Origin of the sequence: Shewanella sp. BJSY2023SW001, from assembly GCF_047314685.1 — a bacterium.
Classification (GTDB): Bacteria; Pseudomonadota; Gammaproteobacteria; order Enterobacterales; family Shewanellaceae; genus Shewanella; species Shewanella indica.
Map to the genome: position 1 here is coordinate 1 of NZ_JBKORF010000008.1, position 57,671 is coordinate 57,671.

Here is a 57,671-nt window from a genome sequence, read left to right on the forward strand (position 1 = left end):
TTTTCAGCCCCTAAACCACCTACTTCAGTAGGTGGTTATCATCAATTTAGGCTTGGCCTGTAAAGGCTACCCATGCTAATTGCTCTTTTGATTTTTAGCGAAGTCAAAGGACAAAAAGCATGAGTAGATACGAGCAAGCATCGCATGTGTATTGGCGATGTCAATATCATATAGTTTGGACTCCAAAGTACCGTTTTAGGATTCTCAAAAACAAAGTAGGTAAGGAGGTTTACCGCTGTATTCACGTTTACAGTGAGTAACTTGGGTGCAAAGTAGTAGAGTTAAATGTTCAGGTAGACCATGTTCATTTAGTTATAAAAGTTCCGCCAAAGTTATCGATATCAAGACTGATGGGAGCGCTCAAAGGCAAAATAGCACTAAAACTATTTAGTAAATATCCATACTTGAGGAAGAACAAAATGTGGGGTAACCATTTTTGGCAGCGAGGATACTTTGTCGATACGGTTGGAATAAATGAAGAGATAATAAGGCGTTATGTCCGGCATCAAGAGAAAGAAGAAAAGCAGGAGCAAACTCAGTTAACGCTGGAGTAAACAACGCCCCCTTTGAGGGGGCATATACAAAGCCACCTTCTTCAGAAGGTGGATTCTTTACTTTTATCGCCAGAACCTTGGGAATATCAGGCTGTGGTATTGATGTTGTGGCCTATGTTACCAACCGGAGCGGCTGGTTCCTGTGCCGGTGTGGCGGCCTGAATAAGTTGCAGCGCGATTTCGCCTTCGGCTTCCTGTTGCTGTTTGGCCAGTTGCGCGACTTTAACACCGACAGCGCCGGTATCCATATTGACCGGCAGTGGCTGGGAGTTGAGAGAAACTGTCATGGCTTTCCTCTGGGTTAATGAGTCACGTTGGGACTCGGGCATGATACTGTTATCGGCGTCAATAGCCTTAACTTTAGTCTAATTCCCGCTTGTCCGGCAAAAGCCAAGCCACCAATGGGCGACTCGGCTTTGTGCTGCGGGTCTATACCTCAAGGAGTGACCTATCAAGCGGCCTTACGGCGGCGCTCCAACAGTTTTCTAATGCTGACAATCAGTATGGTGACGACTATGGCACCGATAATCAGCCCCAATGCCAGGCTGACGCTCTGCAGCGCCGCCGGGTTGACCGCCAGGGTGCCGCCTAATCCCAACATCATGATGCCGGACATCAGCTTCAGGGTCTGGCCTTCTTTCTCGGTCAGCTTGCGCTTGCCGAGAGTCATGCTGAAGGCGATCACTATGATGGCCAGTGGGATAACGTAGACGATGTTGTACAGCACCAGGTACATATAGCGCTCAAAGCTTGGCAGATTATGCATGGAGAGCACACTGGTGTAGATCATAGGGAAGCCCGCAGTACACAAGAGTTCATAGGCGTTGGCCAGAATCGCCAGTACTGTGGTGCCGGCTATCATGGTCGCTAAACTGGAGGCGCTGGATAGCTTACCCATGCGCTTGATAAGCCCGCTGCGGTTTTCCGCCGACATGGAGAGGGTCACTTCCCCCTTGGTAAAGAAGTAGTCTTTGATGTTGATAGTGCCTGCTATCAGTGCCAGGATCCCCGCCGCCAGAATAATCATCCCGCCATCACTGCCGGCGCCCAATAGCTGGAAGATGTTGAGCCAGGCGGTCATAAACAGGAAGTAAATAAAGCCCGAGAAGAACACGAAGATGCCACCAACCAGCAGCATACGGCCGCGGCTCTTGGCATTGACCATGATGGACAGCAGGAATAAGAGCACAAAGAAGGCGCAGGGGTTAAAGGCATCAACACCGGCCAGAACCAGCGTCAGGATTGGCAGCGACATGGTTTCAGGTGTCACCACCCCAACCAGAGGCAACTCTACCGGCTGAACTTCGGGCTCTGCCGCCAGAGCCGTGGCATCACAGGTGCCGTCGCCACCGTCATTGGCGCAGGTGCCGAATAGCGGCGCCTGGGGTGAACCTGTGCTTGCCTGAGTGCTTGTTTGCCCCGGCATATCTTCCGGGCTCAACTGGCCGCCCGCCTGCAGATAGCAGTTTTTGAGGCGGTTGAGTAGGAACTGGCCCGTCACCTCTTCACTGGAATAACCAACTATCGCCTTGCCACAGGTAGCCATATAGGGCACTGAGCGGGCTTCTGTTCCTGTCTCTGTGGCCAACTGTTGCCACAGCTCCTGAGTGCCTTCGGCGCCCACCATCACAGAGTGCAGCTCTATCCAGGGATAGCGCTTCGGTAGAGAGTCGATGAATGGATGCGCTTCGGCGCAGTGGGGGCAGGTCTTGGACCAGACAAAATATAAAGGAATTTTGATCTGCCCTTGCTGATCCACCTGTTGCCACTGGATCTGCGATGCCGAATTTTCGGTTGCGGCAAGGCCTGCGCTGAAACTCAGTAACAGGCAGAGAAAGAAGGTTCTTAACATAAGCTTACCTGTGTAAGAGGGATTAAATTGTATCTGAATGACCCATAGCCCGGTTCAGGCTACAAGTGCCCTACGAATACTTTACTCCAAGGCCTTGGTATTCATGATAAAGCAGCATCAAAACTGTTAGCAGACTCGAAAAAGTCCCTAAAGTGAGACACATGGACATTTGTTAAGCATTGAGTAATAAAACCGCATTCGAATAGTGCCATTGTGGTAAGCGACTTCAGTAATTTACTTTTTTGCCGCTAAACTTTTACTTCACCCTAAAAATTTATAGGACCTCTTATGCAATTCACGCTTAAAACCCGCTTACTGCTGGTCAGTTTGGGCGCCGTTTTGCTTACGGTTGCCGCCCTGGTTAGCCTTTCCTCCTCTTCCATTCGTGATAATGCCATGCAGCGAACCCAGCGCGAGGTCGATCAATTGGCGACCACTTTTGCCGGCGGCATAGGGCAGTGGATGTATGACAGACAACAGGCGGTCAGCAGTCTCAAGGGCACGCTACAGCGGAACTCTGAGGTCAATATCACCCCTTTTCTGATGCAGGCCCATGAGGCCAGCGGTTTTGCGCTGACCTACTACGGCGATGAGCAGGGCAACATGTACCGTCAGGATCCCAGCCTGAATACGGCCGGTTATGATCCCCGGGTTCGCCCTTGGTATCAGGATGCCAAGCGGGAAGGAGCCATGATAATGACGGCGCCTTATGTCAGTGCCACATTGCAAAAACTGGTGGTCACCATAGCCGAGCCGGTAATGAACAGCGGTCGCCTGCAGGGCGTGGCAGCGGCTAACCTCACCATAGATCAACTGACAGATGCGGTGCGAACCCTCAAGGTGCCGGGTGACGGCTATGCCGTGATGCTTGAGCGCTCAGGCTTGATTATCAGCCATCCGGACAAGGAGCTGAACGGCCAGCAGTTCAGCCGCCTTGGCAGTGCCTTCAATCCGCAGTGGCTCAGCGCCAGGATCAGCGCCAATACCCTGGATGAGATGGCATTCGACGGCAGCAGCAAGCTGTTTTACCTGGCGGCTGTGCCTCACACAGATTGGGCACTGATGTTTGTGATGGATAAGGCCAGCATCATGGCCGAGGCCACCGAGCTGGCATGGTGGATGTCGGCGGTGGGCGTGTTGTTTTTGGTGGGCTTTGGTCTGTTGCTGGTATTGGTGTTCAAGAGCCAGTTCCGCGATCTGGAACGTCTGGCCAAGGCGCTCAACGATATTGCTGAAGGGGAAGGGGACCTCTCGGTCCGCATCGAGACCCGTAATCAGCACGATGAGATAGGCATGCTCGCCGCCGGTTTTAATCGTTTTGTTGAACGCCTGCACGGCATGATTTCTCGTATGAGTGATATAGCCCAGCAGTTGGCTGGCCAGGCACAGGAGACCCGCTATTCAGCCGAGAGTAATAGCCAGAGTATCGAAGTACAGCAGGACGAAGTCACTATGGTGGCAACTGCTGTGACCGAAATGGCCAGTGCTACCGAGGAGATCGCCAGCAATGCCGAACTGACGGCACAGACGGCGCAGTCGGCGGTCGGCCTTGCAGGCAGTGGGCAACAGCAGGTGCTGCAGAGCCAGGAGTCGATTCGCGGTTTGGCGCAGGAAGTGGATACCGCCAGTCAGATCATCGCCGAGCTCAATGAGCACTCACAGAAGATCAACAGCATTTTGCTGACCATCAGCGGTATAGCCGAGCAGACTAATCTATTGGCTTTGAACGCCGCTATCGAAGCCGCCAGAGCCGGTGAGCAGGGGCGTGGCTTTGCCGTGGTGGCCGATGAAGTCAGGGTGTTGTCGCAGCGTACTCACGCGTCGACACAAGAGATCCAGACCATGATTGAGACCTTGCAAAAAACCGCTGCCAAGGCAGTGAACTCCATGGCTCAAAGTCATCAGATGGCTGAAACCAGTGTGATGGATGCCGAATCGGCCAGTGCCAGTTTGGCGCAGATAAGCCAAGCGATTACCCAGATATCCGATATGGCCAGCCAGATAGCTACAGCGGCCGAAGAGCAGACCTCTGTTACCAGCGAAATCAACCGTAATACCGAGTCGATTCGTGAGGTTTCTCATACCTTGTCACAGGAGGCCAACAGTGCCACTGTCAAAGCGCAAGAGTTGGCGGAGTTGTCAGACTCGCTGCGCCGTGAAGTGGGGCGTTTTAAACTTTAGTGGCAGTCACTGGCTGCCATCACTCTGGGTTATTCATAACCGAGAGTGATGGCGGATAAGCGCTGATAGTAAGGGGAACGGTTGGGACTATAGGGCCGGTAAGCTCGTCGCCGCTTATCAATATCACCAGAAAAAACGGCGTTACTCGGCGCTGCGCGGTTTTTCTATGGTCGCCATCATTTGTTGGTTATTACACCAATGCAGACTCACTTCGCGATTGTCTTTATGGGTTGCCGTGCGAATACGGGTGACTATGGGGTGAGAGAAGTGTGCTGCGGTTAAATACTCTTTAACCCGTTCAATTCGTCTATTGGCAAGCCACATATTATATTTTTGTAATTCTTCATCACCGATAGAATTATCCATATTGAATTCCAATAACAGATAGCCGCTTGAATTATCACTATTATCGGCAACAATTTTATCCAGTTGCAAAGAATCCCGGCTACTGAAATAAGAGCTGTTCTTGGCATAATCAACATTGCCAAGCAGAACGCTTTTCTCACAGGTGGCTTGGGTCGCGCCGGTAAACAGCAGTAATCCCAGAATCAGGGCGCGCATATCATTCTCCTTTGACTATGACTTTATTATTGTTCTTGTCCACTTTTGAGGCGCAAATTTAATCGATTGTTCAGGGGAAATCAATTTTATATGAATATCAACCTTTGCTGAATGACAGCGTCATAATACAGAACGAATGACGGAAAAATGTCGCAATAAATATAATTTCAATTGCTGCGACATTTATTTATATCTTGCCAAGAAATTGACTGAATAATATCAGAGCTTCAGTTGATCTTAATATCATTCACTGTGAGCCCCACATCAAGGTTGTTGCGGGTGGCATTGGAGTAGGGGCAAACACTGTGGGCCTCGAGCACCAAGGCTTCGGCCTCGGCTTGTGCAAGCGGCAGAGTGACAGTCAGAGATACCTTTAGCCCAAACCCGCCATCTTGACTGACCAGGCCGACATCGGCCATGACAGGAGCGCTGGTAAGCTTGATTTTGCCCAGGCGTGCCACATGTAAAATAGCGTTGGAGAAACAGGCGGCGTAACCGGCGGCAAACAGCTGTTCCGGATTGGCCCCGGCTCCTGTCCCGCCCATCTCCTTGGGATAGCTTAAGGTCAAGGACAGGGCACCGTCATGGGTGGCTACTTCGCCGTTGCGGCCGGCTTTGGCTGTGGCTTGAGTGTGATAGAGCATAATAGTTTCCTTAATTTAAGTTGTGCGCAATATAGTTGCTGGCAATGATATGTCGATATTTGTTTTTGAAGCAAGTATATTGTGCACAATTAAATTGTGTTTAGGGTTTGCATATGTCAAACGAGCCCCTGTGCCTGGAAAACCAGGTTTGCTTTTCGCTATACAGTGCCGCCAATGCTATGGTGCGGGCCTACCGGCCTGTGCTGGATGCCCTGGATCTTACCTACCCGCAATATCTGGCCATGCTGGTGCTTTGGCAACACAAGGGCATCAGTGTCAAGGCGCTGGGTGAGCGTTTGCATCTGGACTCAGGCACCTTGACGCCCTTGCTCAAACGCCTGGAAACAAAAGGCTTGCTGTTAAGAGGCCGCAGTGAACAGGACGAGCGGGTGCGGGTATTGACGCTCACCGATGCCGGACTGGCTTTGCAAGCGCGCGCCGTCGATGTGCCCGAGCAGATGCTGTGTCGCAGCGCCATGCCGCGGGAGGAGTTGCAGCAACTGAAAAGCTTGTGTGACACCCTATGGCAGCAATTGGAACGTTAACGGAAAGAGGCTGATGGAACAGGTTGATCTGGCAATTATAGGTGGCGGCATCTCCGGCGTGGCGGTGGCGCAGTGCGCCGCGGCAGCCGGTTATTCCGTGGTGCTATTGGAAAAGTCCACTCTGGCGGCGGGAACCTCCTCCCAGTCCAGCAAACTGATCCATGGCGGCTTACGTTACCTTGAGTCCGGGCAACTGGATCTGGTGCGTGAATCGCTGCGGGCCCGGCGCGAGTTATTACGTCTGGCGCCGACACTGGTCAAGGCTGTTCCTTTCTTTATCCCGGTTTATCGCGACAGTCGCCGCGGCGCCTTGACCCTCAGGGCTGGTCTCAGCCTCTACGGCTTGCTGAGCGAGTTTGACCGCTTGGGCCGTTTTCGTAGTCTGCCGGCCAGGGCCTGGGGGAGCTTTCCCGGACTCAAGCTGGCAGGAATGACCCATATGTTCCAATACTGGGATGCCCAGACGGATGATGCCTTGCTGACCAAGGCGGTGGCCGACAGCGCCAGGCTGCTCGGTGCCGATATCCGTGAGGGCGCCGAGTGTTTGACGATAGAGCATGAGCCTCAGGGATGTAAGCTGAGTTATCGGGATGCGGATGGCGACAAAATGCTGCACTGCCGCTTTCTGGTCAACGCCGCCGGCGCCTTTGTCAACGAACTGCTGGCGCGGGTGACACCGCCCATAGCCCAGACGGCAATAGACTGGGTGCAGGGGAGTCATTTGCTTCTGGATATTCCTGCGCCGCCCGGGGTGCTCTATCTGGAGTCTTGTTTCGATGAACGGGTGGTATTCGTGATGCCTTGGTACGGCAAGACGCTGATAGGCACCACGGAAACCCTCTGCCAGGGACCGGTTCCGCAGATCACCCGAGAGGAGATAGCTTATCTGCTGGGGATCTATCGGCACTATTTTGGAAATTCTGGCAGTTTTATGGGTTCTGTCACTACAGAGGCGCTTGAAGCCAAGGTATTGGCGCATTTCAGTGGCATGCGGGTGCTGCCCAAGGGCGATGGCGATGCCTTTGGGCGGCCGCGGGAGGTACAATTGTACCAGCGTTATTCTCATCCCAGGTTGCTGACACTATACGGCGGTAAGTTAACCACCTTTCGTGCCACTGCCAAGGCGGTGACGGCAGAGATAAGCAAGGTACTTGGCAAACGCAGCCCCAAAGCGGATGTCGACAAGCTGATGCTGGGATGATTTTTAGGGGGAAACAGGCTAAAGTGTGCCGCTTTTGCCGCCGGGCAAAATTGGAAACTTGGGATATATCAGAGTGAAATGTGATTTTTTTGCGCAGGGCAAGTGCCGCTCCTGTACTCACATAGAAACGCCAATGGCGCAACAACTGGCCGCCAAGAGCGAGCAGTTGGCGCAGCTGCTCAGCCCCTTCACGCCCTTTGAACTCTTGGCTCCTGTCAGCGGGCCGTCCCTGGGTTTTCGTAACAAGGCCAAGATGGTGGCACTCGGCGCCGCCCATCAACCCATTCTGGGGATAGTCTCCCCGAGTGGTGAGGCCGTGAGCCTATGCGATTGTCCTCTCTATCCTGCCGATATGCAGGCCTTGCTGCATCGGCTTGAGCTGTTTGTGCGTCAGGCCGGGATCCCACCCTATCGGGTAGATAAGGCCAAGGGCGAACTCAAGTTTGTGTTGTTGACCCGCGCCGAAATCAGCGGCGACTTTATGCTCAGGTTTGTGTTGCGCTCCAGGCAATCCATCGAGAGGATTGAACGTGAGCTGCCAAAGCTACTGGCAGAGTTTCCTGCCATCAAGCTGGTATCTGTGAATCTGCAGCCGGTTCATATGGCCCGGCTCGAAGGTGAGCAAGAGATTTTTCTTACCGAGGCGCAGCGTCTGGAGGAGTCCTTCAATGGCGTGCTTCTTTATATCCGCCCCAAGAGTTTCTTTCAAACCAACCCACAAGTAGCGGCGGCCCTTTATCAGAGCGCCAAAGACTGGGTCAGTGAGCTGAAGCCTGAGTCTATTTGGGATCTCTTCTGTGGTGTCGGCGGTTTTGGGCTGCACTGCGCCAGCAAAGACACAGAGCTTACGGGGATTGAAATCGAGGCTGAAGCTATCGCCTGCGCCAAGTTATCCGCCGAAAAGCTGGGACTTGAGCGGGTGGACTTCAAAGCGCTGGATTCGGGCAGTTTTGCTGCGGCGCAGTCGGCAGGAGAAGTACCGGATCTTATGATAGTCAATCCGCCGAGACGCGGTATAGGGGCAGAGCTTTGCCAGGCTATTTCGACCTTTGCGCCGCCGCATCTGCTCTATTCCAGCTGTAACCCTGAATCTTTGGCCAAAGATCTGGCGGCTATCAGCGGCTATCGTGTGCGCAAGGTGCAGCTGTTCGATATGTTCCCGCACACGGATCACTATGAGGTGCTGGTGCTGCTGAGTCGAGGCTAAGACAGTGGCGCTTATTCTCTTGGCCAACACAGGCTGATGGCGGCGCCGCCCAGGGATTGCGAACGGCTCAGCTCCAGCCTGCCGCCGTGCCAGATGGCAATCTTGCGCACTATATAAAGCCCCAGGCCAAAGCCGCTGCCATCACTTTGTTTGGCATCTCTGGCAAAGGCCGCCAGTAGTTTTTTCCCCTTATCTTCAAAGCCAGGGCCATCATCCTCGACTCTGAGGCAGTTATGGCTTTGGCTTTGCTCGAAACTCACCTGTATCTCTTTTTCGGCGAAACGCATGGCGTTCTGGATCAGGTTTTGGCAGGCCACATTCATTGCCGTCTTATCGAATTGTGCCTGGCCCGGCACAGAGTGAAATCCTATCTGGAAGTCACGGCTATAGAGGCTGTATTTCTGCTCAAGCGCCTGAATAAAGTCAGCGATGGATTGTGATGCATGACATAGCTCTCCCTGTTTATGCTCCAGGCGGGCAAAAGAGAGGTAGTTGGCCGCCAGCTGTTCTATCTCATCTATGTCCTGGGCCAGGCGCGCTGCGTATTGAGGCTCCATCTGTTGCTTGCTCAGCTCAAGGGCAAAGCGCATCCGCGCGAGCGGAGTGCGTACTTCATGGGAGATGGTATGGGATAACTCTTTATGCATCTGGACAAAACTCACTATCTGGTGGCTCATGCTATAAAGCGCCTGAGCCAACGGAAAGATAGCCGAACTTTTACGTATGGTCAGCGGTTGTAGCGAAGGTTGACGGCCAAAGCGAATGGCGCTTTGCTGCAGGGTATGGAGATCGCGAAACACAGGCCAGATAAGCAAGATGGCAACCAGGGTCAGACTGGAGTAGAAACCGAGCAAGATCAAACTGGTGATGTCCTCTTTATCTTGCTTCTCTGTTACCGGGCCAAACCTGAGCAGCTCAGTGCCTGAGCCTTGCTTGTAGTAGTAGAGCTCGCCGCTGGAGTGACGCAGCGCTAAGGTCTGCCCCTCGTTGAGTAGCTGTCTCAGGCTAGTGGGCAGTGCCAGACTGCCGGCGGCAAGAGTCGACAGATGCGCGCCCTGACCCCGGGTCTGCAATAAGTCGTCCACCGAGATCAAATAACTGGCTTCTTCGCTGCGGTATTGTTCTGTTAACTGGCCAAAACTCCACAGCAGCAGAGAGCAGGACAGCAGCAGAAATCCGAACAGTCGATAGAACTGAAATTTCATGCCCGAGCCCTGGTCATGGCTTGATTGGGCTGGTAGTTGAACAGGTAGCCCTTGCCATGCACTGTGGTGATCTGCAGACCGCTTATCTGTAGTTCATCCAGGCGTTTACGCAGCCTGCTTACCTTCAAATCTATGGCCCTGTCCAGGCCATCATAGGTACGGCCAATAAACTGCTCAAACAGGTACTCCCGTGACAATATTCGTCCGGCATTGATAACAAACACCCACAGAAGTTCAAACTCCTTGGTGGTAAAGCTCAGCGCCGAGCCTGCCATAAACACCTGCTGCTGGTTAGGGTCAAGCTGTAGATCATGCAGACACAAAGCTTTACGTCCGGGTAGCTGTTGCCGGTTACGAAGTTGAGTACGTATTCGTGCCAGCAGCAAGGGAGGCACCACAGGCTTGAGTAGGTAGTCACAGGCGCCGAGCTCCAACCCCAGGATCTGATCGCCTTCACTATCGCGGGCGGTGAGGAATATCAGCGGGCAGAGATAACAGGCCGCCAAACGAGGGTAGATACAAAAGCCATCTTCACCGGGCAGCATTACATCGCAAAGGATCAGGCTGAAACTGTCACTGTCCTGACGGGCGAGTGCGGCTTCGGCATTGTCCAGATGAACCAGCTCGAAACCTTCGTTGGCCAGATAGGTGCAAATAAGCTCAGCCAGTGGCAGATCATCCTCGATCAGGAGTATTTTTTCTTTCATAGCAGATCCCAACTCAGGCCCCGCCGTCTGCGGCTGACGGGCTCATAGATAGCCACTCTGAGCAAGCGGCTGGCAACTGTGCGGTTTTGCTGATCCCTGAGCTCGATAAGCGTATCCCTGACCAGGCTCAATTGCAGCTTGTAACTGAAGTCTCGGCGTTGATGAAAACAGGTCAAAGGTGCCGTGCTGTGGGCCAGCCAAAGGCACAGAGAGCGAGGCTGTTGGCTGTGAAATTCGAGTTGCAGTTGCAGCCTGCATTCCGATTCCTGATTGGTCATGGCGCAGGTATCCGGTGCCAGCCAAAGCTCTTCTCCCAAGGCGCTTGCCCAGGGGCTTGTCAACATGAGTAACCACAGTAGCCATCGACTCATAGAAGCCTCAAAACCGATAACTCAAACCGATGAAACCTGAGAGATAGCCATCCTTGTCTATCATGGGACTGTTGGTGATCCCCGAGTCAAGCCAGGTGTATTCGGTTATCGCCACCAGGTTGATATCCTGCCATAGTGGCAGATTAACCAGCAGACGGGCGTGATAATTGATACTGACCGAGGGAGTGTAACTCAGTCTCAGCGGGCCGCTTTCTTCCGGCGTAAGCTGATAGTAGTAACGCACCAGGGATTCACTCTTGCGAATCGCGCCTAGCTCAAATCCTAAAGCTCCCCAGGAATAGAGCAGGCTCTTTTTCAATCTGAATTGCAGCTCATTGCCGTCATGTACCCCGGAAATGTCCTGAAACAAGCCCAGATTGATATCTGTGTAGGGGGTGATCCAAGTGACGGAAACTCCACCCAGGTAGGAGATGTGGCGCTTGATTTCGTTAAGGGTAGGTTCGCTGTTACTGTTGGGGCGTACGACCTGTCCCTTGTGGGGAGAGAAGCCTATGATGTCGCTTAAAAACAACTTGTTAAGCCCATCAAACTCGAAAAAGAATCCATCTTCATTGAGCTTGGTTTGCAGGTCGAATAGCAAGTTGTCCGACTCATGAAGGCTGTAGCCCAGTGTGAAGTTTTCCAGATAGAAGCGTTTTGAGTAGTAGCTCCAGGATGGCAGCAGGAAGGTTTCTATCGGCTTGGCATGCACTCTGGGATTGTCCAGCCGACCATATCCCAGGGCGAGGGCGAGTCTGAACTCATCCACAGGGACAGTTTCCGTCGCATTTTCTTCAGCTGCTGCAGTCAGGGGCAACTGAAGGCCAAGCATCAATATCGCGTACCACCAAAGCTTCATAGCTTACTTCTACTTCCTGCTAACTTTCATTGAATCTAAATAAACAATTGTTAAAAGTCTGTAAAAATTTAACCAAGTTACAAAATGCTACAAAAGTATTATGTTTTGGGTTCTTTTGTGGTGATTGTATTTGATGTTTTTGTGAATATCTATGCAATTAAAATTGACAGGTGTCAAAAGTGTTGGTAGTCAGCTCAATGCTGGTTGGTTTACTGTGGGTAGGACTATTATTGGTCGTTGTTTTTGTTGCGGTTTATTTTTAGCCAAGTAGCTTTGGGTTTATGGCCATACTCGGTGTTAGCCGTCATTGAATAAATATTAAATGTTTTGCTTATGTTGCTGGGCCGCGCCTGGCGATGGCGTTAAGACAGCCAAGAGACTGTGGTTGATTCCGAACGGATATACTTGCCTACGTGTGGGAAGGTCGAGATTCAGGGGGGGATTTACCGCTATTTTGTCATAAATACAGCTAGTTGAGAGGCTATGGCTGACTCTCAGTTGCCTGTTCATTTGTTTGTCTTGCCGTACGCCTAAAGACTAAGCCTATGAATATAAGATAAGTGTCACACTTATGTCATACAATGGAGCCAGATCAAACAAGTATAGAGCCAACACAGATGTGGCAGATTTTTGTTCGTTTCTTTTCTTTGGGACTGGTGAGTTTTGGTGGCCCAGCGGCGCATATAGGTTACTTTCGCAAGACTTTTGTCGAAGAGTTGGGTTGGCTTGATGATAAAGATTATGCGTCCTTGGTGGCTTTGAGTCAGTTTCTGCCCGGCCCTGGGTCCAGCCAGGTCGGCTTTGCCATAGGTTACCGCCGCGGAGCCCTTCCCGGGGCGGTACTGGCCTTTATCGGCTTTACTTTGCCCTCGTTTCTATTGATGTTTCTGTTGGCTGTCAGCAGCTATCAATATCTCTCCAGCGATTTATTTCAGGGGGTTATTGCCGGGCTCAAGTTATTGGCTGTGGTGGTGGTCGCCGATGCTGCCTGGGGGATGTTCAAGCAATTTTGTCGCAACCGCACCACTCAGGTATTGGCCTTGTTGAGCACAGTGATCCTGCTTTTATGGCCGGGGAATTTGACTCAGTTGCTGTTGCTGTTTGTCGGTGCCATTAGTGGATTGTTCTGGCTCAATCGTGATGCACCAATGCCGGCCAAGCCGGGAAGCATGCAGCTAAACTGGAGTGCTTTATTGATATTTCTGTTTTTATTGCTGCTTACAGGTCCCTTACTTGCTCACCCTTTGGCTGAACTCTTTAAGCAGTTTTATCAGACCGGCGCTATGGTATTCGGCGGCGGCCATGTGGTACTGCCTTTGCTTGAGAGTCAGTTGGCAAACAGCATAGATCATGACAGGTTCCTTACAGGCTATGCCCTGGCGCAAGCCCTTCCCGGTCCCATGTTCAGTTTGGCTGCTTATCTTGGGGCCGAACTGTGGCCGCAAAATGCCCTTATTGGCGCCTTGGTGGCAACGCTGGGCATTTTTCTGCCCGGTTTCCTGTTGTTGCTGGCGGTGATCCGCGGCTGGCAGGGAATTGCCGAACGCCCGAAAATGGCGGCTATGGTGATGGGGATTAATGCCACAGTCGTAGGTTTGCTGGTGAGCGCTCTCTATCAGCCGGTATTTACCAGTGCCGTGACCCGTCCGGTTGATATCGCCATGGTGTTGACCGGCTTTATGCTGCTTAAACTGTGGCGGTTATCTTTGGTATTTTTGGTATTCGGCTTTGCGGCTATGGGCGCTGTTTTGACTCTCTTTATGTAAGCAAATGGTTTAACTTTGATCTAGGGCATTTATTTATCCGAACTTAAGGTAAACAAAGTTACTATAATTTGTAGAGATTTCATTTCCTGGGGGAAAACCTAAGTGTCCAGTCTAAGTTTACGAAATAAGTTACTCTTACTTGCTCTGTTACCATTGTTGACGGTTTCCATTGTTTTGATGCTGGCGTCCTGGACAGTAGAATCGGATGCGCTTGAAAGCGAAATTACCAACTTCAGAGAAAAGCTGCTTAACGAGCGTCGTCAGGAGTTGATGCATGTGACCGAAGTCGCCAAAGAGATTGTCAGTTTTCAGCGCAGTCAGGGTGGAGACTATAAGGCGGCCTTACGGGATGTTCGCTTTGGCAGCGCAGGTTATTTCTTTGTCTATGATGGTAAAGGTAAAAACCTGTTTCATGCCTTACTGCCTAATCTGGAAGGGACAGATCAGATAGGGATGACAGATCCCAAGGGAACCAAGATCATAGTGGGCTTGCTGAATGCAGCCCGCAGTGGTGACGGTATCCTTACTTATTACTATCAAAAACCCGGCACCAACGAGCTGGTGGAAAAAATAGGTTATGCCGCCATGGTTCCAGGCACCGACTGGATCATAGGTACCGGCGCTTATGTCGATGATATTGAGGCTTCTGTAGCCGAGTATCGGCAAACGGCATTGGCAGATATGGAAGAAAAGTTATGGTTGACGCTGATGATAGTCATAATCATCACCCTGATCACCGCTATGCTTATTCTGTTTGCTGCGCAGCGAACAGTGACTCCTATTCGCTACATGCTGGATAACCTCAACGATATCGCTCAGGGGGAAGGGGATTTAACCAAGCGTTTGCAGGTGCGCGGTGATGATGAGATTGCCCAGTTAGGGCAGGCATTCAACCGCTTTGTCGACAAGTTGCAACACATCATCCGTGACGTGACTACCGCTACCCACGAGGTGCAGGATGCCTCTGGTTCCATTCATGCCCAGACTCAGGCGATAGCGGCGCAGTTGGCCAACCATAACAATGAAACAGATCAGGTGGTGACCGCTATTACCGAGATGTCTTCCACTGCCCAGGAAGTGGCGATGAACACCACCCAGGTGGCGGAGGCGACCCATGTGGCGAGCGATGAAGTGGCTAAGGCCCAGGAGTGTGTTGATACTTCGCTGACCGAAATCTCTACCCTGATGGCAGAGATTAACAGCGCCGCCGATCATATTCAGTCGCTCAACGAACAGTCGCAGAAAATTAACAGCGTGCTGTCTGTCATAGGTGGCATAGCCGAGCAGACCAATCTATTGGCACTCAATGCTGCCATTGAAGCAGCTCGTGCCGGTGAGCAAGGGCGCGGCTTTGCCGTGGTCGCCGATGAGGTACGCAGTCTTGCGAGCCGCACTCAGGCCAGCACATTGGAGATCAACGAGATGCTCAGTGAGTTGCATCGTCTGGTAAGCCAGGCGGTGAGTGCCATGGAAGAGAGCCAGCAAAGCTGCCATCGCAGTGTCGAGTCTTCCAGACTGATTTCCGAAAGTCTGGGGGCGGTGACCAGCTCAGTTACTTCCATCAATGATATGAGTACCCAAATTGCCACAGCTGCCACAGAGCAGAGTTCGGTGACTGAGGAGATTAACCGTAATGTTTATGCGATTCAGGAGATAGTCGCCGAGCTGTTGCATTCCAGCGAAGAAGCGGCCAGAGTCAGCCAGACAGTGTCCCACAGTGGCGATAATCTGGGACAACTGGTGAATCAATTCAGGGTTTAATACCTGTAGCCCTCTAATCTCAATAATTGGGAAAAGAAGAAAACAAAAACGGCGCTCTATATAGGCGCCGTTTTTACTGCTCAGTTTCAAGCTGCCGGAGGTGCCTCGGCGCGCTCAGCCTTGACGGCACACACCTTGAACTCGGGAATGTGAGCCACGGGATCCAGCGCATTAATGGTTAGCTTGTTGGCCGCGGCTTCCACGAAATGGAATGGCAGGAACAGCACCCCAGGCTGAGCCCGGCGGCTGACAAAGGCCTGAATGAATATCTCACCACGGCGGCTTTCCAGTTTGAGCCAGTCGCCCTTGCCGACGCCCAAACGCTCGGCATCCTCAACAGAGATCATCACTCTGGGGGAGCCGAGTTCGTCCAGTCCGGCGGTTTTACGGGTCATGGTGCCGGTGTGGAACTGCTCCAGCAGGCGTCCGGTCGACAGCATCAAGGGGTAATCACCGTCCGGCAGCTCAGCCGGTAAACGATAATTGACCGGCTGCAGTCGCCCTTTGCCGTGAGTAAAGCTGTTGCGGTGCAATACCCGGGTACCCGGATGTTGCTCATCTGGGCAGGGCCACTGCAGCCCGGCCGGGTTATCCGTGGTTCTGCGCCAACTGATCCCGGCGTAGCTGGGGGTCAGGGCGGTGACTTCCTGCCAAATTGCCTGTTCATCGCCATAGTGCCAGTCGGCGCCCATGGCATTGGCCAGCAGCTGTAGTATCTGCCAGTCCGGACGGGCACTACCTGGCGATTGCAAGGCGACTTCCAGTCGTTGAACCCGGCGCTCGGTATTGGTGAAGTGGCCGCGCTTTTCGGCAAAGGCCGCTGCCGGCAATACCACATCGGCCATTTCGGCAGTTTCGGTGAGAAAGATATCCTGTACTACCAAAAATGGCAGTTTTTTCAGCGCTTTGAGCACATGGGCTTGGTCAGGGTCGCTCAGTACCGGGTTTTCGCCCATGACAAACAGGCTCTGCAGCCTGCCATCCAAAATCGCCTGCATCATATGAGAGGCTGGAATACCTGTCTCAGGACTCAGCTTATCTGTGCCCCAGGCCCGCGCCAGTTTCAGCCGCGCAGCATCGTTATCCAGACGTTGATAGCCGCTGAAATAGTTGGGCAGGGCCCCCATATCACAGGCACCCTGGACATTGCTCTGGCCGCGCAAGGGGTTGATCCCGGCGCCGTCGAGTCCGAGGTTGCCCAGCAATAGCTGCAAGTTGGCAATGGCGGTGACATTGTCATGGCCTGTGGTGTGCTGGGTGATCCCCATGGCGTAGTAGAGAGCGGTCTTTTGGGCTGTGCCCAGCATTTTGGCCATGGCCGCTATTTCGCTGCTGCTGACACCTGTCACCCTGGCGGCTTGCTCCAAGCTGTAATCCGGGCGCAACAACTCTTCGCGCAAGGCCTCAAAGCCTGTGGTGCGGCTGCGGATATAGGCCTTGTCATGCCAGTCGTTGAGCAGTATCTGTTGCATGATGGCGTTGAGCAGCATCACATCTGTGCCGGGGCGATGACGCACAAACAGCTCGGCACTGTCGGCTATGCTGACTCGCTTGGGATCGGCGACCAGGAGTCTGGCCTTGCCGCGATTGACAACCGACTTGATCCTCGAGGCTATGATGGGGTGAGCGCAGTCGGTATCCGAGCCCAGGATAAAGATGAGATCTGAATCCTCTATGCCGGGAATATCATTGGTCATGGCGCCGCTGCCGAGGGCATCGTAGAGCCCGGTGACAGTGGAGGCGTGGCACAGGCGGGCGCAGTGATCTATGTTGTTGCTGCCGATAACGGCTCTGAACAGCTTTTGCAGCAGGAAGTTTTCTTCATTGGTGGCTTTGGCGGATGCCAGTGCACCGAATGAACTCGGGCCAAACTGTTCCAATTGATCTTGCCAGTGGGCGGCAATATAGCTGATGGCCGTTTGCCAGCTACAGGGTTCCAACTTGCCGTTACGGCGTATCAGTGGCTGGGTCAGGCGCTCTTCACTGTTGATAAAGTCGAAGCCGAAGCGGCCCTTGACGCAGAGCATGCCCTGGTTCACAGGTGAGCGCACATCACCTTCGGCCGCCAGGATACGATTCTGGCTAGTGTCTACCTTGAAGCGGATGCGACAACCCACGCCGCAATAGGTGCAGATGGTGCTGGTCACCTTGGTATCGGGTGCTTGTCCTTGGGTCTTGTGGCGGGCATCGACCAGAGCACCGGTCGGGCATACCTGCAGGCAGTTGCCGCACTGAACACAATCGCTGTCGGCCATGGAGACGCTGAAACCGGCTCTGGGGGCCCGGCGTTCGCTATTGCCTCCCGGTAGCGCCGAGAATTGGTCGGCCTCAAAGCTGATGGCCTTGTGGCCGCTGCGACTGTGGCAGATGTCAACACAGGCGCCGCAGCTGATGCAGCGATTGGCGTCGAAACGGATAAAAGGCGCACTCAAGTCCTGGGCAAAGTGTCTGGCCTGCAGCGCCGAGTCGCCACTGCTATCTTGCTCTAGCAAGCCCTGGCTGCTGACCTTGTATTCACTGGCGTAGTCTCGCAGGCGACAGTCCATATTGGCCTGACAGCCGCATTCGAGGCAGCGTTTGGCCTCGGCTTCGGCCATTTGCGGCGTCAGTCCCAGCTCCACTTCGGCAAAGTTACTCAGGCGCTCGGCTACCGGCAGTTCCGGCATCTTGACTCTGGCACTTTTCACCTGTGAGGGGAAAAGACCTTTGGGTAAATCCTGTTGGGACTTGAGCCCTATAGCCTTGCTGGCATTGAACGCCACCGGCGTCAGTGGGCAACTGAGCCCCTGATTGAACAGGGCATCTATGGCCTCGGCGGCGCGGCGACCATCGGCGACCGCTTCCACCGCAGTGGCGGGTCCGCGGCGTACATCACCGATAACAAACAGTTTTTCCAGCCCTGTACTCAGTGTGATGTCGCAGCCGTTGATCGTATTCCAGCGGCTGAGCGCCGGAGCGCCTTGCAGCAGACGGTTTTCGGCCTGTTGCAGAAAGGCCAGATCCGGTGATTGGGACACGGCGGCGATCAGGGTATCAAACTCGCAGTCGAAGGTTTCGCCGCTGGGCTGAGGTCGGCGGCGGCCGGAGGCATCCGGTTCGCCTAAAGACATTTTTTCAAGCGTGACTCGTGCAAGACGGCCGTCACTGCCGGCATGGTTGGCCACAGGATTGGTCAGTAGTAGGAAGTGGATCCCTTCCTGCTCAGCTTCATGAATTTCAAAGGCTTCGGCCGGCATCTCCTCTTTGGTACGCCGGTAGATCAGGGTCACTTCGGCGCCGAGGCGTCTGGCGCTGCGGGCACAATCTATGGCGGTATTGCCGCCGCCGACAACGGCTACCTTTTTACCTGTGACCAGCTGGTGGTCCATTGCCAGATCTTTAAGGTAGTCGACCCCGAGATAGCAGCCGGGCAGGTCACTGCCAGGATAGTCGAGTGGCACAGCCTTTTGCGCGCCCATCGCCAGACAGAGGGCATGATACTCCTCGGCCAGTTTCGGCAGCAGGATATGCTCGCCTATGACTGTGTTGGTGTGAATGCGAATGCCGCTGCGCTCCAGCAGAGCTATCTCTTTATCGAGTATCGCCTTGGGCAGGCGATACTCTGGAATGCCGTATCTTAGCCAGCCACCGGCCTTGGGGGCGGCCTCAAAGATGTCTACTTCATGGCCCTGATTGGCGAGGAAAAACCCGGCGCTGAGCCCGGCGGGACCGGCGCCGATTATGGCGACCTTCTTGCCGCTGGGGTCGGCCTTGGGCGGCTGATAGGGTTCGGCATCGGCCAAATCCAGATCGGCGGCGTGGCGTTTTAGCTGGCGTATTGCCAGTGGCTCATCGATTAGGGCGCGGCGACAGGCGCTTTCACAAAATGCCGGGCAGACCCGGCCGATAGACAGCGGCAGAGGCAGCGTCTGCTTGAGGATCCGCACCGCTTCTGTGTGGTTGCCCTGACCGATATGATACAGGTAAGACTGCACATCAACGCCTGCCGGGCAGGCTTGCTGGCAGGGGGCTTCGCAATCGGCGAAGTGATCTTTCAGGATCTGTTTCAGCACTTGCTGCCGATGACTGTGCACTGTCTGGGTATGATTCTTGAGCTGCATTCCGGCGATTGCCGGAGTCGAGCAGGCCAGCAGCGGTCTGTCACCGTCGACCATTACCTGGTCAACTCGGGTCAGTTGGCACAGGTGTTGATCGGCGCCTTCTGTGGTAGCCGCGTGTGCGTCTGTATGGTGACACAGACAAGGAATGTCGATGCCGGCCCGCCGGGCCGCCTGCAACAGGGTCTCGCCCTCAAAGGCGCTGACGGCCTGGCCGTCGATATAGATCTCAAACATGGGCAGCCTTGTTATTTGCTCACCTCGATGGCGGTGAAGTAGGGACTAATTAAGCTGATAACCATGCAGTATATCGATCGAGTGAGTTGCTTCATTGAGCTGGAACAGGCTTTTGCCGGGGAATTCACAAAGCTTGGCGAGTCTGTGCACTTGTCTGAAAAATGGATTTTACTCAGTGTGATCTGGCTCGGCAGGAGATCTTGCTGACAGATATCTGCGCACTAAACTGAGGTGAAGTTGTCGCTTGGGATTTCAATGCGTCAGTCGGGAAAAGCACGCTGGAGTATGTTGCTATTTGGTTGAGGTATGAAGAATACCGGTAGCAGATTCGAGATGATTTTCTCTTGAAAAGGGTACGCATCATTGGCTCGAAGGCCTAGTTTTTGCTGAAAAATCATTGACTCCCTGACAATGGAAATTTCAAATAGATGGCTGCAGGTATCGTTTGTCATTGAAGGCTGCTGCTCGGCATGATCACCTGATTCATTTGTTGATTAAGTTGGCATATTTGATTTTTTGTCACAGTTTTTTCACCGCGGAATTCGCTAGAGTGTGTCAGATGTTTTACCGGAACCGGCTCTGAATGCAGTACCGGCGAAAAAAAATCAAGCTTCTGCCTGCAGTGGCATAGGTTTCAGCGGCTGCTTGGGTTAAAATCCCTCGTTTGCTACGTCCTTAACACCAAAGAAAGTTGAAATCGCATGTTTGAAGTCAATCCGGTAAAAAACAAAATCAAGGAGCTTGCCGACCGCACAATGCTCCTTAGGGGGTATCTTTGACTATGACGCCAAGAAAGAGCGTCTGGAAGAAGTAAGCCGCGAGCTGGAAAGCTCCGAAGTATGGAATGAGCCAGAGCGCGCTCAGGCCCTGGGTAAAGAGCGCTCGGCGCTGGAAGTTGTGGTTAAGACCATAGACGATATGGATGCGGGCCTCGAAGATGTCGAAGGACTGCTGGAGCTGGCCATTGAAGAGGAAGATGAAGAAACCTTCAATGATGCCAACAGTGAACTGGGCGATCTGGAAAAGCGCCTGGAAGAGCTGGAATTCCGCCGTATGTTCTCGGGTCCACAGGACGCTTCCGACTGCTATCTGGATATTCAGTCCGGCTCCGGCGGCACCGAAGCGCAGGACTGGGCCAATATGGTGCTGCGCATGTATCTGCGCTGGGGTGAAGAACATGACTTTAACCCTGAACTTATCGAAGTCTCAGACGGCGATGTGGCCGGTATCAAGAGTGCCACCATCAAGTTCAGTGGTGAATACGCCTATGGCTGGCTGAGAACCGAAACCGGCGTGCATCGCCTGGTGCGTAAGTCGCCCTTCGACTCGGGTGGTCGCCGCCATACCTCATTCTGTTCTGTGTTTGTTTACCCTGAGATTGATGATTCCATCGACATCGATATCAATCCGGCCGATCTGCGTATCGACGTGTACCGCGCTTCGGGTGCCGGTGGTCAGCACGTTAACAGAACTGAATCTGCGGTGCGTATTACCCACCTTCCGACCAATACCGTGGTGCAGTGCCAGAACGACCGTTCACAGCACAAGAACAAAGACACAGCAATGAAACAGTTGAAAGCCAAGCTGTTTGAGTTGGAAATGCAAAAGCAAAACGCCGAGAAGCAGGCGGCGGAAGATGCCAAGTCGGACATCGGCTGGGGCAGTCAGATCCGCTCCTACGTGCTGGATGATTCCCGCATCAAGGATCTGCGCACCGGGGTGGAAACCCGTAATACCCAGGCCGTGTTGGACGGTGATCTGGACAGATTTATTGAAGCCAGCCTGAAGTCCGGGCTGTAACAGAGAAGAAGCGGAAAATGACTGAACAAGTATTGGATGAGAACAAGCTGATCGCGGAACGTCGCGCCAAGCTGGAACATGTACGCCAGGGCTGCCCGGCCAATGGTCACCCTAACACTTTCCGTCGCAGCCACAAGGCTGCCGAGCTGCAGGCGCAGTTCGCCGATAAGAGCAAAGAAGAGCTCGAGTCTCTGGGCTTCAAGACCGCCATTGCCGGTCGGATCATGGCCAAGCGCGGCCCCTTCCTGGTTCTGCAGGACGTATCCGGCCGCATTCAGGCCTATGCCGGCAAAGAAGTACAGGCTGATCTGAAAGAACGCTATCAGGGCCTGGATATCGGCGACATAGTTGGCGTTAAAGGCACTCTGCACCTGTCCGGTAAGGGCGACCTGTACGTTAATATGGAAGAGTATCAGCTGCTGACCAAGGCGCTGCGCCCGCTGCCTGAGAAGTTCCACGGTTTGACCGATCAGGAAACCCGTTACCGTCAACGTTATGTTGACCTGATCGTCAACCAGGATTCCCGTGATGCCTTCGTCATGCGCTCCAAAGTGGTTTCAGCCATACGTAACTTTATGGTGAAAAAAGAGTTTATGGAAGTGGAAACCCCTATGATGCATGTCATCCCGGGTGGTGCCTCCGCGCGTCCATTTATTACTCACCACAATGCGCTGGATATCGACATGTATCTGCGTATTGCGCCTGAGCTGTACCTCAAGCGTCTGGTTGTCGGTGGTTTTGAGCGAGTGTTCGAAATCAACCGTAACTTCCGTAACGAAGGTCTGTCGCCACGCCATAACCCAGAATTCACCATGATGGAATTCTATATGGCCTACGCAGATTACCGCGATCTGATGGATCTCACCGAAGAGATGCTGTCTTCCATCGCTCAGGATCTGCTGGGTGACACCAAGCTGCCTTACGGCGAGCACAGCATAGACTTCGGCGGCCCTTATGCCCGCATGAGCATGCTGGAAGCGATTCAGCACTACAACCCAGACAACGCCACAATTCAGGCCATGACCTATGAAGAGGTCAAGGATCTTGAGTTTATGCGTAAGCTGGCTAAAGACGTAGGGCTGGAAATCGAATCTTTCTGGACCTGTGGTCAACTGCTGGAAGAGATCTTCGGTGAAACCGCCGAGCCTAAACTGATGCAGCCTACCTTCATCACCGGCTACCCAGCGGACATCTCGCCACTGGCCCGTCGCAACGATGACAACGACTTCATCACCGACCGCTTCGAGTTCTTTATCGGTGGTCGTGAAGTGGCCAACGGCTTCAGCGAGCTCAATGACGCCGAAGATCAGGACAACCGCTTCAAGGCTCAGGTTGAAGCCAAGGATGCCGGTGACGATGAAGCCATGTTCTATGATGCCGACTATATTACGGCGCTGGAACATGGTTTGCCACCAACAGCCGGTCAGGGCATAGGTATCGACCGTCTGGTGATGTTGTTTACCAACACTCACACCATTCGTGACGTGATCCTGTTCCCGGCCATGCGCCCACAGGCTTAAGTTCAGTCGCTCGAATTAGACGAGTCAATTCCATGAAGAAGCCGGCCAAGTGCCGGCTTCTTGTTTCCTGTTTTTAGGGCGATTCAGTGCACTCTGGCCCCTGGGCCAGCACAATCCGGTTGCGGCCCTGTGCTTTGGCTTGGTAGAGGGCTGCATCGGCCCTGGAAACCACGGCATCTATATCGGTATCACTGCACTGAAACTCGCTCAGGCCACCGCTGATGCTGGCGCATTCTTCGGCAATACCCAAGGCTCTGAGGCGCCGGGCACACTCGCTTCGCAAACGTTCTGCAATCGGTTGCGCCTGCTTGGCAGCAGTGTGGGGCATAAGGATGACAAATTCATCGCCGCCGTAACGGGAGGCGATATCCTGAGTTCTGAGGCTGGCCAGGCAGACCTCTCCCAGGGTGACTATCGCCTTGTCGCCCATCAGATGGCCAGAGCTGTCGTTGAGTTTCTTGAGGTTATCGAGATCGAAGATCAATATGCTGGTTGGGGTTCGGTAACGTTGAAATAGGGTTAGGTTTTCTGTTAACAGTTTGAGCAACTTTCGGCGGTTGTATAGTTGAGTGAGCGGATCGCGCTCGCACCTTTCCCTGAGCTCCAGCTCCAAATAATGACGGCGGGTAATGTTGCTGGCGACCCAAATTACGGCATCTTCACCATCGACTTGAAAGTCCAATGCTTGGATCCGACCTTCAAACCAGATGGATTCAGTGGGGCCTTGCTCTGTGAGCCCCATAACATCGTTGCCGCTCAGGCTGTATTCCACCACCCTGAGGCGGCGGCTCAGCAAGGCTTGCGCTATTTGGCTCAGAAACCACTCGCACTTGGGGGGTTGGATGACTTGGGAGATGTATTGTCCTATCAAGGCCGTGCCGTCGTGATAGTAGCGACTGTCGGCACCTCCCAGTACTGCGGCATAGCGGCCACTGCGGGTCAGAATAAATACCGGATCCGGTAAAGCGGCGAAGATAGATAAGGTCTGGGACAGAGAAAACATCTTGTCTCCTCCTGGTTTTTTGATTTTATCTTAGTCCAATATATTGAATTTACGGGGCAAAATCGATTTTTTCTGCAGAAACTATACTGAAGATCTCGGTGTTGTTGTATCCGAGTTCAACCTGGAGGCTGGTTTGATGAAAACTTCAGCTTTAATGTTAACCTTGACTCTTTCTTCCTTCGCCGGTGTTGCCCATGCTGCACTTACGGAAGCGCAACAGATGATGTTGGATGACGCCCTGAGCGCTGCGCCGCCCACCATACGCGCCAGTGTTACTGTTGTCGATTGGGATAAAAACGTGTTGCAACAGGGAGATGGCAGCTACACTTGCTTTCCTACTCCGCCGCAGCTCAAGGGAACGGCTCCTATGTGTATGGACGGCCCTTGGATGGAATGGGCTAATGCCTGGATGGAGAAAAAACCTTTTCAGGCCAATGCAATAGGTATTTCCTACATGTTGGCCGGTGATGGAGGGGCCAGCAATATTGACCCGTATGCGGAAATGGAAACCGCTGATAATCAATGGATTGTCGAAGGACCACACCTGATGATTCTGGTGCCGGATCCCGCCATGCTTAACAGTTTGCCGACAGACCCGGCGCAAGGTGGTCCCTATGTGATGTGGAAGGGCACCCCTTATGCCCACATAATGATCCCGGTCGGAGCCAGAAAATAAAAGTTGATAGTACCAAATGCCGTTCACTTTAATTAAACGGCATTTTTTATGTTTATGGGATCAGAAACTTGCTTGTCAGAGTTCCAGGCCCAGTTGTTTGCTGTGATTTCTTGCATCTTGGGGCTGTTGCAACACAGCTAGAGGTTGGCCGTGTTTGGCTTGCCAACGGTCACTGAGCAGACGCTGTAGACTTATGGCCAGCTCAGGTGCCCGGGCATTATCCGGGGTGTGGATGAACAGATAGGGTTGGCGCCCCTCCTCCAGCCATTGGCATAGCTTGTCCAGCCAAGGCTTGAAGAAACCTTGATTGACCTCGAGCTCCGGGTGGCCGATAAAGCGAACTGTGGGATAGCGACCGGTGGCTATGGCATGTACCGGCACTCTGGGTTTCTTTTCATGGGCGTCGATGACGGCGGCACTGTTTGGCGGCGCGGCAAATACCGGCCGGGTGTCCATTATGATGCGGTTGACCGAGCGCTGCAGCAGCAAGCGATTGAGTCGACGCTCGGTTTCTCCCTTGGCAAAGAAGGCCGGGTGGCGTACCTCGACCCCGAGAGGCAACTCGGATGGCAGTTTGCCAAGAAAGGTGTTCAGCGTCCCCAAGGCGTCAGGGCCAAAATAGCCGGGCAACTGAATCTTCCACAGGCCTGTCTTGGCAAACAGTGGCGACATCACCTGCAGGAACTGCTTGAGTTCATCGTCACAGTGCCTCAGTTGCAACTTGTGAGTGATCTCCTGCGGCAGTTTAAAGGTAAAGCGAAAGTCCTCACCCACGGCATCGCGCCAGTTACTGACATTGTTTGCCGATGGGGTGGCATAAAAGCTGGTGTTGCCCTCTACCGTATTGAAAACCTCGGCGTAGCGCGCCAGACGCTCGGCCTGAGGTGTCCCCCTTCCATAAAGGCTTCGCTGCCACTGGTTATGGGACCACATGGCCAGTCCCAATCTCAGCTCTGGTATCTGTTGCTGACCGCTCACCACGGGCTCCGTCAAATGGGTCTCCGGTGCTATTGTGTCTGCGGTCCCTGGCAGGGTCAAGAGTACCGCTGGCACTATGACTGCCACAAAATGCACAGAATTTCAGCAGAGTTTGAGTTAATAATATATTGAGTTTGCAGTGCTTATTTATGCTTACATATAATGAATCGGTGCATTGTAACCTCAGTGCTCACTGACATAAGGACAGGATGTCATTAAATTGGTTCTACACCGACCCGCATTAGCCTATTCCATTCAAATTAAGGATGATTTATGCCTGATACCCAGAGTGCCTCAGCGCAGGATGAGCCGTCGTTCCTGACTGTGACCCTTGCTGACTTACCCGCCGATATTCAATTGAGATTGCCGACAGATAATGCGCCGAGCGCAATAGCCAGGTTGGCCTTGGGGGTATTACTGCTGAGTGCCTCGATTCTCTGGTGGCTGCTGGATGACGCCAGTGCGCTGCAAATAGGCAATCCCATGATGGCCAATCTGCTGGCGCTGGTTGGAGTTTTGCTGGGCAGTGCCAGTTTTATCAGTGGCAGAAGCGCAATGCAGCAAAGGCAGCAGTGGCGCCAACAGGCCCTGGAGCAGCAGTTGGATCAGCGAGTCGTTATCAGTGAGCAAGAGATCCCCGAAGGGTTTGACCTGGTTTTTTCCCAGCTGTCAGCCAGTTGCTTTAGAGTGTCGCTGGAACCAATAAACTGAATGTTGAACCAAGAAAAAACGCAGCCTGAGCGCTGCGTTTTGTGTTTAAAGGTTGGCCCTGGGCGCTGTGCTGGAGCTTCTCCAGTTTATTGCCCCTTGGTTAGCCTATCTTGGTCAGTATCCCGGCCATTTGCAGCAGTTGGCTGAGAATAATCACCACCCCGCACAGCGCTGCCAGCATGAGTGCGGGTTTACCACCAGCGACCCGGTAGCTGCCTGCCGGCATAGGCTGGAGCCGCTGTTTCCAGACCATGGCAACGGGCAGGAACACCGCCAATATCACCAAAGCTATCGCCGCATAACCCAGGGCGGCCATAAAGCCCTGAGGGTAGAAGAGGGCAAACCCCAGTGGTGGCAAAAAGGTGATGGCTGCAGTTTGCAGCCTATGGCCGGCACTGTCGTTGCGGCGCAAAATATCACCCATAAAATCAAATAGCCCCAGGCTGACGCCCAAAAAAGAGGTGGCCAGTGCCAGGTCGGCAAATATGGATACTGTCTGGCCTATCATGGGGTTATGCAGCAGTTGCCCCAGGCTATTGATGAATTTGGGCAGTTCTTTGGAAGCCATCAATTCGCTTTGGCTCAAAGCCCCCTGACTGGCCAATTGCCAAAGTAGGTAAACCAGCAGCGGCATAGCTGAGCCGACAATCATGATTTTCTTCAGCGCCTTGAGATCCAGTCCCACATAGCGCACCACAGAGGGGATAGAGCCGTGAAACCCGAAAGAGGTGAAGATTACCGGCAGGGCTGAGATGACCAGGCCTTGCTGCAACGGCAGCTCCAGCAAGTACCCCCCTTGGGCGTGGGGCAACAGCAGCGCCAACATGATGACCAGGGCGACGATTTTGAGGGTGAATAGCACCCGGTTGATCATATCGACTGAATGGGTTCCTATGGCGACCACCAGGGCGATCAGCAGGGCAAAACCTATGGCGCCTACCTGTGGCGGCAGCGTCAGGTCGGCATAACGAACCAGCTTATCGTTGAGCTGGGCACCACCACCGGCGATGTAGGCGGCGCACAGGGCATACAATAGAAACATCATTGCCAGGCTGGCCAGTAACTGCCCCTTACGGCCGAGCAGCTTGTGTGCCAAGGTGTGCAAAGTGGCATGAGCGGGGGCATGTTGATGCACTTCCAGCATTAACAGCGCTGTGTAACTCATCAATCCCCAAAGCAATAGCATCAGTATCGAGGCGACCCCGAAACCCAGGCCGGCAGATGCCAGCGGCAGCGCCAGCATCCCGGCACCAATTGTGGTGCCTGCTATGATCAGCATGCTACCAAAGGTTTTGTTGTTGTTCATTTTATTACATTCTCAACAAGCATTTTCGTACTGGATCCCCTGGATTTTGGTTTGAGGGGCTCCAAGAGAGCCGGATAACCGGTAACGAAACCTGACAGCAAAGCCACAGTGGCTCACAGGAGAGGGAAGTTCAGGTCATTATCCCCGCCCAAGCCACTGTGGCTTGGGATAGAGATAAAGCTTGTGTATTGGCCGCATTGCGAATCTCGGGTTGTGTTTATAAACCCAGGCCAAGCGGGCCCGGAAAAGTGTGATTCACCTTAGCGGCGCGAAAAGAGGGTGTCAATGAGTTTGTACTGCTGTAACGGTACGCTGTGACTTGGTTGGCGAAAATTCACTCGGCTGCAGCACTTGAAGCATAAGGGTTTCACTTCAGCGCCAGTTGTTGTCTGACCAGCTCGACCATTGCTTGGGCGGCAAAAGAGAGTGGTTGCCCCCGGCGCCAGAATAGCGATAGCTCCCAGAGCAGATCGGATGCGGCCAGAGGTATGCTGATCACCCCGGCCACCGCGTGGCGCTCGGCAATAAAGCTTGGCAGTATCATGGCTCCTGTGCCTGCTGCCACCAGGGCGATACCAAAGTCGGGATGACTGACCCGAGTCACATCTTTGGGGCTGAAGCCGGCTCTCTGGCAGGCATTGATTACCAGCTCATGCAGGGCGTATTCGGGTTCGAACAGTATCTGTGGGATCTCTGCCAACGCCTTGAGGGTCAGCTCTTGACTACCTGCCAGAGGATGTTGTCTTGGCAATACCACCACCATGGGATCGCGGCGGATCCTGATACCATCAAACTCATCCTCAAAGGAGATGATCCCGGTTGCCAGCTCGATTTCCCCTTTCTTGAGGGCCGCGGTTTGCTCTACGCCGCCGCGAACCAATAGATGCATCTGCACCTTGGGATAACGATTACGAAAGCGGGCGATGACAGGAGCAAAGAGTTCGGCACTGCCGAGAGGGGCCAGCCCCAGATGCAGTTCACCCGAGTTGAGACTGCGCTGCGCCGCCAACTCTCTGAGCATGTTGCGGCGTACATTCAATAGTTCCTGGCCGTGACGGTAGACGACCTCTCCGGCTGCTGTAGGACGTAACTGGCTGCCACGCTTGCCTCTTTCCAAGAGTACAAGATCCAGTTCCTGCTCCAACTGGCGAATGGACTTGGACAGCGCAGGTTGGGTCAGGTGGATCTTTTCCGCTGCCTTGGCAAATCCGCCGGCATCCACTATTTCGATAAAGTAGCGAACAACTTTCAGATCCAATTGAATAACCTTATGGAATGCAAACTATGCTTAATATTCATTTTTTTTATTTATATTGCAAGCCTAGAATAAACACCAGTTAAGTTATTCGGTAAAGATATGCACTCCCTCTGCAAACGCCTTGCTTCCCCTCAAAAAGTGGCGAAAGTCATTTGGCTCCAAGGCAAATACATCAGCGCGACCTTGTTGCAAATTGCAGCTATCTGTTTGCTGGCATGGGCTACTCATGCCTTGGCCGCCACATTGCACTCACCCATTCCCGGCAGTGTGCTTGGGATGCTGGTAGTGTTGTTGGCGCTGGGGCTCAAGCTTATCCCGGAAAAGGCGTTGCAACTGGGGGCTGCCTGGTTGATTGGCGATCTCTTGCTGTTTTTTATCCCGCCGGTGATTTCAGTACTCAAGTATGAAACCTTACTCGAGGAGTATGGTTTCAATATTATGCTGACCCTGGTGCTCGGCAGCGCTTCAGTATTGCTGGGAACCGGCTTTGTGGTGGACAGGGTATTTCGTTTCGAGCGGCGCCTTAATTTGAAACGCCAACTGGCCAAACATGGAGTGCAAGGGTAACGCTATGTCTCACAGCTTACTTGCTCTTTTGAGTCTGCTGATCACCCTTATCTGTTATTACGGCGCCAAGGCTTTATACCGCAGGCATCGTAGCTGGTGGTTGGCTCCGATATTTTTGGCGCCTTTGGCCGTGCTGGCTGTGGTGTTGCTGTTGGCGATTCCGCTGCCGACCTATTTTGAGTACACCCATTGGCTGATGGCATTGCTGGCCCCAGCGACCATAGCTTTTGCAGTGCCTATTTACCGCGAGCGCAAGTTGATCCGCCGTTATCCGATCACTATTAGCCTTGGGGTTATGGCCGGGCTCATGTTGGGTTTGGTGTCATCCTGGCTATTGGTCAAATTGGTGCCTCTGCCGAGCGAACTGAGTCACAGCGTACTGGTGCGCTCTGTGTCGACGCCCTTTGCCATGGAGGCCACTGGTGCCTTCGGTGGCGTGCCGGAATTAACCGCTATGTTGGTGTTGCTCACCGGCGTGATAGGTATGCTGGTGTGTGAGCCGTTGTTCAAGTTGGCGCGGATCAAGACCTCTCTTGGTAAAGGAGTGGCACTCGGCGCTTCTGCCCATGGTGCCGGCGCCGCCAAAGCCAGCGAATTCGGTCAGCAGGAAGGCGTGATTGCCAGTCTGACGATGATCTTTACCGGTATCGCCATGGTGCTCGGCGCGCCTTTATTTGCGTTGATTTTTGTTTGATTTAATCGATTTGGATTCAAGTAGATGACCTGACCACAAGGGTTACTGCCGTTTTTGAGTCTATCCATCACCCGATGGCCTTTTCTTGTGGTGACCGCCTGCATCGTCAGGCGTTTTTCCTGAGCCTCTCAGGTAATATGTTGCTTGATTTGCCGGTGCGCCCCACCGGCTTTTTTTTGCCCATTTTTTGTCCGTGGGACTATCTTCTCCAATCGCGCTCTGCGGGTTTTCTCCTGCTTGCTTTGGTGCTTCTGCTGCCAACTTTCTCTATGGTTTGCCCCTATGATTTTTTCTGTGGCGGTTTTTCTAGCTTGGGGTTGAGTGAGGCGGAAAGTCACTTTGATGACGAAATTAACAAGCAGGATCTGCAGTAAAATGGCAAGCGGCCTAACAAGCTCACTGCTTTGAATTGAAATTCTGGCTGTTAATACTGTTATTTTTGTATTTTTAGATATATTCACTGATAAATATTTTGTGTTTGTTGTGGGTTTGTTATTGTATTGTGTGATTGTAAACGGGGTAATTCATAGGGTAAATTTTTGACAAAATTTAAAATGGTTTTAAATCAAGTTTTTATCATTGATTTTTGAGGTTCTTAACATGTTGCGGAGGCACTTTTTGAGCATTTTATCATTGAACTTTTGAGTAGCATGTTTCACTATCCCTTCCCAGAGCGAACAGGGATGATAGTTGTGCATCAGGAACGATGCCGAATTGGAACGTACAATGGCAATACTCAAATCTCTTTCCGGACGGATCTTTATGGGTCTGTTCAGCGGCCTGTTATTGGGCTCTGTGGTGCAATATGGGCTGGGGCATATCGGTTTCTTTTCCGGCACCCTGGTTGAGGTAGCCACCGCGGCGGGCACCATGTTTGTCAATATGATCATGATGCTGGTGATGCCGCTGGTATTTGTCAGCATAGTCTGCGGTGTCTGCGAATTGCAGGACCTCAAGAGCTTCGGTCGCTTGGGCGGCAAGACCTTCAGCTTCTATATCATTAATACCCTGATCGCTATCCTGGCGGCGGTGTGTGTCTCGTTATTGCTGCAGCCCGGTGTCGGAGTGGATATGAGTGGTGGCACGGATGTGGCCATTACCGCGACCGAGTTGCCCAATTTGATCAGCCTGATTGTCGGCATAGTGCCCAGTAACCCTGTCGATGCCTTTATGTCGGGCAACATGTTGCAGGTGATCTTTATGGCGCTGCTGCTGGGTGGGGTCATCAAGTCGCTGGATGACGCCGGCAGCGCAGCGGTTAGAGGTTTTCAAGTCGCCAATGGGATCATGATGAAGCTCATCATGACTGTAATGCAGCTGGCGCCATTTGGAGTGTTTGCGTTGATGTTCAAACTGGGAGCCACTCTGGAAGCCAAAGTTTTTCTCAGTGTACTGGGTTATATGGCCATTATTCTAACCATGCTGCTGCTGTGGATTTTCATTGTTTATCCTCTGGCTGTGGCTGTGTTTACCCCGGTCAGTGCCAAGAGCTTTCGTGCCAAGACCCAAGAGCAGATCCTGTTTTCTCTGTCGACTGCCAGCTCCAATGCCACCATCCCGGTGACTATGCGAACCTTGACCGAAAAGCTTGGGGTCAATAAGGCGGTCGCCGGGTTCGGTGTGCCTTTGGGAGCCACCATGAATATGGGCGGCGTGTCGATTTATATCACTATCGCCATCTTCTTTGTTGCCAACGCCTTTGGTCAGCCAATCTCCAGCGAACAGCTGCCTACTCTGATATTCAGTATCTTTCTGCTGTCTGTGGGCGCTGGTGGGGTTCCAGGTGGCGGTATGGTGATGATAGGTGTGCTAATCCATCAACTGGGCTTACCCGTGGAAGCTTTTGCTATAGTGGCAGCGCTGGACAGAATCATAGATATGGTGTTGACTTCCTGCAATGTGGTGGGCGACGCCGCTGTGTTGACCATAGTGGACCAAACAGAGAAGGGGCATCAGACAGAGGCGGTTAACGCCTAATAAAAAATCCGGCTATTTGCCGGATTTTTTTATGTTGCTGGCGTTGTCGCTCGGGACTTAGCCCTTGTAACGCTCGGCGCTTGACAGGATTTCGGCGCGGGCGGCTTCGGCATCTTCCCAGCCATCAACTTTAACCCACTTGCCGGATTCCAGATCCTTGTAGTGTTCGAAGAACTGTTTGATCTGGGCTTTCAGCAGCTCAGGCAGATCGTTCACATCCTGGATATGACCGTATTCCTTGGAGATCTTCTCGTGTGGTACGGCAACAATCTTGGCATCTTCACCTGACTCGTCGGTCATTTTCAGTACGCCAACTGGACGGCAACGGATAACGCTGCCTGGCTGCAGTGGATACTGGGTAGGAACCAGCACGTCTACCGGATCACCATCCAGGCTCAGAGTTTGGTTCACATAGCCGTAGTTGCAAGGATAGAACATAGGCGCAGTCATCATGCGATCCACAAACAAGGCACCTGTGTCCTTGTCCACTTCATACTTGATAGGGTCGTGGTTTTGTGGGATTTCGATGATCACGTAGATGTCATCTGGCAGGGATTTGCCCGCAGGCACTGCATTTAAGCTCATGGAAGTATCCTTAGACTGTGTATAAATCTATTTCAGGTCCAGCCTGAAGTTCAGTGTGGCGCGTATTATAGCGCGATTTGACGGCTTGCCAATGAAAGGCCGCGGTCTTAAGACTAATTGCCAACAGTTCATCTAAGGCAATCTGTCTCAGGCCCTGGCCCATACCGCCAATTCAAGGCTGCCGACCCCGGCAGCCCCAAGCGGCGTTTAGAGTTCAGGCTCGCCGCTGTAATCCTGCTGATGGTACTCGAGGCAGGCATCGACTTCATTGGCCGAGCCCAGAATGACAGCTACCCGCTGGTGAATTTGCTCCGGTTGGATGTCGAGAATGCGCTGATAACCTGTGCTGGCCTTGCCGCCGGCCTGTTCAACCAGCAGTGCCATAGGGTTGGCCTCGTACATCAGTCTCAGCTTGTAGGGCTTATCCGGATTCTTGTTGTCAGTTGGGTAGGTAAAGATGCCGCCGCGGCTCAATACTCTGTGCACATCGCCCACCATGGCGGCAATCCAGCGCATGTTGAACGACTTCTCTCTCGGGCCTATTTTGCCGAGCAGCAGATCGGCAATATAGGTCTGCATCGGCGCTTCCCAGAATCTCTGGTTGGACATATTGATGGCAAATTCGGCGGTGTCTTTGGGAATACTCACCGCTTCATTGGTTAACAGATACTCGCCGGTTTCCGGATTCAGGGTAAAGAGTTGCACCCCTTGGCCTGTGGTCAGGGCCAACATGGTCGATGGGCCGTAGAGCACATAGGCCGCCGCCAGTTGCTCGCTGCCTTTTTGCAGGAAACTCTGCTCGCTGATCTCCCCCTCGGGTGCCGGCAGCACAGAAAAAATGGTGCCCACCAGCGAGTTGATGTCTATGTTGGAAGAGCCGTCCAGTGGGTCGAAACACACCAGAAACTCACCGCTGTCACCGACTTCAACAATATGATCTTCCTCTTCCGATGCCAGGGCGCGCACTGTGCTTTCGGCCTTGAGGGCATCTTTGAGCATTTCGTTGGTGATTACATCCAGTTTCTTTTGGGTCTCACCCTGAACGTTTTCCTGGGTGGTGGCGCCCAGCACACCGGCCAGTGCGCCGTGTCTTACCGCCTGACTGATGGCGACTGAGCTTTGGGCCAGAGTGAGAAGCAATTGGGACAAGGCTGGGGTGACAGCCTGCTGTTTGAGGGTTTGGGCCAGAGTCTGCATCTTGTTTCCTTAAAAGAGGTCTGAGCTTTTTCTGGGACAGGATCATAACCGAGAACCGGCGATATTTCAGCGGCCAATTGCACGGGTTTGCCGATCCCTTGTCAATTGGGGCAGAATGAGGGCTGTTTTTTGGGCTGTGGCCGGATGCCGTGGCTCTTGTCTCTTATAATTCCGGAAATAATAATGAAAAAAACTTGGATGGCTTCGGCGCTTATGGCGATACCTCTGACACTGGCCAGCGGCCACTCCTTCGCTCTGGAAGGTGGCAAAACCCCTTTGACGGTTGAGCGTCTATATTCTTCACCGGCACTGGCCGGTGCCAGCCCCCGAGGGCTGAAACTGTCTCCCGACGGCAAGCGGGTTACTTACCTGGCGGGCCGTAAAGACAATCAGTATTTCTACGATCTTTGGCAGATGGATGTCGCCACCGGCCAGATCAGTTTGCTGCTGGATGCCTCCAGGCTCGAAGCCGGTGAACTTTCCGATGAAGAGAAGGCCCGCCGCGAGCGGCAGCGAGTGTATGGCCAGGGGATCATGGAATACTTCTGGGCCGACGACAGCCAGGCGTTGCTGATCCCGGCGGCCGGTAAGCTCTACTACTTCAGCCTGGCCGATGCCAAGGTGACTCTGCTGCCGACAGGGGATGCCTTTGCCACAGATGCCAAACTGTCGCCCAAGGGCAATTTTGTCTCCTTTGTGGCCGAGCAAAATCTCTATGTACTCCAGCTGAAAGACCATAAGCTCACGGCGCTGACCCAGGATGGCGGCGGGGCCATCAAGAACGCCATGGCCGAGTTTGTGGCTCAGGAAGAGATGGACCGTATGACAGGTTACTGGTGGGCACCGGATGAATCGGCCATCGCCTATACCCGCATCGATGAGTCGGGCGTGGAGCTGGTGACCCGCAATGAGATTTATGCCGATGGCATCAAGCTGACCGAGCAGCGTTATCCCTATGCCGGTAAGCCCAATGTCGAGATTGCCCTGGGGGTGGTGTCACTGGCGTCCGGGAAGACCCAATGGGTGGATCTCGGCAGTGAGAAAGATATCTATCTGCCGCGGGTGAAATGGCTGCCGGACAGCAAGCATTTGTCGTTTCAATGGCAGAATCGCAGTCAACAACAGCTGGATTTGCGTCAAGTAGACAGCCGCGAGGGCAAAGGCGCCGTGACTCTGGTGTCCGAGCGCAGCGATGCCTGGGTTAACCTCAACCATGACCTCTATTTTCTCAAGCAGCAGCAGGGCTTTATCTGGGCATCCGAGCGTGATGGTTTCAACCATATCTATCTGTTTGATGACAAGGGCAAGGTCAAACGGCAACTGACTCAGGGGAAATGGGCGGTCGACGAGATAGAACACCTAGATGAAAAGCAGGGTTGGGTCTATTTCAGTGGCCGTAAAGACAGTGTGGTCGAGCGCCATCTGTATCGGGTCAGCCTCAATGGCGGTGAGATAGAGCGCATCAGCCGGCGTGGCGGCATGCACAATGCCGTGTTTGCCGACAAGGAATCTGTCTACCTCGACTATTTCAACAGTCTGTCGCAGCCTCCCCAGGTGAGTCTGCACAACCAAAGCGGTGAGCATCTGGCTTGGGTAGAAGAGAATGCCGTCAAGGCCGGACACCCTCTGTATGACTATGCCGGGCTGTGGCAGTTGCCCGAGTTTGGCACCCTCAAGGCCAAAGATGGCAAGGTGTTGCAATACCGTCTGTTCAAGCCGGTGAATTTCGACAGCAAGGCCAAATACCCCGTGGTAGTAAGGGTTTACGGTGGGCCTCACGCCCAGTTGGTGGTCAATAGCTGGAGTGAGCAGGATTACTACACCCAATATCTGTTGCAGCAGGGCTTTGCCGTATTTCAGTTGGATAACCGGGGTTCGGCGCACAGAGGCACGGCCTTCGAGCAGGTGATCTACCGCCATCTTGGTGATGCTGAAGTGGCAGATCAGAAGACAGGTGTCGATTTCCTGCGCACCCTGCCCTGGGTCAAGGCCGACGGTATTGCCATCTATGGCCACAGCTATGGCGGCTATATGGCGCTGATGAGCCTGTTCAAGGCGCCTGACTACTTCAAGGCGGCCATCAGTGGTGCCCCTGTGACCGACTGGGCTCTGTACGACACCCACTACACAGAGCGTTATCTCGGCCATCCTGACGACAACGCCAAGGGCTACGAGGCCAGCAGTGTCTTCCCCTATGTGAGCAAGTATCGTTCAGGCTTGCTGATGTATCACGGCATGGCCGATGACAATGTATTGTTCGAGAACAGTACTCGGGTATATAAGGCACTGCAGGATGAAGGCAAGTTGTTCCGCATGATAGATTACCCCGGCTCCAAACACTCGATGCGGGGCGATAAGGTGCGCACTCATCTGTACCGCTCGCTGACCGACTTCCTTGAGACAGAGTTGAAAGGCAACTGAGCCGGTAAGCTGAAATTATCTGGAAGCATAAAATGCCGCGCCTCATATGGCGCGGCTTTTTATGCTTCGCCCTCCTTGGGCAACAGGCGTCTGAGCAGCAAGGGGCCGAGCAGGGTGGTGATGGCTATCACCAACACCAATTCGGTAAATACCTTGGCCGGAATGATATCCAACTGCCGTCCCACTTCAGCAAAGACCAAACCGACTTCTCCTCTGGGCACCATGGCGCTGCCGACTATCAGCTTTTGCCGCCAAGTGCCGCTGACCACCAAACCGGCCGCCAGCTTGCCGATAAATGCCAGCAGTATCATCGCCAGCAAGAGCAACAGGCTGTAGGGGCTGAGGTTCAGCTGGCTCAAGTCGAGGCTGATCCCCACATAGACAAAGAACACAGGCGCAAACACATCGGTCAGTGGCTGCATCGATTTTTCCAGCTTGTGGGTAAAGGGAAAGGGGTTTTGCAGATACTTCTGCCAGGGCCAGATAAACTGCCTTGATAGCGCCAAACCGGCGACAAAACCGCCGAGCAGCGCCGGGGCGCCAAAAAGGTGTGCCAGCCAGGCAAACAGGCAGATCAGTGTCAGCATGACCACGGCCTCATAGCCAGGGGTTTGGGATTGATAGCTGAGCACTCGTAGCGGGTAAATTAACATCCTACCAAGTGGCGGTGCCAGCAGTAGAAACAGCAGCAGTAAGCCGCAGAGTTTAATGATTGCCAGCGGTGCCAGTTGGCCTTCACTGGCAAAGTTAAACAGCAAACTGAGCAGTATGACTCCGGCAATATCGTCAAATACCGCCGCTCCCAGGATCAGATGACCGGCACTGGATTGTTGCTGGCCACTGTCGCTTAGTACCCTGAGAGAGATGCCTATGCTGGTGGCCGTCAGGGTACAGCCGTAGAAGAGGGCGGCAAACAGCGATAGCTCCAACCAATAGAAGGCAGCCAGGCCGGTGAGTAGCAGAGGAGCGATTATGCCGATAATGGCCACCGCCACCACCTGACGTCCGGCGCTGTAGAGGCGCTGTATCGAGGTTTCGGCGCCAATGGAAAACAGCAACAGTATCACCCCGAGCTCGGCGATATTGGCCAGCACTTGGGTTGGTTCCAGCCAGCCGAGCACTGAAGGACCAAGCAACAAGCCTGCCCCTATTTCCCCCACTACCGCAGGCCAGCCGATACGGTTGCAGCACTCTCCCAGCACGCGGGAGAACAGCAAGATCAGGAACAAGGCGATCAACAGACTATCCATCGACATTGAGTATCCCCCATAGGTGCAATTGTTGATCGGGATCAGTATGGTTTATCCTGCACCAGATTAGAGTCTAAAAAGTAGACAATTACCAGAAAGTTTGGAGAAAACAAATGGGTAAGCTTTTTATCATCGAACAACATGAAGAGGCTAACACTGATGCGATTGCCAAAGGATTGGAGGTAGCGGAATTACTTGAGATGCAACCTCAAGTATTTGCTTATTGCTACGAATATTTCTCTGGTGACGAATATTACAGTCCACGGCTTGCCGGGGCCGCCCAGCAGCGGCTGATGAAGGAGAAGCAAGCCGAGGTGTCGGCTCATCTCAAAAAGTTGGATGCAGAGGATGTGCCGCTGCATATTATCTGGAGCAAGTATCTCTACGAACATGTCAGCAGCCATGCCGGTCGCTATGGCTTTGATATGGTGGTTAAGACAGTGCACCAGAGCGAGCATTTTCTGCCGACCGATTGGCATCTTATTCGCAGCACCAAGGTGCCCTTGATGCTGCTCAGCGATAACCCGATCAAGAAGGCATCCAGTATTTTGATGGCGGTGGATCTCGATGCCAAAAGTCAGCAAAAACAGCGCCTCAATCAACTGGTGTTGCAGCATGGTCGAGAGCTGGCGAAGGCCAGTGGTGCCAAGTTGCATCTGGCACATATTATTCGGGTGCCTAAGGTGATCCGCGATCTCGAGGTGCTTAACCTGCATGAAATGGTCAAGTCGGCCTGGCGCAGACATCAAACCCTGTTGGAATTAACTGGGCTCCCCAAAGAGCAGATCCATATTATTGCCGGCGATCCTGACCTCTGTCTGTATCAGTTGTCCTGCAGGCTCAAGAGCGACTATCTGGTGATTGGTGCACGTCAGCGCCAGGGCTTGATGGGGCGGGTGATAGGCAATACCGCTGAGCAGATTTTGCGGCGCGTACGCAGCAATGTGCTGGTTATCCCAACCGATGAGGAACAGGCAAGCTAATAGCCTGCCTGCTCACAACCCCTTTTTACTTAGGGCAACCAAGGCCTCGGCGGCCGGGGTCAAGGGCAGGTTGTTGCGCCAAATCAGCCCTAGCTGCCAGGTGATTTCACTCGCCATAGGTCGATAGCTGAGCGTTTGCTCGCCGAGCTTGTCGCAGATGGGCTCCGGCAGCAGCGCCAGCCCCATTCCGGCCTGTACCATGGCGCCGAGAAAGTCCCATTGACCACTGCGAAAAGCGATATTCAATGTGACCCCGGCTTCGCGGCTCAGGCGGGTCAATAACTTTGCCAGTGAAAAGTCCTCGTTGTAGAGGATGAAAGGATACTCGGCCAGATCCCGCCATTCTATCGCCTGCTTGCTGGTCAGTGGGTGACCTACCGGCAGACAGACCTTCAGCGGATAACCCTGCAGTGGCGATGAAGACAACTGCTCTCCATGGGTGGTAGGCAGTGCGGTGAAGGCGATGTCCAGGGTGTCGGCGAGTAGTGCCTGCTCACAACCAAAGCCGCCGTATTCATGCATCTGCAACTCGACCGCCGGATAGGTGCGGCGAAACTCGGTTAACAGATCTATGGTCAGACTGCTCATCATGGGGCAGACCCCGAGGCGCAGGTGGCCGGATTTGAGGCCACTCAAGTTACTCAAGTCCTGCTCCATTCTGTGCCATTGACCTATTATCTGACAGGCGCTGGCATGAAATATTTCTCCGGCTTGCGTCAGCTCTACCTTTTGATTGCTGCGGATCAAGAGTTGTTGTTCCAGAGTGTCTTCCAGACGCTGGATCATTTTGCTCAGGGTTGGCTGAGTCAGGTACAACTGCTCGGCGGCTCGGGTAAAGTTACCTGTTTCCACCAGGGTCAGAAAGCAGTGTAAGGTCTTGATTGGTACGTTCATGCTTATTTGGAATTCTTGCTATGGAATTAATTCATTTTACTAATAGACCTGGCGGCGTTAATTTGATCAGCGTCCCAAGTAAAGAGGAAATATCGATGAAAGCATATCAAGGTTTGTGGGTTAGCTCCCTGTGGCAAACTGCCACTGAAACTGAGGAACACAAGGCCAAGCCAGTCAAAGCCAAGTCCCAGAGTTTCTGGAAGCTGATGTTCCACAAAAAAGCCAAAGCAGTCTAAAGTGACCCGGCCCGTGCCGGGTTTCTTTTTGTCATTTTAACTATTTTGGCATAGTTATATCCTGCATGATGCAAGGTTATTGTAATAGTGGATGCTCCTTGGGCAATTTGCCGCTGATCCACATCACCAGCCTATGTTTCATATTGGGGCCATCTTCTTTATCCGATGGCAAAGGCCCTATCAGTTTATCCTGCACCAAGAGGCGATAGACGCACTCGACTTTTTCTTTCTCCGGCACCTTATCCCCAAGAGGGGCAAAGCCACGCTTGAGTGAGTATCCCAAACCTATCTCCAACGCCAGTTTCAACAGAGCCGCTTCATTCTTGTGTTTCTTCATCTGTATCGCTCCCAGCTTATCGCCCCCTGCTTGGGCTCGTTTCTAAACTAGCGCAAAGTGGCTGAGATTACACTTAAAAATACTGCGACAACCTAAGGTGCCCTTGTACCTTATTTGAGCATAACTTAAGCTGGTTGGCGGAACGACAACTCAACTTAGGGAGAGTAGTGATGTCCAAAGTCAAATATCAGGCCAAGGCACAACGCACCTTGACTGTCAAAAACACCTCATTCCAATACTACAGCCTTAATGAAGGGCCCCTGGCGGAAATTGCCGAGGTGGCCGCATTACCCAAGAGTTGCAAGGTGCTGCTGGAAAACATTCTGCGGCATCTGGATACCGACCATTGTGATATCGACGATCTGCAGGCGCTGGCCAAGGGCCGTGGCCGCGGCAGCCAGCAGGAGATCGCCTACCATCCGGCGCGGGTATTAATGCAGGACTTTACCGGCGTCCCGGCGATAGTAGACCTGGCCGCCATGCGGGCGGCGCTGGTGGCCAAAGGGCGCGATCCGCAAAAGATCAATCCTCTGTCCAAGGTGGATCTGGTGATTGACCACTCGGTCAGCATCGACAAGTTTGCCAATCCGGATGCCTATCGGGACAATGTGGCGATTGAGATGCAGCGCAACTTCGAGCGTTATCAATTTCTCAAGTGGGGCCAGGGCGCCTTCGATAACTTCTCCGTGGTGCCACCGGGCACCGGCATTTGCCATCAGGTAAACCTCGAGTATCTGGCCAAAGGTGTCTGGCAAGGACTTGACGAAGAAGGAGCCACTTGGGTCTATCCAGATACACTGGTGGGTACAGACAGCCATACCACTATGATCAACGCCTTGGGGGTACTTGGCTGGGGTGTTGGTGGTATCGAAGCCGAAGCGGCCATGTTGGGGCAACCCATCTCAATGCAGATCCCGGATGTGGTGGGTTTCGAGCTCAAGGGGCAGCTCAGTGAAGGCATTACAGCCACCGACCTGGTGCTCAGAGTCGTGGAGATGCTGCGCCGTCAGGGGGTAGTGGGTAAATTTGTCGAATTCTATGGTGATGGCCTGGATCAGCTGCCGCTGGCCGACCGAGCCACCATCGCCAATATGGCACCAGAATATGGTGCAACCTGTGGCTTCTTCCCGGTGGATGCGCAGACACTCGAGTATCTGCGTCTCAGTGGCCGAGATGAACAGACGCTTGCCTTGGTGGAGGCTTACACCAAGGCGCAAGGGCTGTGGCGAGAGACTGGCGATAGCGCCCCCGAGTTTGCCGATACCCTGAGTCTGGATCTTGCCAGTGTTGAACCCAGCCTGGCCGGGCCCAAGAGGCCCCAGGACAGAGTCGCCGTCAGTCAGCTCAAACAGGCGGCCGAAGATGCCATCCGTCTCTCGGGGCGCAGCGAGCTTGAGCAGGCGTTTGTACTCGAAGGTAGCGAGCTTGCCATGCACCATGGCGATCTGGTGATTGCCGCCATCACCAGTTGTACCAATACTTCCAACCCGGCGGTGATGCTGGCTGCCGGGTTGCTGGCACAAAAGGCGGTGGAGCTGGGGTTGGAGCGCAAGCCCTGGGTCAAGACTTCGTTGGCCCCAGGTTCCAAGGTGGTGACCCAGTATCTGCAACAGGCCGGATTGCAAACGGCGCTCGATAGCCTGGGCTTTAACCTGGTGGGTTATGGCTGCACTACTTGTATAGGTAACTCGGGCCCCTTGCCGGAGGCGGTCACCAAGGCGGTCAGCGAACAGAAGATCCATGTGGGTTCAGTGCTTTCCGGTAACCGTAACTTCGAAGGGCGGATCCACCCCTTGGTGGAGTCCAACTGGCTTTGCTCGCCTCCTCTGGTGGTCGCCTATGCGTTGGCGGGAACCAGCCGTATCGATCTCAGTCGCGATCCCATAGGCAAAGGCCGCGATGGTAAAGCGGTTTTCCTTAAAGACATTTGGCCCAGCAATGCCGAGATAGCCTCCTTAATGGGCAAGGTGAGTCGCAGCATGTTCCAGCAGCAGTACGCCGATGTGTTTCATGGCGATGATGCCTGGCGCGCCATCGACTCGGGCTCGGGCAAAACCTATGCCTTCGATCCCGCCTCCACCTATATTCAGTTACCGCCCTTCTTCGAAGCCGAATACGGCGGTAATGCGGGTGACATTAAGGGGGCCGCGATTCTGGCGCTACTGGGGGACTCTGTCACCACAGACCATATCTCCCCGGCCGGGGTGATCCCCAAAAACAGTCCGGCAGCCGATTACCTGCGCGGTCATGGTGTAGCCGACAAGGACTTCAACTCCTACGGTTCACGCCGTGGGAACCACGAGGTGATGATGCGCGGTACCTTCGGTAATATCCGTATCCGCAATGAGATGGTGCCCGGCCATGAAGGTGGTGTTACCCGAATGCAGGGCGAATCCGAGGTGCGCTTTATCTATGACGCTGCCATGGCCTATCGCGCCAGAAAGCAGGCAAGTGTGGTTATTGCCGGTAAAGAATATGGTACAGGTTCCAGCCGTGACTGGGCCGCCAAGGGGACGCTGTTGCTCGGGGTCAAGGCGGTCATAGTGGAGAGCTTTGAGCGTATTCACCGCTCCAACTTGGTGGGTATGGGCGTGCTGCCATTGCAGTTCCTGCCCGGGGAAACCCGTCAGACTCTGGGCCTGACCGGTGATGAGACAGTGGATATTCTCGGCTTGGATGGCGAGCTTAAGCCAAACCAGAAGCTGCAGGCGCAGATCCATTACGCCAATGGTGAGTCCAAAACCATAACGCTGCTCAGCCGCCTGGATACCGGCATGGAGGTTGCTTACTACCGTGCCGGTGGTGTGCTGACCTATGTGCTGGAGCGTTTGGCCACCGAATAGCTCAGCTGGTTCAGTCAAAAACCGCCTTCTGGGGGGGCGGTTTTTGCTATTCCACAACAGCAGAGCAAACATGGGATTTGTTTGCACCTTCCCTAGGAGCCGGGGACGGGGTTTGTTAGAGTAGGTGCAGTTTTTGGCGGCGACTGTTGCGGGAAAGTATGAAAGCTCCTGCCCGATAGCCAACCGCCGAGTCAAAGTAATGAGCCAGGCACTGAGCCAAAGCTCTGAATTAGAGCTCTGAGTTAAAGCCTTTAGGCCAAGGCTGTAAAACCAAAGCTGCAAAACCAAAGTCGTTAAACCAAAGCCGTTAAAGTGAACCGAGTCATAGATGAATCCATGCCCCTTGTGTGCCAACACCCAACCTAAACAGACAGTTCCCGCCAGGGTTGCCAGACGTTATTTTCTCTGCCCAGAGTGTCGGCTCATCTTTCTCGACCCTGTGCATTTGCTGCCCTTGAATGAGGAACAGCAGTTTTACGATACCCACGAGAACAGCATTGACGATCCCGGCTATGTGGGCTTTTTGCAGCGCTTGTTGACGCCGGCGATGACCTTTCTGCGCCCGGGCATGCAGGGACTGGACTTTGGCTGTGGCCCTGGGCCGACACTGTCGAAACTCCTGGCCCGGGAAGGGATAGCGTGTGACGATTTCGACCCGCTGTTTTTCCCCAATCCATTGCAGGCACAGTATGACTTTATTCTCTCCAGCGAGTGTTTCGAGCACTTGCACTGGCCTGCCGCCGAGATAAGCGCGCTGCTGGCACATCTGGTTCCGGGGGGCTATTTAGGCATAATGACAGACCGCTGGCAGAGTGAAGCCCAGTTTTATGACTGGCACTATACCCGGGATCCTACCCATTGCAGTTTCTTCCATCGCGCAACATTGGACTGGCTCTGTGAGATGTTTGCTTTGAGCTTATGTTTTGTCGATGAGCGGCGGATTGCCATTTTTCAGAAAAATTGAGGCATCAAAGTGAAGGGCTGGGAAGGGCAGGCAAGCCCCAATCCCTTTGGGGCTGTACCTTGAAACCGGGGCGCCTCCAGGAAGCAGCGACCCGGTTTTTTCGCTATCAGTTGGCAGCGCCAGTGCTGAAGTTATTTTCCACCAGCGGCTGCTTGTTATCGGCCTGAGGCACATGGCACTGGGTACAGAAATAGTTCTGTCCATTGAGGGTGCCCTTGTCGTCGATAACATGGGACTTGGCCACAGGCGTTGCCTTCATGCGCTTGGCCTTGCTCCAGTCATGGCAGTTCATGCAGCTGTTTTTCTTCAGGCTGATGGGGTAGTCGGCCTTGTGAGGAATGAGGGGCGGCTGCTCGGCGTAGTTGCGCTCTATGGCATTGCCACGCATTGGATAGGAAGGCATGGCATCGGCCGGGCGTACAGAGCTAATCTCTGCATCGCCACCGCCAAGAGAACTGACGTTAACCGGCTGAGCCGTTTCTGCCTGCTGTCCTGAGCAGGCGCTGAGTGCCAGCAGCATCGCGGCTGCGCTGAGTGTTTTTTTCATTGCTTGTTCTCCGCCTTGGTGGCAATTCGGTTGCAATCTATTTTGTTGGATTTGTCTTTGGCTTCACCCTTGGGCGAGAGCCGGGTTAATGGCGTATCAAACTCAAAGACCTTCTTGGCACAGACATCGATACAGCGGCCGCAGAGGGTGCAATCGGTACTGGTTATCGTTGGGTTGCTTCCCTTGAGGGCGGGTTTGAGCACCTGTCGTTCGGGACACACGGTAAAACAGTCCATACAGTTGTTGCAGTCGTTGGCTCTTACCGCCTCGATATTGACCAGTCGCAGCTTGCCCAGCAGGCTGTAGAGGGCGCCACTGGGGCACAGGTGGCTGCACCAGGCGCGCTCGCTGACGAACAGATCCAGCAGCAGTATCGCCAGTAGCAGCCACAGGCCACTGAAGCCACCGAACAACAAGGCCCGGTAGGCCACGGGAACTGGGTTGAGCCACTCCCAGGCCAACAGGCCGGTCAGTGGGGGCAACAGCAACACCAATACCAGCAGATAGTAGCGCAGCGACCTTGGCAGCTCGGGCAATCTGGGCAGGCCCAACTTGCGTCTGAGCCAGGCGGCCGTATCGGTCACCATGTTGACCGGGCAGACCCAGCTGCAGAACACTCGTCCACCCAGCAGACCATAACCCAGGGCGACAATGGCGGCGCCGAGCAGCAGGCTCAGTTCCGGCAGATGGCCACTGGCCAGGGTCTGCAGCGTCACCAGCGGATCGGCCAGCGGCACTGTGTCCAGTAACAGACTGGCCGACAGGTTGCCTTTCAGCAGCCAGAGGCCAAACAGTGGCCCTATGGCAAACAGCAGCAAAACGCTCAGTTGTGACAGGCGTCTGAGCAGCAGGAACCTGTGTGCCTTCCACCAACCCAGGGTAGCGATGGCATCGGCGGCAAAGGCGTCTGAGCTTTTTTTCCGACTCATATTGCCCCTCCGTTACCCAGTCCGGGCAGCCCTTGATTGAGCATCTCCAGGGTGGTCTTTTCCGTGTCTATGTAAGTGTCGTGCTCGGCGGTCTTGCCGCTGGCGAGTTTCTGCGGCAGCACCTTGATCGCCGCCTCTTCCAAAACGCAGGCATGTTCACACTTGCCGCAGCCGGTGCAGATATCGGCATGCACGGTAGGAATAAACATGGCGTGGTGGCCACTGCGCTCATTGCGGGCACGCTCAAGGGTGATGGCCTCATCGATGAGCGGGCAGACGCGGTAGCAGACATCACATCTCAGGCCTTTGAAGTTAAGGCAGTTTTTCTCATCTATTAGTACGGCTGTGCCCATTCTGGCATCCTCGATTTTCTCGAGGCCGGTATCCAGTGCCCCACTGGGACAGGCGCGGGTACAGGGAATGTCCTCGCACATCTCACAGGGGATACTGCGGGCGCTGAAGAAGGGTGTGCCGGTGGCAGCCCCTTCAAACCAACGCGCCAGTTTCAGGGTGTCATAGGGACAGGCCTCGACACAGAGACCACAGCGAACACAGGCCGAGAGAAAGGCGTCCTCGGCGAGGGCGCCCGGGGGACGTATCGCCTGGGGCGCCAGCGACTGGGACTTGGCCAACGCTGAAATCCCCAGCCCGGCCAACCCCATCACACAGCCGGCTTTGGCCGTGGTCGCCAGAAACTGGCGACGATTGATGTTATTGACACCATTGCGTTTGTCACCCATTACTGCTGCCTCACGCCTTCATCACTTTGACCGGACACTTCTTGTAGTCTGTCTCTTTGGACAGAGGGTCGGTGGCGTCCAGTACCAGCTTGTTGACCAATTGACGGGCATCGAAGAAGGGCATGAACACCACACCTTTGGGCGGCTTGTTACGGCCCTTGGTTTCAACCCGGGTCTTCACTTCGCCGCGAGGCGAGGCGACGATGACTTCATCACCACGCTTGAGGCCACGGCTCTTGGCGTCATCAGGATGCATGAAGATCTGTGCATCCGGATAGGCGCGGTACAACTCGGGCACCCTGGCGGTCATTGAACCTGTGTGCCAGTGCTCCAGCACCCGGCCTGTGCTCATCCACAGATCATATTCACTGTTGGGTTCTTCGGCGGCCGGTTCGTAGGGCAGGGCGAAGATCACCGCCTTGCCATCCGGCTTGCCGTAGAACTGATAGCCTGAACCCGGTTTAACATAAGGGTCAGAACCTTCAACGAAGCGGCGCAGGGTTTCCTTGCCATCCACTACCGGCCAGCGCAGACCACGGGTTTCGTGGTAGCGGTCGAACTGGGCCAGATCGTGACCATGGCCGCGACCGAAGGCGGCGTATTCTTCGAAGATCCCCTTCTGCACATAGAAGCCGAAGTGTTCAGATTCATCGTTGAGCTCGGCCTGACAGTCGCTGGCGGGGAACTTGTTGATCACGCCGTTGGCGAACAGCACTTCATAGAGGTTCTTGCCGGCGTATTCAGGTTTCTTGGCAATCAGTTCGGCGGGCCAGACTTCCTCTACCTTGAAGCGCTTGGCGAACTCCATCAGCTGCCACAGATCCGACTTGGCACCTTCAGGGGCTTTCACCTGCTGGTGCCACATATGGGTGCGGCGCTCGGCGTTACCATAGGCACCTTCTTTCTCGACCCACATGGCGGTAGGCAGGATCAGGTCGGCCGCCATGGCGGTGACTGTTGGGTATGGATCTGACACCACGATAAAGTTTTCCGGGTTACGGAAACCGGGATAGATTTCATCGTTGATATTGGGGCCGGCCTGCATATTGTTGGTACACATGGTCCAGTAGCAGTTGAGCTTGCCGTCTTTCAGCATCCGGCTCTGCAACACGGCGTGGAAACCGGGCTTGGGCGGAATAGTGCCTTCAGGCAGCTGCCAGGCCTTTTCTGTGATGGCGCGGTGTTTGTCGTTGTTGACCACCATATCGGCGGGCAGACGGTGGGCAAAGGTGCCGACTTCACGGGCGGTACCACAGGCTGAGGGTTGGCCTGTGAGAGAGAAGGGGCTGTTACCCGGAGTGGCAATCTTGCCGGTCAACAGGTGCAGGTTATAGAGCATGTTGTTGGCCCAAACTCCACGCACGTGTTGGTTGATACCCATGGTCCACAGGCTCATTACCTTGACCTTGGGATCGGCATAGGCCTTGGCCAGCTCCAGCAGGCGCTCTTTTTCCACGCCGCTCATCTCGCTGGCGTATTCCAGAGTGTAGCGGCTGACAAACTTGGCGTACTCATCGAAGCTGATATCGCTGAACTTGCCGTTACCTGGGTTCTTGGCTTTTTTCTCCAGCGGATGATCCGGACGCAGGCCATAACCTATGTCATCCACACCCAGAGCAAACTTGGTGTGCTTGTTGACGAAGTCCTTGTTGACCGCGTCGTTTTGGATGATGTAGTTGGCGATATAGTTGAGGATAACCAGGTCGGACTGAGGCTTGAACACTATCGGGTTGTCGGCCAAATCGAACGAGCGGTTCTCGAAGGTAGACAGTACATGCACCTTACCGTCGGGGTGGCTCAGACGGCGATCCGACAGGCGGGCCCAGAGGATGGGGTGCATCTCGGCCATGTTGGCGCCCCAGAGCACAAAGTGATCGGCGGCTTCCAGGTCGTCATAACAACCCATGGGTTCATCGATACCAAAGGTACGCATAAAGCCGACCACGGCCGAGGCCATACAGTGGCGGGCATTGGGGTCGATATTGTTGGTACGGAAACCTGCCTTGTGCAGCTTGGAGGCGGCGTAGCCTTCCCAGATGGTCCACTGGCCTGAGCCGAACATGCCCACAGAAGTCGGGCCCTTGGTGTTGAGCGAGTGCTTCCACTTTTCTGCCATCACATCGAAGGCCTTGTCCCAGGTCACCGGGGTGAACTCACCCTCTTTGGCATACTGGCCGTCTTTCATCCGCAGCAGTGGAGTGGTCAGACGGTCTTTACCGTACATGATTTTCGACAGGAAGTAGCCCTTGATACAGTTCAGGCCCTTGTTGACCGGGCTCTCAGGATCGCCCTTGGTGGCGACGACCTTGCCCTCTTTTGTGCCTACCAGCACAGAGCAGCCGACACCGCAGAATCGGCAGGGGGCCTTGTCCCATTTAATATTGTCTTTCTGCTCAGCGGCTTCGACGACTTTCACTGGCAGAGTGACTCCAACGGCCGTGGCGGCGGCAACGGCGGCGTTGGCTTTAAGAAACTCGCGGCGGCTTATGCTCATGGTGTTTCCTCACTCTTTATTTCTTTTGTTTGACTGACAGGCTCAGAATCGACCTGATGATAGATAAGACTGCTGGACAGTATCCCGGGCAGACAGTTGATTGCTTCGACGTTATCCAGGATCTCGCCCTGGCTTTCGCCTTCGAGGGTGACTACCAATTTGCCTTCTGGGCTGCTGGCATGGACTTCGGCGCCTTCAAGGGCCTGGATGGCAGTGGTTACCGCCTCTAGGGTTCCCGGAGCGGCATGCACCACCAGACTGGTGACATGGTATTCCATCTCTGTTTGTTGCTTCATTGAGGCTCACCTCGACAGGTAAGGGCGACAGGCACGGCATGGGCCGAGTCACCGGAACTGAATCAAAGTCTAGACCTCATTAAAAATGTGGGTATACCTCTTGAGAGGTAATGAAAGCGATTGGCGATCCGGATCAACATTTTCAATGTGATCTGAATCCAAGTTTGAAATTTAAACAGATTAGCCGCTTGACTCTTGCAATATTAATGCAACGCCATTTTGAGAATAGTTCTTGTTTACTACCTAAAGAGGGTTATGCAAACGGACGGATGCCATTGCCGATAAGCGATTTTTCAAACTGTCTTTCAGGAGGTTATCTGCCCTAGATGCTTAGCGGCTCGGTTATTGAACACTCATACATCGACAACCTAGCCCGATAGCTGGGTTATTCAATAGCCGGTCAGCTCCATATAACCCATGCCGGTTTGTGTGCCCTTGATGGTGATTGGCCCCTCCCAGTAGGGGATAGACAGGTTCATGGCGGCATTGGGATTGAGGGCTTCCAGAGTCAGTGACAGAGACTCTCCCGGCAGCTCCAGTTGCCAGGCTACAGGGTAGCGACCGCTGGCCGTTTGTTGCCAGTCCTTGACGCTGAGGCTGATATCATCGAGCGCCAGCGGGTGGCCACTGCCGTCGGGATACATGCGCTTGCCGCTGAAAAAGGCTTTGTTTTCCTGCTCTCTGAGCTGAAACAGCATCAGGGCCGAGCCGTCATCGAGCCGCAAGGCGAACCAGTCCCAGCCCTGTTGGCCGCGACTGAGAAATTCTGAGCTCCACTCCCTATCGAGCCAGGCATTGCCGGATACCTGCAGCCATTGGTCTTTGTGGCGCACTCTGCCTTCGACCCGAATAAAGGGCTGGCTGTAGTAGTAAGAGGCCACAGTGCCGGCGGCATTTTTACGGCTGAAACCCTTGTCTCCCTGAGGCTGCAGCTCGGCTTGGCTATCGAGTTGCAGCTCGAAGGCAAAGTCCTCTTCGCTGACCTGTAAACTGGCGGGAAACAGCCCGCTATTGGGGCCACTTGCCGCCCGGCTTTGCCAGCGCCAGTTATCGAGCCAGACCCTGAGCGGCAAGCCCACGGCTCCGGCTTGAGCTCCCTGGGGATGGGCTGCTTTGCCTTGGGGCGCGGCAAGTGCGCCCCTGGCCCAGCGCTCGGCGCTTTGGTGACTGTTTTGAAAACTGAGTGCGCTGTGAGCCATATAAAGCTGATTCGTCGCCCAGGGAGAGCTGGATTCAGGTTCATCCGGGGAAAGGGCAATACGAAACTGAGTCCATTGCAGTCCGAGGGGCTCACCGCTTTGCGTGGTCAGATTGGCGGTCAGATACCACCACTCCTGGCGAAAACTGGGGTGGGATAAGTGATCTTCCGGAAATTGCAGCGCCGCACCTGGCTCGACTTTCGCATAGCCTTCGCTCGCTGTACCCATCACCCGGCTCATGGCCCGTGAGTCTTGCTGCTGAGCCTGGTCTTGATGAGCCTTATCGCAGCCATTCAGCGCAGCGCCGCCCAGCAGTAGTCCCGCTAACAAGGGCGCGGCGACAGGCCATCGCATTGTAATCAATCGCATTAGAGCACCTCCTGTTGCAGACTGGAGACCAGAGAGCGGCGGCTCTGCCAATAGAGGGGAACTATCACCGCCAGGATGCAGCACAGCAGCGACAAAAGCACCACCCGGCCATAGGCCAGCCAGTCCCACTGCATGGCTATGGTCCAGCCGAAGGCCTGCAGCGTCACCTTATGGATAAGCAGGTATCCGAGAATCGCCCCCATGGGCAGGGCCAACAGACAGGTGAGCAGCACCACCAGCAGCATCTGCAATAGCAACATAGACAAAAGCCGGCCACGGGTAAGCCCGAGCGAGCGTAACATGGCGAGGCTCGCCTGGCGGGATTGGGTCAGCATCAGCACGGCACTGAAAAGCCCCACGGCGGCCACCAGTAAGGTCAGGGTGTTGAGTACCAGGGTAATGCTGAAGGTCTTGTTGAAGACCCGAATCGCCTCGTCGCGAATTTTTTGCTGGCTGTAGACCTGTACCGGACTGAGTCCGAGCTCTTGAATGAGGGTGCGCTCGAGGGCGGCAATGCTTGTGAGTCCTGCCCCCTTGGCCCTTTCTGCACTTGTTGCTATGCCACTCACAGCCAGGCTGACGGCTTCAGTTGGCAGCTTAAGCTGTTGCCAGAGGGATTGCGCCAGCAGGACCTCACCCTTGGGATTGCCATAGTCGTAATAGATGGCGCTGATGGGCAGGGTCAGTGGTGTCTTGCAGTCCTTATCCGGGCAGAGACTGAGCTGGTCGCCCGGCGCCAGCCCCAGGGTCAGCGCCAAGGGCTCGCTGATAGCCAGAGCCTGGCCTTGGATCACCGTCAGCAGCGCTTGCTGTTGCTGGTTTTGGGCTCCTTGCACCTGTTCTTTGGAGGCAACTTGGGCCGAGGTCTTCAGCGCCGTGGTGCGCGCGATAGAGTCGGCGTCCCGGCTGATAAGGTTTATCTCCAGTGCATTGCCGCTCCCCTTGGCATAGAAGGACGCCTGCCATTGGTAGAAGTGAGCCAGTCCGGGGGCTTGCTGCTCAAGAAAATACTCCAGATTCGCCATATTGCCGGCGCCCGGGCGGATATAAAGCTCGGCATGCAGGCGGGTGTCGAGCCAGCTTCTGAGGGTCTTGTCAAAGCTGCCTACCAGGGTATTCATGGCGATATTGGCACACAGGGCCAGCAGCAGCGCCATCATGGCCAGCGCCAGCGGTGCCACCAGCTCTCGGGTATCGGCGATGGCGTACTTGCTGAGCCCGGACGGAAACAGCCGCGCCAATAGCCCGAGTAAAGACTGCAACAGTTGCGGCAACAGCAGCGGGATAGCCAGGGTCAAGAGCCCCATCAAGCCCAGGCTGTGTTGGTGGGTTTGGCTCAAGGGGTAAAGCAGCGCCGTCAGGGCAAGCAGCGCAACCCCGATGAGAAACAGGCGTTTGTGCATGCTTCTGTGTCTGTGGGCATGCCATTGGCTCTGGGTATTTTGTGCCAGGCTCTGATGACACAGCTCAAGATACAGGGGCACGCAGGCCAGCAGTGCGGCGATAAGTGTCAGACCGGCGCCTTCGGCCAGCCATTGCCAGCGCCAGTTCCCCGGCAGCAGAGTCGCGCCATAGAGCTGCTCCAAGGTCAGCGCCACCATAGGCTGCAGCCACTGGCTGAGCTGCAGCGCCAGAATAAAGCCGCTGGCCGAGCCAATGAACACCAGCAACAACAACTCCAGCAGTAGCGCCAGCATCAGGGCGCGCCGTCCCAGGCCCTGCTTGAGCAACAAGAGCAACAAACGGCGGCGTTTCATCAGGCTGTAGCGTACGCCGTTGTAGGCGATAAACAGCCCCACCACGAAGGCCAACATCCCCATGGCGTTGAGGTTCAAATGAAAGCTGCGGGTGAGCGCGGTCAGGGCGGCGCCCTTGTCCTGCTCGCTGATATTCAGCTTATCCAGCGGCAGTCCGCTTTGCTTGAGTCGCTCTTTGAGCCTTTGCGGCTCGCCAAAGAGGGCGATATAGCTAAGGGTGCCCTCGCGCTTTAATAGTTGCTGGGCCAGCGAGATATCCAGATAGAGGCGGTTACCGAGCTGCTCTGAGTCGGCGAGCGCCAGCACTTCGAGCGTGCGCCCACCGAGGGACAGGGTTGGCGGCGCCTTGAGTCCTTGATGCAGGCTGTCACTCATGACAATGATGGGCTCTCCGGCGAGCAGTCTATTCAAGGGCAGATGGTTGCGGCCATTGCCCCTTTGCTCGAAGGTGCCGAGGGCGGCAATGATATCGCTGCCTTCCACTTGCCACTGGCGACCCTGAGCGTCGTCAAGGACGCCGCTGATCACCGGCAGCGCCTGGATACCGCTTTGGCGCAGCTGGAAATAGAGCGCTTCATCGAGGCTGGCCCCGCGGGCCTTGGGGGTGATAAACAAACTGGCTTGTTGTCCCAGGGCTTCGCCCGCCTCACGGTAGCTGTTGATGGCGTTGTCATTGGTGGCCTTGACGCCAATCAACAGAGTCACCGCCAACACCACTCCCAGCAGTATGGCGCCGGCTTGCAGTGGTGCCTTGCGATAGTGGGCCAGGGTGACTTTCAGGGCCTGCCAGGCCAACTTGATTGTGGTCAGCGCCCCTGTGTCATTCATGAATGCGCCCTTGCTGCAGGTACCAGCGGCGCTGCATATAGGCGGCGGCCGTTTCGCTGTGGGTGACCATAAGAATGGCACTGCCGGCATCGGCGGCGAGAGAGCACAAAAGCTGCATCACCTCATCACCGGCGGCGGCATCCAGGTTGCCCGTCGGCTCATCGGCCAGCAGCAGTTCAGGCTTATGGGCCAAGGCGCGGGCAATGGCGACTCTCTGCTGTTGACCACCGCTGAGACTTTCGACTTCCCGGTTCAACAGTGGCGTCAGCCCCAGTGCCTGCACCAGGTGATCGCACCAGGTTTGCCAGCCTTCACCGAGCAGCGACAGGGGAAAGAGAATATTGTCGCGAACATTGAGCGGCGTCAGTAGGTTGAATTGCTGGAACACCACCCCCAGATGGCGGCGGCGAAAGGCGCTCCACTGTTTGTCCTGCCAGCGGCTGCTGTCTTGACCTGCCAGCAGAATGCGGCCTTTGTCCGGGTGCTCAAAACCGGCTATCAGATTCAGCAGTGTACTCTTGCCGCTGCCGCTGGGGCCGGTCAATGCCACCGTCTCACCGGGTTTGATCTCCAGGCTGAGATTTTCCAGCACCCTGTGGGGGCGATCGCCGTCCAAAAATCCTTTGCTTACCCCTTCCAGCAACACCTGGCTCTGCATTTGAACTCCTGTGAATCGCAGTAATCTGCTACAGCATAACAAGTTTTTTTAATCGGTGAACTCGACTTTCAGCTGTTGTTACTGCGTAAACCGAACCGGGTTCGGTCGCTCGGGGTGTAGGTCGAGGTCAAATTTTTTGCAGCAAACAGGATTAGGGGGCTTTGCCCCTTGAGCCGGAGGCCATTTAGGCGCAAACTGTGTCACCTGCCACGAATAACGTGGCAATCCGTTCGGATGAAGGTAGCAGGAGAGTGGGGAATCGCCCCCACACCGACGAGGCAATTTCCACCGGTTAACCCGGTTGGAGGTACTCTTTCAGGTGCCGGTCAGCATTGACGGCGTGGACTGTTACTGGACGAGCCTCTGGAGAGACCGGGCATGCCCCGGCGCCGAAGGCGAAAGTGCCGGCTTAGGCCAGCGCGAAACGCTCAGGCAAAAGGACAGAGGAGAGGATGATTGCACCGCCTTGCCTCTGGTGATCTTTCGCTTTTGGCCTTTGCTGCCGCGGTTTCGCAGCCATTTCTTTTCCTCCTCCGTTTATTAATTTAGATGTTTAATAACTGAGGAATCTATGGATTTTCATGCACTTCTTACCCAGATAAACGCTATTGTCTGGGGACCTGCCACCTTACTCTTGCTGGTGGGAACCGGTATTTATCTGAGCTTCAGGCTGGGATTCATTCAACTGTTGCGTCTACCGCTGGCGCTGCAATTGCTGTTCAAACCCGCCAATGGCAAGGGGGAGCTCTCCTCTTTTGCCGCCCTCTGTACCGCACTGTCTGCCACCATAGGCACGGGTAATATTGTCGGGGTGGCTACTGCCATCAAACTCGGTGGCCCCGGAGCTCTGTTCTGGATGTGGGTTGCTGCCTTGTTTGGCATGGCCACCAAGTACGCCGAGTGTCTATTGGCGCTTAAGTTTCGCACCACAGATCGCCACGGTAATATTGCCGGTGGCCCCATGTACTACATAGAAAAAGGCCTGGGGCTCGGTTGGTTGGCCAAGCTGTTTGCGGTTTTCGGTGTCGGTGTCGCTTTTTTCGGTATAGGGACTTTTGCCCAGGTCAACGCGATTTCCGAAGCCATGACCATTGCCTTTGATGTGCCAGCCTGGATCACGGCCGTGGTACTGACCTTGCTGGTGGCTGCTGTGACCTTAGGGGGAGTTAAACGGATTGCGGCTGTGGCACAAAAGTTGGTGCCCACTATGGCTATAGGCTATGTGGTTGCCTGTCTTTGGGTGCTGCTGAGCGCCAGTGAGGCGATTCCGGATGCTATTGCGCTGGTGTTGCATTCCGCCTTCAATCCAGTGGCGGCGACCGGTGGCTTTTTGGGGGCCGGTATTGCCCTGGCGATTCAAACCGGGATAGCTCGCGGAGTGTTCTCCAACGAGTCGGGTTTGGGCAGTGCCCCGATAGCGGCGGCAGCCGCCAAGACCAAGGAACCGGTTGAGCAGGGGCTGGTGAGCATGACGGGCACCTTCTTCGATACCATTATTATCTGCACCATGACGGGTTTGGTACTTATTATTACCGGCGTTTGGAATGGCGATAGCGCCGGGGCCGGTATGACCAGCGCCGCTTTCTCCAGTGCTACCACACCGCTGATTGGCCAGTATTTGGTAACCGTAGCACTGGTGTGTTTTGCCTTTACCACCATTCTTGGCTGGAACTATTATGGCGATCGCTGCTGGAGCTATCTCACCAAGGGCCGCTGGATCCCGCTCTATCGTTGGGTTTTCCTTGGGCTCATTGCTTCGGGCGCCTTTATCACGCTGGATCTCATCTGGCTGCTCGCCGACATAGTCAACGGCTTGATGGCGATACCCAATCTGATAGCCATCATAGGTCTGCGCCACCTGGTGCTGGCAGAAACCCGCAGTTATTTTCAGCGTCTGCGCGGCTGCAGTGATGAGGTTTTGCCTCAGGCCGATGCCTGAGTCTTGAGCGAAGCAATCAAGGCCAGCAACCAGTCTTCAAACCGCCTTATTCTGGCTAATGTGGCAGGCGGTTTAAGGTTATCACTAGTTAGCGGCTGCTATTCGGTAGCTGTTGCTTATATATTGCTGGGCTATCTGGCGGAAAGGGGCTGATAGCTCAGTGTTATGCGCCATGTCAGCAAGAGTCTATTTCACGCCGTGAGTTTAGTTTGCTGTTAGCCGGCAGTGTATTATCCGGCGCTCGCCGATGGATGAATTTTATGTAAATTCGCGCCGAGTTACTTGTGTAACATTATGGCTAATGCTTAAATGACAAGGTTAATTTTTGACCTTTAATCAGTTGGTTGACTTCAGTCGCCTGATGTACTTCGGCATTGAATGCCCAAGAGGGGGGTGCCTGACAATAGGACTTTGCTGTTGCAGAGTCGCAAGGAAATCGTCAGAGAGGCAGATTTATGCCGGATACCGCGACACTCAGAACTTTTCGCAGCCGTATTCTGTTGCAGATAGCCATTCCCTTAATCACTATCATGACTGTGATTTCGGGGGTTACCGGCTGGTATAACTATCAGGATGAAGAAAAGGCCTTCTTTACCGATCTGGCTGAAAAGGCCGACTTTGCTGCCAAGCGGCTTGAGTTTGAATTGTCTCTGGCGCAGCGCAATACCCAAACTCTGGCCTACAGCATTGGGCATCTTGAGTCATTCGAGCGTCTGCAGCAAGCTGACAATCTTTATCAACTGCTTAAAGACAGATTGCAGCGCAACCCCAACTTTTACGGCAGCGCCATCGCCTTTCAGCCCGGATTTCTGCCCGGGCAAAAACGCTTCGCGCCCTATGCTTTCCGCCAGGATCTTTCTATTGCGATTATGGACATAGGTCAGGAAGCCTATGATTACACCAGCGGCGAATGGGGATGGTGGACCGAGGCGCTTAAGCATCCTGACGGTTATTGGTCTCCTCCTTATTTCGACGAGGGTGCCGGCAATGCTTTGATGATCACCTTCTCACAGCCTTTCGGCAGTGAAGCGGCACCTTTGGGAGTCATAACCACAGATCTGGCGCTTTCCAGCTTACCGATTCGCTTGGGAATCGATCCCAAAAAGCTGTTGGTGTTGGATAACCAGGGGCGGCTCATTTATCACCCGGACAATAACCTTAGCCGCAATGCCAAATTGGAAGATTGGCTCGCCAATACCGCTGCAGGAAAGGAAGCGGCGCAACATATCTACGCCGCCGACACCCCTGAAGTGGCTCTGAGTGACCTCAATGGCGTGCAGTACCTTGCCAGTGTTGCCAGAGTGGCACCATTGGAATGGCGGGTATTGGTGATTACCCCACAAAAACAGTTGCTGCGTTCTTTCCTGCAGGATTTCAGCTCGTTAACAATCAATCTGTTGTTATTGGCTATATTGCTGCTGGTGACCAGTTACTGGAGTGCCAAGCGTCTCACCCAGCCCCTGGAGCTGTTGGAAACCGGGATAGTGGACTTCAGCAAGGGGTTGATAAAACGCTTGCAAAAGCCTGAAGGCGTGGTGCGGGAGATTGCTACTCTCAGTAATAAATTCAATGAGATGGCTGAAATTCTCGAAGAGAGGGAACAAGCACTGCTCGACTCCCGTGGCAACAGGTTTGCCAAGCTTATCGATGGCATGAGTGATAAGTCCTTTTACTGCTCTATGGATCCTTACGGCGCCATAGTGCAGGCCAGCGACGGTGTGGAGAAGGTATTGGGCATCTCCCCTGAGGTGCTCAGGCGCAAGTATCAGCGGCTGTTTTCCAGCAACAGTATCAATGAAGCCAACTGGCAGTATATGGAACAGGCGCTGGCCGGTGAGTCCGTACCGCCACATCAGGTGGAGTTGGCCGACGCCGAAGGTGGCTTGAGACGTTTGGATCTGTTTATGCAGCCCTTGCTCGATGATGAAGGTAAGCTGATTTCGGTGGAGATGTTGTTCAACGATGTT

At 54.2% G+C, this 57,671-nt stretch carries 47 protein-coding genes, 1 pseudogene and 1 riboswitch (1 of these 49 running past the window's edge); of the genes and pseudogenes, 21 read left to right on the forward strand and 27 right to left on the reverse strand.

Annotated features, from left to right (window positions below; all coding sequences use genetic code 11):
- Positions 1 to 119 precede the first annotated feature (119 nt).
- Positions 120 to 554 (forward strand): annotated as a pseudogene (gene tnpA, locus ACMHXH_RS01085) (IS200/IS605 family transposase).
- An 86-nt stretch (positions 555 to 640) separates the two neighbouring features.
- On the opposite strand, the gene ACMHXH_RS01090 reads toward tnpA, so the two are convergent.
- Positions 641 to 841, reverse strand: a complete 201-nt coding sequence (locus ACMHXH_RS01090; protein WP_039035045.1) for a hypothetical protein — start codon at positions 839 to 841, stop codon at positions 641 to 643.
- Positions 842 to 1,005: 164 nt separating this feature from the next.
- Positions 1,006 to 2,406, reverse strand: a complete 1,401-nt coding sequence (locus ACMHXH_RS01095; protein WP_039035044.1) for a hypothetical protein — start codon at positions 2,404 to 2,406, stop codon at positions 1,006 to 1,008.
- A gap of 288 nt (positions 2,407 to 2,694) precedes the next feature.
- Between ACMHXH_RS01095 and ACMHXH_RS01100 the strand changes: the two genes are divergently transcribed.
- Positions 2,695 to 4,587: a methyl-accepting chemotaxis protein gene (locus ACMHXH_RS01100; RefSeq protein WP_233962638.1), complete on the forward strand. Its 1,893-nt coding sequence runs from the start codon at positions 2,695 to 2,697 to the stop codon at positions 4,585 to 4,587.
- 141 nt (positions 4,588 to 4,728) lie between these two features.
- Here the strand turns inward: ACMHXH_RS01100 and ACMHXH_RS01105 are convergent, their stop codons facing one another.
- Both ACMHXH_RS01105 and ACMHXH_RS01110 read right to left on the reverse strand, forming a co-directional pair.
- A complete protein-coding gene (locus ACMHXH_RS01105) occupies positions 4,729 to 5,148 on the reverse strand; it encodes a hypothetical protein (RefSeq protein ID WP_039035042.1) in 420 nt (139 codons plus the stop codon).
- 227 nt (positions 5,149 to 5,375) lie between these two features.
- Positions 5,376 to 5,792: an organic hydroperoxide resistance protein gene (locus tag ACMHXH_RS01110; protein ID WP_162206732.1), complete on the reverse strand. Its 417-nt coding sequence runs from the start codon at positions 5,790 to 5,792 to the stop codon at positions 5,376 to 5,378.
- Positions 5,793 to 5,905: 113 nt separating this feature from the next.
- Between ACMHXH_RS01110 and ACMHXH_RS01115 the strand changes: the two genes are divergently transcribed.
- The 3 genes from ACMHXH_RS01115 to rlmC all read left to right on the forward strand — a co-directional run bounded on the left by ACMHXH_RS01115 (position 5,906) and on the right by rlmC (position 8,745).
- The gene (locus tag ACMHXH_RS01115) at positions 5,906 to 6,337 is read left to right on the forward strand and encodes a MarR family winged helix-turn-helix transcriptional regulator (protein ID WP_039035040.1); all 432 of its coding nucleotides are present in this window, start codon (positions 5,906 to 5,908) and stop codon (positions 6,335 to 6,337) included.
- Between the two features lie 13 nt (positions 6,338 to 6,350).
- Complete coding sequence (locus tag ACMHXH_RS01120; protein WP_039035039.1) at positions 6,351 to 7,538, forward strand: FAD-dependent oxidoreductase; 1,188 nt, start codon at positions 6,351 to 6,353, stop codon at positions 7,536 to 7,538.
- 73 nt (positions 7,539 to 7,611) lie between these two features.
- A complete protein-coding gene (gene rlmC, locus ACMHXH_RS01125) occupies positions 7,612 to 8,745 on the forward strand; it encodes a 23S rRNA (uracil(747)-C(5))-methyltransferase RlmC (RefSeq protein WP_335912345.1) in 1,134 nt (377 codons plus the stop codon).
- 11 nt (positions 8,746 to 8,756) lie between these two features.
- Here rlmC and ACMHXH_RS01130 read toward each other — a convergent pair whose 3' ends face one another.
- Genes ACMHXH_RS01130 through ACMHXH_RS01145 form a run of 4 tightly spaced genes read right to left on the reverse strand, consistent with a single transcriptional unit; the run spans position 8,757 to position 11,887 of the window.
- Positions 8,757 to 9,950, reverse strand: a complete 1,194-nt coding sequence (locus ACMHXH_RS01130; protein WP_335912343.1) for an ATP-binding protein — start codon at positions 9,948 to 9,950, stop codon at positions 8,757 to 8,759.
- Positions 9,947 to 10,657, reverse strand: coding sequence for a response regulator transcription factor (locus tag ACMHXH_RS01135; RefSeq protein WP_039035037.1), 711 nt, complete (start codon positions 10,655 to 10,657; stop codon positions 9,947 to 9,949). The genes ACMHXH_RS01130 and ACMHXH_RS01135 overlap by 4 nt, the downstream gene beginning before the upstream one ends.
- On the reverse strand, positions 10,654 to 11,028 hold the full coding sequence (locus ACMHXH_RS01140; RefSeq protein WP_082014322.1) for a DUF3019 domain-containing protein: 375 nt from the start codon (positions 11,026 to 11,028) through the stop codon (positions 10,654 to 10,656). The genes ACMHXH_RS01135 and ACMHXH_RS01140 overlap by 4 nt, the downstream gene beginning before the upstream one ends.
- 7 nt (positions 11,029 to 11,035) lie before the next feature.
- Positions 11,036 to 11,887, reverse strand: coding sequence for a MipA/OmpV family protein (locus ACMHXH_RS01145; RefSeq protein WP_071476546.1), 852 nt, complete (start codon positions 11,885 to 11,887; stop codon positions 11,036 to 11,038).
- Positions 11,888 to 12,504: 617 nt separating this feature from the next.
- Here ACMHXH_RS01145 and chrA point away from each other — a divergent pair.
- Entirely contained in the window at positions 12,505 to 13,653 is a 1,149-nt protein-coding gene (gene chrA, locus ACMHXH_RS01150) for a chromate efflux transporter (RefSeq protein ID WP_071476547.1), read from the forward strand.
- A gap of 102 nt (positions 13,654 to 13,755) precedes the next feature.
- Entirely contained in the window at positions 13,756 to 15,414 is a 1,659-nt protein-coding gene (locus ACMHXH_RS01155; protein WP_233962641.1) for a methyl-accepting chemotaxis protein, read from the forward strand.
- A gap of 86 nt (positions 15,415 to 15,500) precedes the next feature.
- On the opposite strand, the gene fdhF is transcribed toward ACMHXH_RS01155, so the two are convergent.
- Positions 15,501 to 19,748: a formate dehydrogenase subunit alpha gene (gene fdhF, locus ACMHXH_RS01160; RefSeq protein ID WP_226684160.1), complete on the reverse strand. Its 4,248-nt coding sequence runs from the start codon at positions 19,746 to 19,748 to the stop codon at positions 15,501 to 15,503.
- Between the two features lie 701 nt (positions 19,749 to 20,449).
- Between fdhF and prfB the strand changes: the two genes are divergently transcribed.
- Positions 20,450 to 21,548, forward strand: a protein-coding gene (prfB, locus tag ACMHXH_RS01165) for a peptide chain release factor 2 (protein ID WP_162206727.1) whose coding sequence is annotated in 2 segments (ribosomal slippage) — positions 20,450 to 20,524 and positions 20,526 to 21,548 — 1,098 coding nt in all. Because the reading frame shifts where the segments join, the coding sequence is not laid out codon by codon here.
- Positions 21,549 to 21,565: 17 nt separating this feature from the next.
- Positions 21,566 to 23,068 carry a lysine--tRNA ligase gene (gene lysS, locus ACMHXH_RS01170; protein WP_028779438.1) on the forward strand — a complete coding sequence of 501 codons (1,503 nt, stop codon included), beginning with the start codon at positions 21,566 to 21,568 and terminating at the stop codon, positions 23,066 to 23,068.
- A gap of 73 nt (positions 23,069 to 23,141) precedes the next feature.
- On the opposite strand, the gene ACMHXH_RS01175 is transcribed toward lysS, so the two are convergent.
- Positions 23,142 to 24,071, reverse strand: coding sequence for a diguanylate cyclase (locus ACMHXH_RS01175; RefSeq protein WP_335912339.1), 930 nt, complete (start codon positions 24,069 to 24,071; stop codon positions 23,142 to 23,144).
- A gap of 136 nt (positions 24,072 to 24,207) precedes the next feature.
- Here ACMHXH_RS01175 and ACMHXH_RS01180 point away from each other — a divergent pair, with 136 nt between their 5' ends.
- Entirely contained in the window at positions 24,208 to 24,747 is a 540-nt protein-coding gene (locus tag ACMHXH_RS01180) for a hypothetical protein (protein WP_335912337.1), read from the forward strand.
- 75 nt (positions 24,748 to 24,822) lie between these two features.
- On the opposite strand, the gene ACMHXH_RS01185 is transcribed toward ACMHXH_RS01180, so the two are convergent.
- Positions 24,823 to 25,680, reverse strand: coding sequence for a DUF72 domain-containing protein (locus tag ACMHXH_RS01185; protein WP_071476573.1), 858 nt, complete (start codon positions 25,678 to 25,680; stop codon positions 24,823 to 24,825).
- Between the two features lie 318 nt (positions 25,681 to 25,998).
- Between ACMHXH_RS01185 and ACMHXH_RS01190 the strand changes: the two genes are divergently transcribed.
- Complete coding sequence (locus tag ACMHXH_RS01190) at positions 25,999 to 26,436, forward strand: hypothetical protein (protein ID WP_335912335.1); 438 nt, start codon at positions 25,999 to 26,001, stop codon at positions 26,434 to 26,436.
- Between the two features lie 100 nt (positions 26,437 to 26,536).
- Here ACMHXH_RS01190 and ACMHXH_RS01195 read toward each other — a convergent pair whose 3' ends face one another.
- Both ACMHXH_RS01195 and ACMHXH_RS01200 read right to left on the reverse strand, forming a co-directional pair.
- Positions 26,537 to 27,742 carry an aromatic amino acid transport family protein gene (locus ACMHXH_RS01195; protein WP_039035028.1) on the reverse strand — a complete coding sequence of 402 codons (1,206 nt, stop codon included), beginning with the start codon at positions 27,740 to 27,742 and terminating at the stop codon, positions 26,537 to 26,539.
- Between the two features lie 367 nt (positions 27,743 to 28,109).
- Complete coding sequence (locus ACMHXH_RS01200) at positions 28,110 to 29,000, reverse strand: LysR family transcriptional regulator (protein ID WP_039035027.1); 891 nt, start codon at positions 28,998 to 29,000, stop codon at positions 28,110 to 28,112.
- Between the two features lie 99 nt (positions 29,001 to 29,099).
- Here ACMHXH_RS01200 and ACMHXH_RS01205 point away from each other — a divergent pair, with 99 nt between their 5' ends.
- Both ACMHXH_RS01205 and ACMHXH_RS01210 read left to right on the forward strand, forming a co-directional pair.
- Complete coding sequence (locus ACMHXH_RS01205) at positions 29,100 to 29,567, forward strand: CidA/LrgA family protein (protein WP_071476553.1); 468 nt, start codon at positions 29,100 to 29,102, stop codon at positions 29,565 to 29,567.
- A 4-nt stretch (positions 29,568 to 29,571) separates the two neighbouring features.
- A complete protein-coding gene (locus tag ACMHXH_RS01210) occupies positions 29,572 to 30,261 on the forward strand; it encodes an LrgB family protein (RefSeq protein WP_083399819.1) in 690 nt (229 codons plus the stop codon).
- A 128-nt stretch (positions 30,262 to 30,389) separates the two neighbouring features.
- On the opposite strand, the gene ACMHXH_RS01215 is transcribed toward ACMHXH_RS01210, so the two are convergent.
- Positions 30,390 to 30,722, reverse strand: coding sequence for a hypothetical protein (locus tag ACMHXH_RS01215; RefSeq protein WP_143078406.1), 333 nt, complete (start codon positions 30,720 to 30,722; stop codon positions 30,390 to 30,392).
- Between the two features lie 271 nt (positions 30,723 to 30,993).
- Here ACMHXH_RS01215 and ACMHXH_RS01220 point away from each other — a divergent pair, with 271 nt between their 5' ends.
- Entirely contained in the window at positions 30,994 to 32,238 is a 1,245-nt protein-coding gene (locus tag ACMHXH_RS01220) for a dicarboxylate/amino acid:cation symporter (protein ID WP_162206747.1), read from the forward strand.
- Between the two features lie 57 nt (positions 32,239 to 32,295).
- Here the strand turns inward: ACMHXH_RS01220 and ppa are convergent, their stop codons facing one another.
- Both ppa and ACMHXH_RS01230 read right to left on the reverse strand, forming a co-directional pair.
- A complete protein-coding gene (ppa, locus tag ACMHXH_RS01225; RefSeq protein ID WP_025008962.1) occupies positions 32,296 to 32,823 on the reverse strand; it encodes an inorganic diphosphatase in 528 nt (175 codons plus the stop codon).
- A 207-nt stretch (positions 32,824 to 33,030) separates the two neighbouring features.
- A complete protein-coding gene (locus tag ACMHXH_RS01230; protein WP_071476556.1) occupies positions 33,031 to 34,020 on the reverse strand; it encodes a class 1 fructose-bisphosphatase in 990 nt (329 codons plus the stop codon).
- A 183-nt stretch (positions 34,021 to 34,203) separates the two neighbouring features.
- Here ACMHXH_RS01230 and ACMHXH_RS01235 point away from each other — a divergent pair, with 183 nt between their 5' ends.
- Positions 34,204 to 36,441 carry a S9 family peptidase gene (locus tag ACMHXH_RS01235; RefSeq protein WP_335912331.1) on the forward strand — a complete coding sequence of 746 codons (2,238 nt, stop codon included), beginning with the start codon at positions 34,204 to 34,206 and terminating at the stop codon, positions 36,439 to 36,441.
- Between the two features lie 59 nt (positions 36,442 to 36,500).
- Here the strand turns inward: ACMHXH_RS01235 and ACMHXH_RS01240 are convergent, their stop codons facing one another.
- The gene (locus tag ACMHXH_RS01240) at positions 36,501 to 37,697 is read right to left on the reverse strand and encodes a cation:proton antiporter (RefSeq protein WP_071476558.1); all 1,197 of its coding nucleotides are present in this window, start codon (positions 37,695 to 37,697) and stop codon (positions 36,501 to 36,503) included.
- Between the two features lie 107 nt (positions 37,698 to 37,804).
- Here ACMHXH_RS01240 and ACMHXH_RS01245 point away from each other — a divergent pair, with 107 nt between their 5' ends.
- Entirely contained in the window at positions 37,805 to 38,674 is an 870-nt protein-coding gene (locus ACMHXH_RS01245; protein WP_039035019.1) for a universal stress protein, read from the forward strand.
- Between the two features lie 12 nt (positions 38,675 to 38,686).
- Here the strand turns inward: ACMHXH_RS01245 and ACMHXH_RS01250 are convergent, their stop codons facing one another.
- The gene (locus ACMHXH_RS01250; protein ID WP_039035018.1) at positions 38,687 to 39,568 is read right to left on the reverse strand and encodes a LysR family transcriptional regulator; all 882 of its coding nucleotides are present in this window, start codon (positions 39,566 to 39,568) and stop codon (positions 38,687 to 38,689) included.
- A 95-nt stretch (positions 39,569 to 39,663) separates the two neighbouring features.
- Here ACMHXH_RS01250 and ACMHXH_RS01255 point away from each other — a divergent pair, with 95 nt between their 5' ends.
- Positions 39,664 to 39,804 (forward strand): hypothetical protein, encoded by a 141-nt coding sequence (locus tag ACMHXH_RS01255; RefSeq protein WP_157823006.1) that lies wholly within the window; start codon positions 39,664 to 39,666, stop codon positions 39,802 to 39,804.
- Positions 39,805 to 39,880: 76 nt separating this feature from the next.
- Here the strand turns inward: ACMHXH_RS01255 and ACMHXH_RS01260 are convergent, their stop codons facing one another.
- Complete coding sequence (locus ACMHXH_RS01260; protein WP_025008966.1) at positions 39,881 to 40,141, reverse strand: DUF5062 family protein; 261 nt, start codon at positions 40,139 to 40,141, stop codon at positions 39,881 to 39,883.
- A gap of 170 nt (positions 40,142 to 40,311) precedes the next feature.
- Here ACMHXH_RS01260 and acnA point away from each other — a divergent pair, with 170 nt between their 5' ends.
- Together acnA and ACMHXH_RS01270 are read left to right on the forward strand one after the other, a co-directional pair.
- A complete protein-coding gene (gene acnA, locus ACMHXH_RS01265) occupies positions 40,312 to 42,984 on the forward strand; it encodes an aconitate hydratase AcnA (RefSeq protein WP_071476560.1) in 2,673 nt (890 codons plus the stop codon).
- A gap of 328 nt (positions 42,985 to 43,312) precedes the next feature.
- Positions 43,313 to 43,948 (forward strand): class I SAM-dependent methyltransferase, encoded by a 636-nt coding sequence (locus ACMHXH_RS01270; RefSeq protein ID WP_039035016.1) that lies wholly within the window; start codon positions 43,313 to 43,315, stop codon positions 43,946 to 43,948.
- Between the two features lie 106 nt (positions 43,949 to 44,054).
- Here the strand turns inward: ACMHXH_RS01270 and ACMHXH_RS01275 are convergent, their stop codons facing one another.
- From ACMHXH_RS01275 to ACMHXH_RS01310, 8 genes are all read right to left on the reverse strand, one after another.
- The gene (locus tag ACMHXH_RS01275) at positions 44,055 to 44,495 is read right to left on the reverse strand and encodes a nitrate reductase cytochrome c-type subunit (RefSeq protein WP_025889974.1); all 441 of its coding nucleotides are present in this window, start codon (positions 44,493 to 44,495) and stop codon (positions 44,055 to 44,057) included.
- Positions 44,492 to 45,424: a quinol dehydrogenase ferredoxin subunit NapH gene (gene napH / locus ACMHXH_RS01280; RefSeq protein ID WP_165565594.1), complete on the reverse strand. Its 933-nt coding sequence runs from the start codon at positions 45,422 to 45,424 to the stop codon at positions 44,492 to 44,494. Before napH ends, ACMHXH_RS01275 begins: the two co-directional genes overlap by 4 nt.
- Positions 45,421 to 46,164 carry a ferredoxin-type protein NapG gene (napG, locus tag ACMHXH_RS01285; RefSeq protein ID WP_039035014.1) on the reverse strand — a complete coding sequence of 248 codons (744 nt, stop codon included), beginning with the start codon at positions 46,162 to 46,164 and terminating at the stop codon, positions 45,421 to 45,423. The genes napH and napG overlap by 4 nt, the downstream gene beginning before the upstream one ends.
- A gap of 10 nt (positions 46,165 to 46,174) precedes the next feature.
- Positions 46,175 to 48,658 (reverse strand): nitrate reductase catalytic subunit NapA, encoded by a 2,484-nt coding sequence (gene napA, locus ACMHXH_RS01290; protein WP_162206721.1) that lies wholly within the window; start codon positions 48,656 to 48,658, stop codon positions 46,175 to 46,177.
- Positions 48,655 to 48,954 carry a chaperone NapD gene (locus tag ACMHXH_RS01295; protein ID WP_233962644.1) on the reverse strand — a complete coding sequence of 100 codons (300 nt, stop codon included), beginning with the start codon at positions 48,952 to 48,954 and terminating at the stop codon, positions 48,655 to 48,657. The genes napA and ACMHXH_RS01295 overlap by 4 nt, the downstream gene beginning before the upstream one ends.
- Before the next feature lie 389 nt (positions 48,955 to 49,343).
- Positions 49,344 to 50,522: a lipocalin-like domain-containing protein gene (locus ACMHXH_RS01300; RefSeq protein ID WP_335912845.1), complete on the reverse strand. Its 1,179-nt coding sequence runs from the start codon at positions 50,520 to 50,522 to the stop codon at positions 49,344 to 49,346.
- Positions 50,522 to 53,107: an ABC transporter permease gene (locus tag ACMHXH_RS01305; RefSeq protein ID WP_335912844.1), complete on the reverse strand. Its 2,586-nt coding sequence runs from the start codon at positions 53,105 to 53,107 to the stop codon at positions 50,522 to 50,524. Before ACMHXH_RS01305 ends, ACMHXH_RS01300 begins: the two co-directional genes overlap by 1 nt.
- On the reverse strand, positions 53,100 to 53,765 hold the full coding sequence (locus tag ACMHXH_RS01310) for an ABC transporter ATP-binding protein (RefSeq protein ID WP_162206719.1): 666 nt from the start codon (positions 53,763 to 53,765) through the stop codon (positions 53,100 to 53,102). The genes ACMHXH_RS01305 and ACMHXH_RS01310 overlap by 8 nt, the downstream gene beginning before the upstream one ends.
- A gap of 353 nt (positions 53,766 to 54,118) precedes the next feature.
- Positions 54,119 to 54,219: riboswitch (glycine riboswitch) on the forward strand.
- 117 nt (positions 54,220 to 54,336) lie between these two features.
- Between ACMHXH_RS01310 and ACMHXH_RS01315 the strand changes: the two genes are divergently transcribed.
- Both ACMHXH_RS01315 and ACMHXH_RS01320 read left to right on the forward strand, forming a co-directional pair.
- Positions 54,337 to 55,704: an alanine/glycine:cation symporter family protein gene (locus ACMHXH_RS01315; protein ID WP_162206718.1), complete on the forward strand. Its 1,368-nt coding sequence runs from the start codon at positions 54,337 to 54,339 to the stop codon at positions 55,702 to 55,704.
- Between the two features lie 455 nt (positions 55,705 to 56,159).
- Positions 56,160 to 57,671: the 5' end (the start) of a PAS domain S-box protein gene (locus ACMHXH_RS01320; protein WP_335912842.1), read on the forward strand. The gene runs 3,783 nt beyond the window's last position; only the first 1,512 of its 5,295 coding nucleotides appear in the window; it begins with the start codon at positions 56,160 to 56,162; its stop codon lies beyond the right edge, outside the window.

Bases quoted from the DNA above. Each gene is read 5' to 3' on its own strand.
- ACMHXH_RS01090 (WP_039035045.1), bottom strand. From the start codon at position 841: ATGACAGTTTCTCTCAACTCCCAGCCACTGCCGGTCAATATGGATACC.
- ACMHXH_RS01095 (WP_039035044.1), bottom strand. From the start codon at position 2,406: ATGTTAAGAACCTTCTTTCTCTGCCTGTTACTGAGTTTCAGCGCAGGC.
- ACMHXH_RS01100 (WP_233962638.1), top strand. From the start codon at position 2,695: ATGCAATTCACGCTTAAAACCCGCTTACTGCTGGTCAGTTTGGGCGCC.
- ACMHXH_RS01105 (WP_039035042.1), bottom strand. From the start codon at position 5,148: ATGCGCGCCCTGATTCTGGGATTACTGCTGTTTACCGGCGCGACCCAA.
- ACMHXH_RS01110 (WP_162206732.1), bottom strand. From the start codon at position 5,792: ATGCTCTATCACACTCAAGCCACAGCCAAAGCCGGCCGCAACGGCGAA.
- ACMHXH_RS01115 (WP_039035040.1), top strand. From the start codon at position 5,906: ATGTCAAACGAGCCCCTGTGCCTGGAAAACCAGGTTTGCTTTTCGCTA.
- ACMHXH_RS01120 (WP_039035039.1), top strand. From the start codon at position 6,351: ATGGAACAGGTTGATCTGGCAATTATAGGTGGCGGCATCTCCGGCGTG.
- ACMHXH_RS01130 (WP_335912343.1), bottom strand. From the start codon at position 9,950: ATGAAATTTCAGTTCTATCGACTGTTCGGATTTCTGCTGCTGTCCTGC.
- ACMHXH_RS01135 (WP_039035037.1), bottom strand. From the start codon at position 10,657: ATGAAAGAAAAAATACTCCTGATCGAGGATGATCTGCCACTGGCTGAG.
- ACMHXH_RS01140 (WP_082014322.1), bottom strand. From the start codon at position 11,028: ATGAGTCGATGGCTACTGTGGTTACTCATGTTGACAAGCCCCTGGGCA.
- ACMHXH_RS01145 (WP_071476546.1), bottom strand. From the start codon at position 11,887: ATGAAGCTTTGGTGGTACGCGATATTGATGCTTGGCCTTCAGTTGCCC.
- chrA (WP_071476547.1), top strand. From the start codon at position 12,505: ATGTGGCAGATTTTTGTTCGTTTCTTTTCTTTGGGACTGGTGAGTTTT.
- fdhF (WP_226684160.1), bottom strand. From the start codon at position 19,748: ATGTTTGAGATCTATATCGACGGCCAGGCCGTCAGCGCCTTTGAGGGC.
- lysS (WP_028779438.1), top strand. From the start codon at position 21,566: ATGACTGAACAAGTATTGGATGAGAACAAGCTGATCGCGGAACGTCGC.
- ACMHXH_RS01175 (WP_335912339.1), bottom strand. From the start codon at position 24,071: ATGTTTTCTCTGTCCCAGACCTTATCTATCTTCGCCGCTTTACCGGAT.
- ACMHXH_RS01180 (WP_335912337.1), top strand. From the start codon at position 24,208: ATGAAAACTTCAGCTTTAATGTTAACCTTGACTCTTTCTTCCTTCGCC.
- ACMHXH_RS01185 (WP_071476573.1), bottom strand. From the start codon at position 25,680: ATGTGGTCCCATAACCAGTGGCAGCGAAGCCTTTATGGAAGGGGGACA.
- ACMHXH_RS01190 (WP_335912335.1), top strand. From the start codon at position 25,999: ATGCCTGATACCCAGAGTGCCTCAGCGCAGGATGAGCCGTCGTTCCTG.
- ACMHXH_RS01195 (WP_039035028.1), bottom strand. From the start codon at position 27,742: ATGAACAACAACAAAACCTTTGGTAGCATGCTGATCATAGCAGGCACC.
- ACMHXH_RS01205 (WP_071476553.1), top strand. From the start codon at position 29,100: ATGCACTCCCTCTGCAAACGCCTTGCTTCCCCTCAAAAAGTGGCGAAA.
- ACMHXH_RS01210 (WP_083399819.1), top strand. From the start codon at position 29,572: ATGTCTCACAGCTTACTTGCTCTTTTGAGTCTGCTGATCACCCTTATC.
- ppa (WP_025008962.1), bottom strand. From the start codon at position 32,823: ATGAGCTTAAATGCAGTGCCTGCGGGCAAATCCCTGCCAGATGACATC.
- ACMHXH_RS01230 (WP_071476556.1), bottom strand. From the start codon at position 34,020: ATGCAGACTCTGGCCCAAACCCTCAAACAGCAGGCTGTCACCCCAGCC.
- ACMHXH_RS01235 (WP_335912331.1), top strand. From the start codon at position 34,204: ATGAAAAAAACTTGGATGGCTTCGGCGCTTATGGCGATACCTCTGACA.
- ACMHXH_RS01240 (WP_071476558.1), bottom strand. From the start codon at position 37,697: ATGTCGATGGATAGTCTGTTGATCGCCTTGTTCCTGATCTTGCTGTTC.
- ACMHXH_RS01245 (WP_039035019.1), top strand. From the start codon at position 37,805: ATGGGTAAGCTTTTTATCATCGAACAACATGAAGAGGCTAACACTGAT.
- ACMHXH_RS01250 (WP_039035018.1), bottom strand. From the start codon at position 39,568: ATGAACGTACCAATCAAGACCTTACACTGCTTTCTGACCCTGGTGGAA.
- ACMHXH_RS01255 (WP_157823006.1), top strand. From the start codon at position 39,664: ATGAAAGCATATCAAGGTTTGTGGGTTAGCTCCCTGTGGCAAACTGCC.
- ACMHXH_RS01260 (WP_025008966.1), bottom strand. From the start codon at position 40,141: ATGAAGAAACACAAGAATGAAGCGGCTCTGTTGAAACTGGCGTTGGAG.
- acnA (WP_071476560.1), top strand. From the start codon at position 40,312: ATGTCCAAAGTCAAATATCAGGCCAAGGCACAACGCACCTTGACTGTC.
- ACMHXH_RS01270 (WP_039035016.1), top strand. From the start codon at position 43,313: ATGAATCCATGCCCCTTGTGTGCCAACACCCAACCTAAACAGACAGTT.
- ACMHXH_RS01275 (WP_025889974.1), bottom strand. From the start codon at position 44,495: ATGAAAAAAACACTCAGCGCAGCCGCGATGCTGCTGGCACTCAGCGCC.
- napH (WP_165565594.1), bottom strand. From the start codon at position 45,424: ATGAGTCGGAAAAAAAGCTCAGACGCCTTTGCCGCCGATGCCATCGCT.
- napG (WP_039035014.1), bottom strand. From the start codon at position 46,164: ATGGGTGACAAACGCAATGGTGTCAATAACATCAATCGTCGCCAGTTT.
- napA (WP_162206721.1), bottom strand. From the start codon at position 48,658: ATGAGCATAAGCCGCCGCGAGTTTCTTAAAGCCAACGCCGCCGTTGCC.
- ACMHXH_RS01295 (WP_233962644.1), bottom strand. From the start codon at position 48,954: ATGAAGCAACAAACAGAGATGGAATACCATGTCACCAGTCTGGTGGTG.
- ACMHXH_RS01300 (WP_335912845.1), bottom strand. From the start codon at position 50,522: ATGCGATTGATTACAATGCGATGGCCTGTCGCCGCGCCCTTGTTAGCG.
- ACMHXH_RS01305 (WP_335912844.1), bottom strand. From the start codon at position 53,107: ATGAATGACACAGGGGCGCTGACCACAATCAAGTTGGCCTGGCAGGCC.
- ACMHXH_RS01310 (WP_162206719.1), bottom strand. From the start codon at position 53,765: ATGCAGAGCCAGGTGTTGCTGGAAGGGGTAAGCAAAGGATTTTTGGAC.
- ACMHXH_RS01315 (WP_162206718.1), top strand. From the start codon at position 54,337: ATGGATTTTCATGCACTTCTTACCCAGATAAACGCTATTGTCTGGGGA.